Source organism: uncultured Fibrobacter sp. (assembly GCF_900316465.1).
In the GTDB taxonomy this organism is placed as follows: domain Bacteria; phylum Fibrobacterota; class Fibrobacteria; order Fibrobacterales; family Fibrobacteraceae; genus Fibrobacter.
Genome location: NZ_ONDD01000012.1, coordinates 1 through 57,671, shown reverse-complemented (window position 1 = coordinate 57,671; position 57,671 = coordinate 1). Strand labels below are relative to the sequence as shown.

Below are 57,671 nucleotides of genomic sequence, written 5' to 3'. Positions count from 1 at the left end.
ACCTACCGCGAAAAAATCGGTATCCGCATCGAAGATGACCTACTAATTACGAAGGACGGCTTCAGGAACATTTCTAAAGATATCCCGAAAACGGTGGATGATTTGGAACGGCTGATGAAGTAGGCTTGTTGCTAAAACCATTGTATTTTCCTAAATTTTCGCCGAAAAAATTTAAAAGGTTACAACCATGAAACTCTCCAAGTACTTTTACGTCACGCTCCGCGAAACGCCGAGCGATGCCACCATGCCCAGCCACATCTTCCTCATGCGCGGCGGCTACATCAAGCCCGTTTCTACCGGTATCTATTCCATGATGCCGATGGGCTTCCGCGTGATCCAGAAGATTGTAAACATCATCCGCGAAGAAATGAACAAGATTGGCGGTATCGAAGTGGACCTGCCGGTGGTACAGACCGCTGAACTCTGGAGCGAATCGGGCCGTTACCAGGCCATTGGTGAAGAACTCCTGCGTTTCAAGGACCGCAACAACCACAACATGGTGCTCGCCATGACCCACGAAGAAGCCATGACCGACCTCGTGCGCTACGTGCTCAACAGCTACAAGCAGTTGCCGGTGATGCTCTACCAGTTCAAGACCAAGTACCGTGACGAGGCCCGCGCCCGCGGCGGCCTGATCCGCGTCCGCGAATTCTTGATGAAGGACGCCTACAGTTTCCACACCAGCCAGGAAGACCTGGACCGTCACTACCAGGAAGAATACGACGCCTACCTCCGCATCTACCGTCGCGTGGGCATTGAACCGGTGGTGGTGCAGAGCGATACGGGTATCATGGGCGGTAAGGTCGCTCACGAATTCATGCTCGACACTCCGAATGGCGAAGACTACTTGATTCTTTGTAAGAAGTGCGGCTACCAGGCCAACCGCGAAATCGCTAAGTTCCAGCGCGTGCCGTTCAAGGGCGACGAAAACGCAGCCCTCGAAAAGGTCGCCACGCCGAACAGCGAAAGCATTGAAGAAATCACCAAATTCCTGAACGTTCCTGCTGAATCGACCGCCAAGTGCGTGTTCTTCGACTTCGAAGGCAAGCTCATCACGGTGGTGGTTCCGGGCAACCTTGACGTTTCCGAAATCAAGCTCCACAACTTGCTGAAGGCCAAGGAACTTTACCCTGCCGAAGACAGCCTCATCAAGGCCTGCGGCATGGTTCCGGGCTTTGCTTCCCCGATCAATTCTCACGATACCCGCATCATCGTCGATGAAGCCATCGCCGATTCCTTCGACCTCGTGACCGGCGCAAACGAAGAAGGCTACCACTTCAAGCATTGCAACCCGAAGCGCGACTTCCCGAAGTTCGAAGTGGCCGACATCGCCGAAGCGAGCGAAGTCTGCAAGTGCCCCTGCTGCGGCGAACTTCTCACCGAGACGCGCGGCATCGAAATGGGTAACATCTTCAAGCTCGGTACCAAGTTCTCTGAATCCATGGGGGCCAAGTACCTCACTGCCGAAAAGACCACCGCTCCGGCCATCATGGGCTGCTACGGCATCGGCGTGGGCCGCTTGATGGCATCCGTCGTGGAAAACAGCCACGATGACTTCGGACCGATTTGGCCCAAGTCCATTGCTCCGTTCCAGGTGGAAATCGTCCCCATCGGCAAGGAAGCCGAACTCATGGAACTCGCCGAAAAGTTCGAAAAGGAACTTGAAGCCGCCGGTATCGACGTGCTCGTGGACGACCGCGACGAACGTCCGGGCGTGAAGTTCAAGGACGCCGATTTGTGGGGTTCTCCGGTGCGTATCGCCATCGGCAAGAAGGGCCTCGCCAACGGTGAAGTGGAATGGAAGTTCCGCAACGAAAAGGAATTCACCATGGTCAAGGTGGAAGATGTTGTCGCCAAGGCCAAGGCTTACTTCGCTGAATAAATCGGCCTCTCGGTTCTATCTAAATCGATTTGCCCCGGCTTAACAGCCTGGGGCTTTTTGTTTACTCCTAAAAAGCGTATCATGAAAATACAGATTTTGAATATTCTAATAAAAATGTTGAAATTCTGATAAAATATTTGATTTTTGTATCATAAACTATTGACTTCCGTAAAAAATGGATTTATATTTAAGGGCATGAAACCGATTACGGAATACCAAGATTACCGCCTCTATATGCAGGATTATTACGACGAGAAAAAACGCTTGTCGGCGTTTTCTTGGCGTGAATTTTCTCATGCGGCGGGCTTTTCGTCGCCGACTTATTTGAAGCTGGTGTGCGAGGGCAAAACGCGGCTTTCGCCTGCGGGCGCGACCAATGTGGGGTCCGCGATGAATCTTGCCGGTTTCGAATTGAAATATTTTGAGCGCATGGTGGATTATGGTCACGCAAAGACGGATCATGAAAAAAAGATGGCCTATGAATCCATGTTGGAACTCGCCAAGAACAACAAGGCGAAAATTGTTGATGGTGAGGCGTTCCGTTATTTTGAATCTTGGGTGCATCCGGTGGTGAGGGAACTTGCTCCGGCCATGCACGGAGCGACTCCGGGCGACATCGCCAAGCGATGCTGTCAGGGGGTTACTGCAGGAGAAGTCCGTGAGTCGCTTGATTTTATGGTAAAGACGGGTTTGTTGAAAAAGAATGGCTCGGACTATGAACAGTCGGATAAGCATTTGAAAGGCTCGTCAGAGGTGATGCCGGTGGCATTGCGTTCCATGCACCGTGAAATGGCCGACTTTGCGAAAGAGGCAATAGACAAGTTTCCGCCTTCGGAACGCAACTTTACGGGGCTTACCATGGGTGTGTCTGCCGAAGACTACAAACTGATTTTAAAAGAACTTGAAGCGTGCCGTAAGAGGATCTCTCAAATTGCCCTGCAAAGCAAGGCGGTTGAACGGGTTTATCGCTTGAATTTACAGTTTTTCCCACTGACGTGGGGGGAGGACAAAGATGAAGAAGGTCGCTAAAATTTTGGCGGGCACGATTGTGCTCAGCCTTGTCGCCTGTTCCGAAGGGAACAAGACTTCGGGAGTGACCGAAGAGGATAACGCCGTTGCTCACAACGAAAGCAGTTCTTCTGTGGTGCAATCTAGCAGCTCTGTTGAGCAGGGCTTTTCGAGCAGTGCTGCTGTGGTTGTGCCGGATCTCTGGAATGGCGCGAATTGGTTCAGTTTTGCCGATAGAGAAAGGGGTGGCATGTCTAGGGTTCAGTATCCGGTCAATGTCGGATACGAGTCTAGCATGGAAGAACTCGTGGCGTATTGCGGAGGCATTTGCGCGACGATTGAACTGAAGGCTGCATCGATGCCGATGGCCGGTGTCGGCTTTATGGTGGCCGAAAACGGTGCTGCGACGGACATCTCGGAATGGGATGGCGTTTGCGTAACCTATTCGTCGGATTTTGCGATGAATGTTTCGCTGAGTGTTACCGGTGCTGATGATACGCTGAATCTGGAAGCACCGTTTGTTACGCTCCCGAAAACGATCAAGAATGTTCCTACACTTGACCAGTTGCTCAGTGCCGACAAGGTCGTGACACGTTGCGCCAAGTGGAGCGATTTCGTGGCCCCGGCATGGGTCCCGGAAAGTTCAAAACTTTCAGGCGAAGCGGCTGCAAAGCAAATCAAGGCGATTGTGTTCGTTTACAAGGGCAATTCCGAAGAGGTGGGTAAATTCAACATCAAGGAAATCGGCAAATACGATGCGACCTTGCCTCAATGGAGCGAACCCGTGAATGCGACGGATTTTGTGCCAAGCAGTTCAAGTGGTGAAGCCGGAAACGATGGCTCGCAATGCCTGTGGAACGGTGCTACCGACGGTTATCGTGTAAATACCGGATTTGGCGATGGCTCCGAAACGAGCATGGCCGGGTATTGGTATATTTTCGATGATGCCGAACAGGGGGGAGCCTCTCGATTCGAATGGAAAGACGCGGATTGTTCCATGAATCAGGCTGGTTGTATGGAATATCTGATTGATGCTTGTGGTGGTTTTTGCGGGAAATTGTATGTCAACAAGGGCTCAGCTCGAGAGGCGCATATTGGCATGGCGTTCCATTTAGATGACTATGAACCTGGTGAGACACTCCCGAAACCGGTCGATATCACTGACTGGGGTGGACTTTGTGTCACATACTGGTCTAAAATTGGATTTAACCTGATTGTGGGTATCGATTCTGTGGAGCACATTTATTTTGATTTAGACAAAACGGAGGAATTGGTGGAAAGATGCATGACTTGGGACGATTTCGATGAATACGAAAACGAAATTCCGGGTGCAGAAGCCGCAAAACAGGCTCGCTTCATCAGTCTTGAACAATGGAGCGGTGAATCAATGACTGGAGAGTTCAACATCGTGGCCATAGGCAAATATTCTGAAACAGGAGCCTGCGGAGTAGGAAAACTGGTGATAGAATAACCCTGTTTTATACGCAAACAAACCCCTGTAGTAGCCTGCTACAGGGGATTTTTCTATATTTTCGCTCGGAAAAATTTTCTCTAAGGAGATCCAAATGGACATGAAGAAGATTGCTCTTGGTTCTGCAGCGTTGGCTGCATTTGGTCTTATGGCATGCGGCGAAAAGCCTGTTGAAAAAGCTCCGGCCGCAATTACTGCAAATTCTACCGACGACCAGAAGTTCGCTTATATGCTGGGCGCCCAGTTCGGTGGCCAGAATTTCACGATTATTCCGCGCCAGATGGGTGAAAAAATCTATGAAGACGCTTTGGTTCAGGCCATTCGCGACAATGTGAAGGCTAGCAATGACACGAACTTCAAGGTGCAGATGGATACCGACAGCTTGCAGGCTGTGAGCCAGCGCTATACGGCTATTGCCCGTAAGCGTGTCGAAGAAACTCGTCCGGATAGCGCCATGTTGGCCGAAGGCAATAACGAAAAGATCAAGGCTTACGTTGACTCTGTCGCTCGCTCTCAGCCGATTGTCGACGCTCCGGCTTCTACGGGTGCTGCTGTGACCATTACGGGTGATTCTCCGGACAATACCAAGTTCTCTTACTTGCTCGGTCTCCAGTTTGCCAACCAGTTCATTGGCATCAGCAAGCAATTCCAGACTGATTTCGATGTAGACTATTTCATTCTGGGTATCAAGGAATCTGTGGCCAAGGTGGCCGATTCCACATTCCAGCTCCAGCTCCCGCAGGATTCTCTGTCGGCTGTCGGTCAGCGCTACCAGCAGAAGATGCAGGATTTGCGTGCCGCCGCTATCAAGAAGCAGGAAGAAGAAGAGGCTAAGCTCAAGGAAGAAATTGCTCCGCTCCGTGGCGATACGCTTGCCAACGGCATGCCGCAGAAGTTTAACCTGAAGGTGAAGGCTACCAAGATTTCTGTGGACAAGGCTATTGCCTCTGACCTCGAAAACCTGGAACCGTTTGCAAACAAGCCGCTCCTGGTTATGTATTTCTCTGCAACTTGCGGCCACTGCGCTCACGCAGCACCCGAAGTTCTTGCAATGGCTAAGGAATTTGCTCCGAAGGGTCTGATCACGCTCGCTGTGGCTAGCGGTGGCAACCAGAAGGTCGGTATCCGCAAGTTCATGGATAACGCCAAGTGGGACGAAACCATTAACGTGGTTTGGGATGAATCCCGCCAGTTCGGTGAACTCTATAGCGACGGTTACGTTCCGAAGGTCTACGCTGTGAACCCGGATGGCACGTATAAGATGTACGCTGCCTTCGAAAGCGAAAAGGAACAGCTCAAGAAGGACCTCGCTGATCTTGTCGCTGGCAAGAAGGTTGAATGGAACCTCGAAGCTCCGAAGACTGAAGAAAAGAAGTAATCGCTTCTAATGTCTCTCGTTGCTGAATTTGACGTAGTCGTTGTCGGTGGTGGGCACGCTGGAATTGAAGCGACCCACGCCGCTTGGAAACTCGGTGTAAAGACCGCCATGCTCACGATGGATATTAACGCCATCGGTCGTATGAGCTGTAACCCGGCCGTAGGCGGGGTGGCGAAAGGTCAGATTGTCCGTGACATCGATGCGCTCGGTGGCCTGATGGGGCTCTTGACCGACAAGGCGGGCATTCAGTTCCGCATGCTCAATATGAGCAAGGGGCCGGCCGTGTGGGGCCCGCGTGCCCAGTGCGACATGAAGTACTACAGTGAGGTTGCCCGCGAAGTCATCACAAGCCTTCCGGGGCTTTCGGTGATTCAGGGTGAACTTGCTGCCTTTACGCGCATGGCCGACGGTCGCCTGGAACTCACGCTCTTGAACGGCGAACGCTATATTACACGTTCACTCGTGATTACGAGCGGTACCTTCCTAGCCTCCAAGATGTTTACCGGGCTTGAAACGAGCACCGGCGGGCGAGTGGGCGAGCCCAGCGCCGACAAACTGTCGGAATGCCTTGCCCGCGAAGGCATTGCGCTCCGTCGCTTAAAGACGGGTACGCCGAGCCGTTTGGACCCCGATTCCATCGACTTTAACGAATGCGATGTGCAACGCGGAGACGATTCTCCGTGGCCCATGAGCGACCGCCATTTGGCAGAAACCGTTCCTGGCCGCGATGCAAATTATTTCTGGGGTGACCCGGCGAATAAGTTTGTCCGTAATGATTGCGTGTGCTGGATTACCCGTACGAACCTGAAAACGCACGACATTCTGCGTAGCGGCTTTAAGGACAGCCCCATGTTCAGCGGCCGCATTCACGGTAAGGGACCGCGTTACTGCCCGAGCATCGAAGACAAGATTAACCGCTTTGGCGATCGTGACGGCCACCAGCTGTTCCTTGAACCGGAACAGGCGGATATCGGTCGCGTCTATATCAACGGCTTTAGCTCTAGCTTGCCGGCAGACATCCAGCTGGCCGCTATCCATACGATTCCGGGGCTGACCCGTGCCCGCGTGTTGCAGATTGGCTATGCGGTGGAATACGATTCTGTCGACGCCACGCAGTTGTTCCCGACATTTGAATGCAAGAAGGTTCCCGGACTCTATTTTGCTGGCCAGGTTTGCGGCACCAGCGGTTACGAAGAAGCCGCCGGTCAGGGATTATTGGCAGGCATTAACGCCGCCCTCAAGATCAAGGGCGAAGAACCTTTGATTCTTGGCCGTTCGGATAGCTATCTGGGCGTGATGGCCGATGACTTGGTGAATATTCTGCTCGACGAGCCTTACCGCATGTTCACGAGCCGCGCCGAATACAGGCTGTTCCTCCGTAGCGATAATGCGGAAACTCGCCTGAAGGAACGCGCTCACAAGATTGGTATGATTTCGGACAGCGACTACTCCGATTGGAAGCGCCGTCAGGAACTGATGGCGACTGCCCGCACCCGCATGACCGAAGAATCGGCAACGCCCGACCAGGCTAACCCGATTCTAGAAGCCGGTGGCCAGGCTCTTTCGACCGAGCGCACCCGCTGGATCAACGTGCTGCGCCGTCCGGGAATCGACCCTGAGCAGTTGTTCCGGACCGCGCTGCCCGACCTGAATCTGACCCGCCGCGACCAGTGGTTCATGTACGCCGAAGAAATCTACGCAGGATTCTTCGACCGGCAGGCCCGCGAAATCGACGACCAGAAGAAGATGGAATCCGTGCGCCTGCCCGTCGACTTCGACTACATGCAGGTGACCGCGGTCAGTATCGAAAGCCGCCAGCGCTTAAATGCCCACAAGCCCTTGACGCTCGGCCAGGCTAGCCGTATTCCCGGCGTCCGCCCGGCCGACATTACCGTGCTTGCCCATTGGCTCGAAAACAAGAAACTGAACGGCTAGTGGTAGTCCAAAATCGCCTTTTTTAGCTTAAAAAAGCATAATTTTTAATTGCAAAACCTAGGAACAGGCGATTTTTTTACTATTTTTGCGCCGTCAAATTAACAATATTTCCAAGAGGTCTATTATGTCAGAAGAAACTGAAGTCAAATCCACAGAAGAAGTCAAGCCTCAGGAAACAAAATCCCAAGAAAAGAAGGCCCCGGCCAAGAAGAAGCGCCCCCTGAACGCCAAGCGTAAGGGTCCTGCCGCTCCCAAGAAACCGGCTGTCTTTAGCGATTCCCTGGAAGAACGTTTCCCCGCCCTCGCCGCCAAGCTCAAGAAGCAGATTGAAGACGGTATCAAGCAGAAGATCAAGGATGCCCAGAACGACCCGAAAGTCAAGGCCGCCTCTAAGAAATTCGCTGAGAAGTAATCTTTCTTCGACAATTTAAAAGTGCCGCAGAGTTCGCTCTGCGGTATTTTTTTATTCTATCTAGCGAATTTGGCGGTTCGTCTTCTTTATTTTTATTGTCTGGCTTCTTTTATAGACAAATAAAAAGAAAGATTGTACATTTGTAAAAAATTTTCAAGGAGAAATCTAATGCGTAAATTGTTTGCTATTCTCGCTCTTGGTTGTTCGCTCTGCATGGTCGCTTGCAGCAGCGGTGGCGGTAAGACCGTGACCCGTATCGATACCAATTCTACGACCGATCTTTCGGGTAAGTGGAACGATACCGACTCCCGCTTGGTGGCCGACGAAATGATTCTGAGCTGCTTGCAGAGCCAGAAGATTGAAAAGATTATCGGCGAAATGGGCCGTACCCCGACCGTCGTGATCGGTAAGGTTCGCAACAAGAGCCACGAACATATCAGCGTCGAAACCTTCGTCAAGGACATGGAACGTGCACTCTTGAATTCCGGTGCTGCTGACTTCGTCGCAAACTCTGCCGAACGCGCCGAACTTCGCTCTGAAGTTGCAGACCAGCAGGGTAACGCTACCGAAGAAACCGCCAAGGAACTCCACCAGGAAACTGGTGCTGACTGGATGCTGACCGGCACCATCAACACCATCGTGGACCAGGAAGGCGGCCAGTCCGTTATCTTCTACCAGGTGGACCTCGAACTCACCGATTTGCAGAGCCACAAGAAGCTCTGGATGGGCGACAAGAAGATCAAGAAGTTCATCTCTAAGGATTCTGTGAAGCTTTAATCGCGACGCGACACTTAACAGAGAAAGCTTTTAATAACCTCGGGTAACCGGGGTTATTTTTCTATCTTTAGGCCATTCCCAAACAAGTTTTAGATTATGATCAGTATTACCAAGCTTTTGATGGATACGCCGAATTACGGTGACCAGCTGCGTTACGAACCCAAGGCTCATGAATGCAAGAACGGCGTTGCGCCGGGCCGTGGCCCTGTGGTGGTGTGGAACTGCACCAAGACTTGCAACCTTAGCTGCGTGCATTGTTACGCTCGCTCCGAGGCTATCAAGTACCAGAACGAACTGACGCACGAGGAAGGCTTGGCCCTTATTGATCAACTGGCCGATTTCAAGGTGCCGGTGATTCTTTTTAGCGGTGGCGAACCGCTTCTCCGTCCGGACTTTTTTGAGTTGGCAAATTATGCAGCAAGCAAGGGAATCCGCCCGACCATCAGCACGAACGGCACCTGCATCACGCCTGACGTGGCCCAAAAGCTCAAGGACATGGGCGTAGGTTATGTGGGCATTAGCCTGGACGGCTGCGAGGCAACGCACGATAAGTTCCGCGGTAAAGATGGCGCTTATAGGCTTGCCCTGCGCGGTATCCGCAACTGTGTGGCGACTGGCCAGAAGGTGGGCCTGCGCTTTACCATTACGCGCTACAACGTGCAAGACCTGAACGCCATTTTCGACCTGCTCGAAGCTGAAAACATCGACCGCGTGTGCTTCTATCACCTAGTTTACAGCGGTCGTGGTTCTGCCATGGTTGCAAACGACTTGAACCACGAAGAAAGTCGCAAGGCAATGGATTTAATTATTGACCGCACGCTAGACTTCAAGAAGCGTGGAATCGACAAGGAAATCTTGACGGTGGACAACCACGCCGACGCCGTTTATCTGTATCGTCGCATGCTGCGCGAAGACCCGGCCCGCGCCGAAAAGGTGCTGGAGCTTATCCAGCGCAATGGCGGAAACCGCAGCGGTATGGCCTTCGGTAACATCGATAGCATCGGTAACGTTCACCCGGACCAGTTCACGCAATACATTACGCTGGGTAATGTGCGCGAACGTAGCTTTGGCGAAATCTGGAGCGATGAAAGCAACCCGATTATGGCTGGCCTCAAGAACCGTAAGCCGATTCTGAAGGGTCGCTGCCCCAAGTGCGCCTATCTGAACCTTTGCAACGGCAACTTCCGTACTCGCGCCGAGGCTGTAACGGGCGACTTCTGGGAAGAGGATCCGGCCTGCTACTTGACCGACGAAGAAATTTCAAATGTGTAATGTGGAATGAGTAATTGATTATTTCACATCACTTATCGCACATTTCGCATTCGTATGACCGAACTTGAACAAAACCTTCTCGCCATCATCCAGGACGCTTTTCCGGTGGAAGAACGCCCGTATCAGGTGCTGGCAGGTCAGCTTGGTTCCGACGAACAGACCGTTTTTGCCGCTGTCGAGGGACTGCGTCAGTCGGGCGTTATCCGCCGTATCGGGGGCGTGTACGATTCTAGGGCGCTTGGCTTTATCTCTCGCCTTTGTGCGGGAAAGGTAACGGAGTCCGCCATAGAAGCGTTCGCAACCGCTGTTAATGAAATTCCTGCGATAACTCATAATTATCAGCGCAGCCACGAATACAACGTATGGTTTACGGTCATTGCCCAGTCCGAAGCTGAAATTCAAAAGATTGTCGATGACGTTTGTGCGAAAACAGAACTGCACGATGTACATGTGCTCTTGGCGACCAAGAAGTTCAAGATTAATACGGTCATGGGCGGCACTGCAGCACCGGTAATCCGTAAAAACTCCTGCGCAAGGTCGAAACCGCTTTCCGGCTCGGACCGCAACCGAATCCGCGTTGCTTGCGAAGACATCCCGCATTCGCTTACCCCGTTCAAGGATTGGGGCGTATCGTGTGATGAACTCCGCGAAGACCTGGATTTGAGACGCATGCGCCGTTTTGGAGCGATTCTTCGCCATCAAGAAGCGGGCTTTGCCGACAACGCCATGGTCTGCTTTAATACGACAAATGGCGGTGATATTCTAGCGCAAAAGCCCTATATTTCGCATTGCTATGAGCGTCCGGCTTTCGAAGGATTCCCGTACACGCTCTACGCCATGATGCATGCTCAGTCAGCCGAGGAACTGGACCGCCAAATTAAAGAGGCTGCCGAATCCATCGGCAACCCTGATTACGTCGTTTTGCGTTCGGTGCGTGAACTCAAGAAAACGAGTTTCCGCTTTTTTGCTTAATCCCTGCTAGAACTTGACTCCTAGCGAGGTATAGAGCATGCCGCGCTGTCCAAAGCTTAAAATGTTGATTGTCAGGGGGATGGTCCGCCCCATCTCGAGTCCGAGCAATGTGGTGTGGAACATGGGAATCGCTCCGTTTTCGCTGAAGGATGCGCCAAGATCCAGTTCCATGAACGGGTTGAAAAATCCAGTTGAATTGAAGTTGAACTTTGCCCTTGGCATAATGGTGTAAAGAGGCGTATTCTTGATAGGTTCCGCATAGTTGAAAACGAGACCCGTTTCGAAAACTTCTCCAACCTTGTAGCCGTAATCAATGGAAAGTGCCCCCAAGGTTCCAAAGTTGTCTTCTTCACTGAACATGCTTACAATTGCGGCGCCGATCATTCCGATAATATCCGAAGCCGTTAAAATGCCGTAACCGACGCTTATCGTATGCCGCTTAAAGGTATTTTTCTCGTTGGGATTGCTCGTTGTATCAACCGTAGAATCCTTGCTGGGATGTTCGGTGTTGTTTTCTGGTTCTCGGGCAAACGAGATGGATGTGAAAAGAAGTATCAGAAATATTGATATGATTTTAGATTTCATATGTACTCCTAAAGAATTTTCGCTTCAATTCCGATGCGGTGGCCTGTTTCAAAGCCGAATAACGTGCCTTCGTGGATTTCGTAATTCAGCCCGAAACCCGTAGAAAACCCTGCAATGTTGAAGTAGCGCATGGCGTCAAACTTCATTTTCATGCCGCGGTATTTGTCCTTCATGCCGCGATAACGCTTGTCCAGGTTCCTGTTTTCCGATTCTTCGATTCGCGCCTGGTAAAGGAAGACTTCGCTGAATTCCCAGTGGGCAGGAGTCCAGACGAGTGATGCCTTGAATCCGATTTCGTCACCGGGCTTGAAGTTTTTGTCTTCGAGGAAGGTGTTGTATCGTAAGGCAGTGCCTACGGTTAGATTCTTGGAAACCTGCAGCAGGTTGAAGGGCTCAACATTCAGGCGGTGAAAGCGGTTCTTTTGGGAACCTTCGCCGGGCGGGAATTGCCAGCCGAGATTCAACCCCAAGTAGGGGAGAATCAGTCCTTTTGCGCCCACGTAGGTCTCGTTAAAGCCATTCACATGAAGGTTACAATAATTGTGGATGTAGCCATCGGTGGAATATTCGTAGCTATAACTCAAAAAACGGAACGCGCCGTCTACGTAAAGGCTTAGGCGCGGGTGTACGGCATATTCTGCCGAGACTTCCATGTCGCCGCTGTAAACGTCATCGTCTAATTCGACTGTCCCTTGAACGCCCAATTGGGTTGCGGGAGCTATAATCGGGTGCAGGCTCTCTGTGGCAAAGCTTGCCACAAAAGCAATTGACAAAATGCACCCGAAGACTTTATTCATGTCAAGAAATATAATTTTTTTTATGAAATATATTCCCTAAACAGAATTCACGTTAGTGAAATCGCATCAGTGAGGCAATTAAAAGAATTATATTTCAGCTGATGCGTTTAATGGCCCGCAAAATAAGCTTGCTCAATCAGCTTGCAGCATTTTTTTGCTGCATCTGCCTTGCTGCCTGTTATTGGGCCGAAACCGAAAGCAATCCCGACAGTCTTCCCATAGACGATTCCGTGTACCCGTACGCCGGACTCCCTCGCTTGGTGATTGAGACCGAAGACTTTGCGGGCATTCGTGACCGCGAAACCGAGATTCCTTCGCACTTGCAGATTTACGGCGAAAAAGCCCCCGAAAGCGAAGTCTACGAACTCACTGTACGCGGACGAGGCAATTCCAGTTTTAAAATGCCCAAATACGGCTTGAAGTTGGAATTCAAGGATAAGGTGAATCTCTTTGGGATGCCCAAAAATCGCGACTGGGCGTTGATTGCTAATTATGGTGACAAGACCCATTTGCGCAATTACATGATGACCCGTCTTTCGGAATGGCTCGGTGCCAAGTATACGCCTAAAATGCAATTTGTAGAGGTTTATCTTAACCGCAAGTACATGGGACTCTATTTGCTCTCCGAAACGATCAAGGTCGCCAAGAATCGTGTGAATATCGAAGAAAACGACACAACGTTCCTTGTCGAAAAAGAGGATTCCAAAAAGTTTGATCCCCCCTATGTTCAGAGTGATAACGGTTTTTATTACCACATCAAATCCCCGAAAAATCCATCGCCCGAAACAGAAGAGCTTTTGCTGGACCATATAAACGCATTCGAAAATTTTGCGATGCGCCCGTATAGGTATAACAGCGATGAAATCGTGGATTGGATTGATCTCGACGATTACCTCCTTTTTTATTGGGTCCATGAATATTCGAAGAATGAAGATGGAAACTTTGCCCGCAGTGTACACTTTACTTGGAAAAAGGGTGAACCGATTCATTTTGGTCCCTTGTGGGATTTTGACTTGGCGTTTGGAAATGCCTCACGCGAACAGAATAAAAAGCCTGAAGAATGGTACATTCGCAGGTATCGCCTGAATTACTATCTTCTCCAAAATTCCTTGGTTGACCGCGCTGCCGTTGATTTTTGGAAAGAACACCGCGAAACGTTTAAGGCGTTGATTGACAGTGTTCCGTTGTACCGCACCATTATCGACAAGGCTATTGAAAATGAATACCGTCGCTGGCCGGTCATGCAAAATACCGAAAACTGGGCTCTGAAGGATGCTTACGGTTCTTATGACGAGGCTGTTGAAACCATGATAGAATGGATGAAACAGCGCTACCGCTGGATCGACAACGAAATCGGCTATTGAGATTTTTCTAAATTTAGCCCATGCGCAAAATTTATATGGCAGGCATGAGCCACAAGGTGGCTGAAATCGCAATTCGCGAAAAGTTCTATATCCCGATGGATGTCAAGACCGAAGCGTTGAGCCATTCGACCTTTGATGAACTTTTAATACTTGCTACTTGTAATCGTACCGAAGTTTACGTGGCGTCTGACCGCGAATTGAGTGATGTTGAATTGGTTAAGTACGTTTGTGGACTTGCTGGACAGAGTTACGACGATTTTGCGAAATTCTTTTACTTTAAGTCGGGCGACGAGGTGGCGCGCCACGTGATGAACGTGTGTGCGGGTCTTGATTCGGTGGCAATGGGTGAAGACCAAATTTTACACCAGATTGGCCGCGCCTACGAAACGGCGCACCAGTTGCATGCAACGGGGAATACCCTGAACAAGCTCTTTCAGAGTGCCATTCACACCACCAAGCGTATCAAGACCGAAACCAACTTGAGCAAGCTCAGTTGCAATATTCCGTTCTTGGCCATGAAACAGGTGCAGCACACCTTTGATGACTTGGAAAACCGTACCGTATACATTGTGGGTCTCGGTGAAATGGGCTCCTTGATGCTCAAGTATGTGCAAGAAAATACGACCAAGATTTTTGCAAGCAGCAAAACCTTTGCAAATGCCGAAAAATTTGCAGACGTGCTCACGCCGGTCAAGTTTGAAGACCGCTATCAGGTGCTCGGCAAGTGTGATGTGGTGATTCTTTGCAGCGCCTGTCAAGAGCCGATCATTACGAAAGAAGAATATGCAAAGGCGATTGGAGCTGTTGAAGTACCCGAAGGCAATGCCCCTAAAGGTGCGCTCGATGTCGTGTTTGAACGTCATTGCAGCAAGGTGGCAGAACACCCGGGCGTAAGCGCTAATGCCAAGCGCTTGGTGATTGATTTGGGTAGCCCGCGTAATGCGGAAGCTTGTATCGGTGAGATTTCTGGCGTGCAATACGTTTGCGTCGATGACCTCGAAAAGGTTGTCTCTGAAAATCGCCGCCTGCGCATGATTGAGCTTGAAGCCGCCCAAAAGATTCTGAAAGAAGGCATTGACGAATTCTTGCAGTGGATGCGCATGGACGAAGTCTCGAAACAGATTAGTGTGCATGCCGAAAGAATGCTGAAGTCGGCGAACGAAGAATCTGACAAATTGCTCCGTTCGATGCCGGATTTGCCCGAAGAAGATCGCCACCGCGTGCAAATGATGTACGAACGCTTTGCCAAAAAGATGGCCAACGATTTCTTATACAAGGTGAAGGCTGAAAATTCGCCCGAAGATGTGCAGGTGTTCCTCAAGTGCTTGGGGGCGAACAATGACTGAATGTAAGCTGCGTGTTGCAACCCGCAAGAGCGCTCTTGCCTTGGCACAAACGACCATGGCGGCCGATGCCATTGTGGTGGCGAATCCGGGTCTGAGCTATGAACTTGTCTCGATGACGACCGAAGGCGACCGCCGTCTTGATAAATCTTTGGCTAGCTTTGGCGGTAAGGGCGTTTTCATTAAGGAACTTGAAGTCGCCCTTTTAGAAGGCCGCGCCGACATTGCGGTTCACAGCTTAAAGGATATGCCGGCTGAAGTTTTGCCCGAATTCAAGCTTGCGGCGGTTTTGAAGCGCGAAGACCCGCGCGATGCATTTATTGCTCGTGGGGGAGCCGCCGGAATCAAGTTTATGGAGTTGCCTGCAGGGGCCCGCGTCGGCACCGGTAGCATTCGCCGTGTGGTGCAATTGAAGGCGCTTCGCCCGGATTTGGAATACGTACCTATTCGCGGGAACATCCAGACTCGCCTCGGTAAGCTTGCGGAACTCGACGCCGTTGTGCTCGCCGCCGCCGGCCTCAAGCGTATGGGCCTTGCCGACCAGGTGACAGAATTCTTTAGCACAGAACAAATCCTTCCGGCTTCCGGCCAAGGCATCCTTGCGATAGAAACACTTTGTTCGCCGTCCGATGAACTTGCCGACCAGCTCGCTCGAGTCAACGATGCTGAATCGTATGCCATCGCCGTCGCCGAAATGGCCTACCTTAAGGCGCTCAACGCAGGCTGTCAATTCCCGGTTGCAAGCTTCGCCGAATTTAGTGATGCGGGCACCCTCGCGCTCCGCGGCATTTACTGGGATGAATCCAGCAAACGCCAGCTCCGCGCTCAAGTCTCGCAGCCCCTTGACGCCCGCGCCGCCGACTCTGTTGCACAGGCCCGCGCCGCCGGCTTCGCCCTCGCTCAAAAAATCCGCGAACAGCTTTAATCCGGTTGCCCCGTGAATCAGAATCCCTTCGAACTCGTCAAGACAAGCGCCAAGAGCAAGGCCCGCCGCGGCCGGCTCCACACCGCCCACGGCGTGGTGGAAACGCCGATTTTTATGCCGGTGGGCACTCTTGCAAGCGTGAAGGGACTTTCTTCGCGGGACTTGCGCGAAATGCAGGCGCAGATCATTCTCGCGAATACGTACCACTTGTATTTGCGCCCAGGCACGAAACTTGTGGCCAAGATGGGCGGCGTGCAGAAATTCATGGGCTGGAATGGCCCGATGCTCACAGATAGCGGCGGATTCCAGGTCTGGAGCCTGAAGGAACTTCGCCACATTACTGAAGAAGGCGTTGAATTCCGCAGTCATCTAGATGGTTCGCGCCATCTGTTCACGCCGGAATCGGTCATGAAGGCCCAGCGCGAAATCGGTGCGGACATCATTATGGCCTTCGATGAATGCACGCCTTACCCGAGCACCGTTGAAGAGGCTTCGCACTCGCTCGACTACACGCTCAAATGGACCCGCCGCGCAGTGGATTGGCTCCGCGAAAATCCTCCTGTCCACGATTACCCGCAATTCTTCTTCGGGATTGTGCAGGGCGGCATGCATAAGGAACTCCGCCAAAAATCCATTGACGCCCTCAAGGAAATCGCTCCTGATGGCTACGCGATGGGCGGCCTTTCCGTAGGCGAACCTGTCGAAACCATGTACGAAATTGCGGATTTCTGCACGAATTCGCTGCCTGCCGACCGAGCCCGCTACGTGATGGGGGTGGGCACGCCCTGGAACTTGCTGGAACTCATCAAGCGCGGTGTCGACATGTTTGACTGCATTCTGCCCGCCAAGAACGCGCAGGACGGCCTTGTGTACACCAGCAGGGGAGTGCTCCGCTACAAGAACGCCAAATTCGCCGATGACGAACGCTCGCTAGACCCGGAATGCGACTGCCATTGTTGCCGGAACTACACACGCGCCTATGTGCGCCACCTTTTCAAGACCAAGGAACCCCTCGGCTGGACGCTTTCAACGCTTCACAACCTGCATTTCTATTTGCATTTGATGCAACAGGCCCGCGACCATATCGAGGCGGGCGATTTCGAAGAATGGTCTGCAGAAATGATCCCGCAATTACAGCGCGAAGCGGAATAATTTAGCCCGATTGCGTTTTCACGCCTTTAATGCGAACCTAAAGACAAAGCAATTTTCTTGCACTTGGCAATTTCTTTGGGCGTAAGGCCTTTACTCTTGTGGGTTCCGCCTTTTTGAATCACGCCTGCAATCTTGAATCCGCTCCAGCAGAGGATTTCCTTGAGGGCGCGAACGGTGCCGGCCGACTGCTTGAAAAACAGGTTGAATGGCCATTGCGTAGTGCATGTCGTCACAATGACAGCCTTCTTTCCCTTTAACAGTGGAATCGGGTAATCGCGTTCGCTGTGGTCCATCATGCCGTAAACCCAGCGGTCGAATAGCATTTTGAGTTGCCCGGTCATGTTGCCCCAATAGCAAGGCGAACCGACCACTAGGCCATCACATTCTTGCACCATGCGAAGAATCCGTTTCGCATCGTCCTCCGGCATCACGCAATCGTGAGCGCTACGGCATTTCATACAACCGATACACGGGCGAAATTCCAACTTGCAGACATCAATGATATTGACTTCGGTGCCATTTTCAAACAGCTCGTTGCCTATGATATTCAGCATTTGGCTGATGTTTCCGTCTTTGCGCGGACTCGCATTTAAAATGACCACTTTTCTCATTGTGTCTCCCACCAGAAGAATTTGTTCTCCTGTTAAACACCCCACAATCTACAAAATGTCACTTTATAAATAAAAATCCCGGGCATTGCTGCTCGGGAGTATTTCTGAGATCCTTTGACTTCGCCCTATGGGCTTCTACCCAAAGGGCATAACTCAACTACAGAACTAAAGTTCTAAGTTTCGTATAGCTCAGGATGACACTTCGTGTCACTTGAACAGATTCTTCATCTTTTCAAGGAAGCTTTCTTCCTGCGCGGTTTCCTTGTCGTGACGCAGTTCCGCGAGTTTCTGGTAGAGTTCCTTCTCTTCGCGGCTCAAGTCCTTCGGGATTTCCACGCCGATGTTCACGTAGAGGCTTCCACGGTCGCCGCGCTTGTTCAGCGGGTACAGGCCCTGTTCGCGCAGGCGCAAAATGCTTCCGGCCTGAGTGCCGGCCGCAATCTTGATCTGCACTTCGCCACCGTCCAGCGTCGGGATTCGTTGCGTACCGCCAAGGACCAGCTTGTGGACCGGCACCTTGATTTCGCAGTGCAAATCGTCGCCTTCGCGGGTGTAGAAGTCGTCAGGCTTTTCGGCAATGACCGCCAGCAAGTCGCCGCAGGCACCGCCGCGAGGCCCGCAGTTGCCTTCGCCACGCAGGTTCAGGTACTGGCCCTCGGCAACGCCCGCCGGAATCTTGATGGAAATCTCTTCGGTTTCCTGCACACGGCCCTCGCCGCGGCAACGGCTACACGGGTTCGCGATGACTTCGCCCATGCCGTTACAAGTGGGGCAGGCGCTTTCGGAAACCATCTGGAAGAATCCGCCAGAAACGCGACGCACGCGCCCCGTACCCTTACAGGTTTCGCAAGTCTTGATGTCGGTGCCGCCCTTGCCGTTACATTCCGTACACGGCGTGTAGCGTTTCAGACGAACCTTCTTGGTGCAGCCCTCGAAGATTTCCTTGTAGCTGAGCGCCACCTTGATCTGCAAATCGTTTCCGCGCGGAGGCCCGGCCTTGCGACCGCCTCGACGGCTGCCGCCAAAACCACCGAATCCGCCACCGAAAATGTCGCCAAAGTTCGCGAAGATATCCTCGAAACTGAATCCCTGGCCGCCGAATCCGCCGCCACCAAAACCGCCACCGGGGGCGTTAAAGCCGAACTGGTCGTACTGCTTACGCTTCTCGGGGTTGCTGAGCACGTCGTAGGCCTCGGCAGCCTCCTTGAACTTCTCTTCGGCTTCCTTGTCGCCCGGGTTCTTGTCCGGGTGGTACTTAATGGCAAGTTTCTTGTAGGCGTGCTTGATCTCGTCAGCACTCGCGTCCTTGCCGACGCCTAGAACTTCGTAATAATCTCTTTTTTCAGCCATTTTTGCGCTCGCTCATTTTACGCAAAAAGGATTGCTCCCTAAAAGAGAGCCAATCCTTTCTGTATGAGGCCGATAACCGGCGACACACCGATTACCTGCCGTACGCTTAATTAGTCAACCACTTCCGCGTCGACGACTTCCGGACCGTCGCCCTTCTTGTCGTTCTTCGGCTGTTCAGAAGCACCCGGCTGCGGACCCGGCTGAGCCTGGTTTGCACCGGCGGCCTGGGCCATAGAGCTGATCATGCCCTGGAGCTTGTCCATAGCGGCCTTGATCTCTTCCTTGGTGCCGTTGTCCTTCTTGGCCTTGATGTCGTCGATAGCAGCCTGCAGCTGGCTCTTGGTGTCGGCCGGGAGCTTGTCGCCAAATTCCTTGAGCTGACCTTCAGCCTGGTAAGCCATCTGTTCGGCCTGGTTCCTGATGTCCACCAGCTCGCGCTGTTCCTTGTCCTTGGCAGCGTTGGCTTCGGCATCCTTCACCATCTTGTTGATTTCGTCTTCGGAAAGGCCGCTGGAAGAAGTAATCTTGATGGACTGTTCCTTGCCGGTTTCCTTGTCCTTGGCAGACACGTGCACAATGCCGTTCGCGTCGATATCGAAGGTCACTTCGATCTGCGGCACGCCACGCGGCTTCTTCGGGAGGTCGGTCAAGTCGAACTTGCCGAGCGTACGGTTGTCGCGGGCAAATTCGCGTTCGCCCTGCAGCACGTGAATCGTCACGGCCGGCTGGTTGTCTTCGGCGGTAGAGAACACCTGGCTCTTCTTGGTCGGAATCGTGGTGTTACGGTCGATGAGCTTGGTCATCACGCCACCAAGAGTTTCGATACCCAAGGAAAGCGGGGTCACGTCGAGGAGCAACACATCCTTCACGGAGGAGTCGCCGCTAAGCACGGCACCCTGGACGGCAGCACCGATAGCCACCACTTCGTCCGGGTTCACAGTCTTGTTCGGTTCCTTGCCGAAGAACTTGCGCACGGCTTCCTGAACGGCCGGGATACGGGTAGAACCACCGACGAGAATCACTTCGTCGATTTCGCTCAGGGAGAGGCCGGAGTCGGCGATAGCCTTGCGGCAGGGTTCCATGGAGCGTTCCACCAAGTGGGCGGTCAGCTGGTCAAACTTTGCACGGCTGAGCGTGAGGTCCAAATGTTTCGGGCCCGAAGCGTCGGCAGTGATGAAGGGGAGGTTGATGTTCGTGGAAGTCGTTGCAGACAGGTCGATCTTGGCCTTTTCGGCGGCGTCCTTCAAACGCTGCAGGGCCATCTTGTCCTTCTTCAGGTCGATGCCCGGATTGTCCTTCTTGAATTCGTCGTTGATCCAGTCGATGATGACTTCGTCGAAGTTGTCACCGCCGAGCATCGTATCGCCGTTGGTGGCCTTCACGCTGAACATGCCGTCGTCGATTTCAAGGATGGAAATATCGAACGTACCGCCACCGAGGTCATACACGGCGACCTTTTCGCTCTTCTTGGAGTCAAGACCGTAGGCAAGAGCAGCAGCCGTCGGTTCGTTCACGATACGCAGCACTTCGAGGCCAGCGATCTTGCCGGCGTCCTTCGTAGCCTGACGCTGGGAGTCGTTAAAGTAGGCAGGGACCGTAATCACGGCCTGCGTCACCGGCTGGCCCAGGTAGTCCTCGGCAATCTTCTTCATGGTCTGGAGAACCATGGCCGAAATCTCGGGAGGAGCGAACTGCTTGTCGTCCACCTGCACGCGGACCGGGTCGGAACCCGTGCCCACCAGCTTGTAGGGCATGTTCTTTTCAGCAGCGGAGCATTCGCCAGCCGTACGGCCCATGAAACGCTTGATGGAGTAAATGGTCTTTTCGGGGTTGGTGATAGCCTGGCGCTTTGCCACGTGGCCCACCAGACGTTCGCCGTTCTTGCCGAAAGCGACAATGGACGGGGTGGTGCGGAAACCTTCCGCGTTAGCGATGACGACCGGCTTGCCGCCTTCCATCACGGACACGCAGCTGTTGGTCGTTCCCAAGTCAATACCGATAATCTTGCTCATAATGAGTCTCCTATTTTTAAATTCTTGCCGCCCGCGAATCAATCTGAACGGGGCGATTTTTTACGCCCATACATAAGCAAAACCCGTGCCAAATGCTAATAACTGGCAAAAAACGGCCATTTTGTTTCGTTCTGAAACAAGAAAAGCCCCTAATTCGGGGCAAAAAAAGCGCGTTTCATATTAAAACGCTCTGTATAGGAGGGGGAGGGTTGGACTTTCTCTTCGATCAAGTCCCAACTGATTGGCTCAATCATAGCCATGCGAGCTTGGCTGCGATATTCGCCTTGTTCAGTTGTCCCCCTGCTGAGTTCATGAGCAACTCCCTTCCCGACGTTAACAATCTCTACCAACGATTTTTTATACACTAAATAGGTTGCAATTCGGTGTGTTTTTATATATATTATATAAAAAGAGGTTGCTTTTATGTCACAAACTACCTTTAGCATCAGAATGGATGACGGCCTGAAAAAAGACTTTGACAAACTTTGCGAAGAGTTTGGCATGTCGATGACCACGGCGATAAATGTCTTTGCTCGTGCCGTTGTGCGCGAGAAGAGGATTCCCTTCGAGGTTGCGTCCACAAAGGCTTCCGCCTATGCCGCCGACAGACGCGCTTTCTACAATGCAAATCCAGTTGCGAGCCGCATGTCGATGGTGATGCGCCAGCTTTCTGCCGAGGCCGAAAGAGCTGGGGCCGCCGATATGACTCTAGACGAAATCAATGCCGAAATTGATGCAGCTAGGAGCGGTCGATGAAGTATTATGCGGTCATTGACACGAATGTCATTGTTTCCGCTTTGCTGAAATGGAACTCTGTTCCTGGAGTTGTATTGCAGGCAGTTTTTAATGGATTTGTTGTTCCTGTATACAATGATGAAATTCTGAATGAGTATCGCAATGTTTTGAATAGGCCGAAATTCGGTTTTTCTTCAGAGTTGATTTCAGAAACCGTATCCCAGATAGAATCCTTGGGTGTTATGGAAAATGCTTTGGAAACTGTTGCAGAAGCCATGCCCGATCCAAAGGACATTGTCTTTTATTCCATTGCGCTTTCTCATGGTAAAACAGCCGAAACGCATCTTGTAACGGGGAATGTCAAGCATTTCCCTGCAAATCCGATTGTAGTCACCCCGCGACAGATGTTGGATATTCTGTGCATGTAGTAAAACCCCCGGCCTTCTTTACGAGAGGTCGGGGCTTTTAAATGAGGGAGAAACCACCCCCTTACGCAGATTGCTTTGTCAGGCTTACGCAATGTCGGCTTTTCTAGTCGAACTTGGCTTGTAGGCGGAAATCCGCTACCGGTGCCTGTCAAGATTTAATATACAAAAAAACTACGATGCGAAAAGTATCGCCAGCAGGGCCATCCATTCGCGGCGGGATAAAAAGCCCTCTACTTCATAAAGGATCTTTCCGCAGTACTCTTTTATTTTGTTGCCGTCCACTTCGTATATCGTGGGGCCGCAATAACGTTTTAGTTTTTTTCCGTCGAATTCCAACAGGGTCTTTCCGCAATATTCCTTTATTTTATCCCCGTCTATCTCGAAAATGTTTTTGCCGTAATATTCTTTCACCTTGTCGCCATCAATTTCGTAAAGAGTCTTACCATAGTATTCCTTGATTTTGCCGCCTTCTATTTCAAGCAGCGTCTTGCCGTAATATTCCTTCAGTTTAGCCATGATATCCTCTTTTTTTGGGGCTTCCATTTGAATATAATAAAAACCCCGGCCTTCGTTACGAGAGGTCGGGGTTTTAAATGAGGGGAAGTTCCGCGCGGTTTAAGATCCGCTGGAACTTATTCCCCGACTTGCAATTTCAGGGTCTTTCCGGCGGGGTTGCGGACGACGTAGACGCCGCTCCCGAAGCCAGCGGTCTTGAGTCCGGCCTTGAGGTCTGTCAGCGTTGCACCGGCGTTCAGGCGGATGTTCCCGAGCTCGGAGCCCATCAGGTCGAATACCTTGTAGCTGCCCGCGACTTTCGCGAATGCACCCGCGGCGATTTTCGGCACGATGCCCGTGGTCCCGTTCCTGATGTCCTCGGCGCTGCCTTCGCTTTCACCAAAGGCAATCCAGTCGAGGTTCACGTAGTCGCTTGTCACCATCACCTTGAGCACGTGCTCGCCCGTGGTGAGTTCCTTGGTGGTCGTGCCCTTGAAGGTGCCGTAGGTGTCGAAATCTCCGGTGCCCGCGAGTGCGAGCGTGTCGGTAATCGGCTCGTCGTCCATGAACAGGCGCACGCCGGTGTTGTCCATGCCGCTGGCGTAGCTGAGTTCGAAGGGGAGCTTGCCGCCGGCCTGCACGTTCACGGTGTATTCAAGCCATTCGCCCTTCTGCGTGTAGCCCACGGCAAATCCGTCGCCGTTTTTCACGATGTCCACGCGGTCTTCACGGTATTCGCCTCCTTGGTTCTTGGTATCCATGTCGTAGTAGGCCTTGCCGGCACCGCCCACGTCGTAGTTCTCGAAGTCGATGAAGTTGGCCGTGCCCTCGACCTTCGCGCCCACAACCGGCAAATTGCATTTTGCCTCGGGGTCGTTGAGTTTCGCCTTGCAGAACGGCCCCTGCGGAATGGAAGTCTTGCTGTCCTCGAATTCCCAGTAGTCCGCCTCGAAATCGCCCGCGAACACGAAGAACACGTCGTGCTTGCCGACCGCACCGGTCAGCGGCACCGTCACCAGGCCGTCAGCGCTAAATTCCGCCTTGCCGACGATTTCGCCATCCACCTTATCCAGGCGGACGGTGATGCTCGACGCCTTCTTGACGCTCAGCACCGACGCCGAGAAGCTTTCCGCGCCCGCGTCGCCGAATTCCACGCCGCTAATCTTGGTGTATTTTCCTTCGGAGAGATTGGTGATGACCGTATTGCCGGCGGTACCGCTCTTACGGACCCTCACGTCTTCGCCCCACGACATGGTTTCCGCTTCCACGCGCTTGTACGGGTCAAAATCTTCCAGCTGGGCCACACCATTATCCGGCCACCACTCAATCTTCTGGATGGTTCCGTCGGCATTATACTTCATCTCGGCAACGCCAACAGAACGGCGTTCCTTGTGCTGGAACTTAAGGCCCATTTTATCGGATTTCTGGTGCCAAAGCTGGTAATGATGGCCAAAAACGTATGATTTCCCCTTGTAATCCACAATTCCCGGGTGGTTTCCATTACTGCGGGAGGAATGAGGCATAATGTCGCCCTTGTAGGTCCAGGGGCCCGTGGGGGAGTCGCTCATGGCGTAACCGATGCCTTCGGCACAGCAGGTGGAAGCAAAAGCCATATAGTAATGTTTATCGTGCTTGTAGAGCCAAGGGCCTTCCTGGTAATCCTTGATCTTGGGGTAGGTAACAATATTGCCGGAAGTACTGATCATGTCTTCGTTAAGCTTGATCATATAGAGGTCGGGATTTCCCCAGTACAAATAGGCCTGGCCGTCATCATCCACCCATACGGTGGGGTCGATGTCGTTCCAATGTTGCCGCTGCCAAACCAAGGCCTTGTTCAGAGGTTCCTTGAAGGGGCCGTAGGGACTATCTGCCACCAAGACGGAAATGCCGTTGCCGTGAATGGGGACGTACATGTACCATTTGCCATTGCGAAACACAACCTGCTCGGCCCAAGCGCCATTGGTCTTAGTACTCCACTGGATATCGTTCAGGGAGGCCACAGCCCCGTGGCTAGTCCAGTTGACCATGTCTGTAGACGTGTGTAACAGCCAGTCGTACATGACGAACCCTTCGGCATTGTCCTCGTCGTGGGTCGTGTACAGGTAAACCGTATCCCCATGGACATAGGGCGCCGGGTCACACGTGTAGTTGGTTGTAATGATTGGTTGCTGGGCAAAGGCCATTCCAGCCAAAGCCAATACAGAAGTAACGGATAAAATATTTTTCATCTTAATCTCCAAACATGTTTTACACCAGAGATAAAGATATATTGCGAAAAGCCCCGCGGAATACCACGGGGTTAATTTGTCATTGACATTTTTTCAAAAGGGGGCGGGGGTGTCTCGTGGAATTACTTGCCGGACGAGACAATCACCTTCGCGGTCTTCAAGATCTTGTTCTTGAGTTTGTAGCCCTTCTGGAACACGGTGACCACGTGGCCTTCGGGCACGGTCTCGCTGGGCTGCTGCATCAGGGCTTCGTGCATGTTCGGGTCGAATTCCGCGCCTGTCGGGTCGATTTGCTCGAGGCCCGCGTCGGTCAAAATCTTCGCGAACTGGTTGTAAATCATCTGCATGCCTTTTTCGAAGGCTTCCAAATCCTGGGCCTTGTTTTCGCTGGCGAAGGCGCGTTCGAAGTTGTCTTGCACTTCGGAGAGCTTTTCCAGGAGCTTGCCGTTTGCCGTTTCGATGAGTTCGAGCTGTTCCTTGGCGGTACGGCGGCGGTAGTTGTCGAATTCGGCCATCAGGCGTAGGTTACGGTCAGTAGCATCGGCCAGCTGCTGCTTCAGAACTTCTTCAGCAGAGGGAGCGGCTTCGGCAGGTTCTGCCGGTTTTTCTGCAGCTTCAGCGGGTTGCTCGGCGGCTTCAGCCTGGGCGTCAGATGCGTCGGCCTTGTTGGCCTCGGCTTCCATCTTCATCGCGTCTTCGGCGGCCTTGAGCACGTCCTGTTCGAATTTTGCCTTTTCTTCGGCGGTCGGTTCCTGCTGATTCAAATCTTCTGCCATTTCTAAAAAATCCTTTTAAAATGCCTCACATTGATATGTCGGGGCTCTGTTTTACATTTTCCGTGCCATATTTAGCAATTTTCATGCCAAGTGCAAAGATTAGAAAGTTGTTTTGTTTTGAAACATACAACGACTTTTTTACAATTATTTGAACAAAAATGCTTTTTCATGAAAAAAGAGTATATCTTTGTAAATAAAAGTTATAAGAAGGACTCCATATGAATACAGAAGCACCGAATCGCGGCCCGAATCCAGCCCAAATGAAGGCGGTCGGCCTCAGAATTTCATTTATGATGGCCCTGTGGATGAGCTTTACGCTCAGCATATTTGGTACCGCTACGGCTGAACGCCCTGCCGGAATGCCGCTCGCCCCGATTATTATCGGTTGGTTCGGTAGCTTTGTCTTGAGCTTTGTGGTGAGTTTCGGCATCGGTTTTATTGTTCCGATGGGTAAGATTAACGCCGCTCTTGGCCGGAAATTCCACCTGACTCCGCATAAAATGACGACTCACATCATTGAAACTTTCGTTTCTAACCTGATTTATACGCCGCTCATGACCGCAGTCATGGTGACTTTCGCCTTTTTTGTGCTTATGCCGCCCGACCATAAGCCGCCTTATTTGCCGATGTTCATCGGTTCGCAGATTGCCTGCTTTGTTTTCGGCTATATCATGATTTTTATCGCTATGCCCTTTATTATGAAAAAAGCCCTAAAATCAGCTGGAATCGGCATGCCGCCCAAGCCCCAGCAGTGAGTTAATTATTGGTTACATAGCTAACTTTCAAATAGATTATTTCGGCAATTCCCCGGTACGAAAAACCGGGGAATTTTTTAAATTTCACCTTGAAAGTTTTATTCATCCTTTTTGTAAGGTTACACTATAAAGGATTACATTTTTCGGAAGGTTTAATATGTGGAAAACTAAGGGCGCAATTCGCTACTTTTTGTCCATCCTTGCGATGACTTTTGTTCAGATGGGTGTGTTCATTTACGCCCAGAAGATTTTGTCCGGGTCTTTCACCAACGTAGAATCGGGGCAGACATGGCAAGCGTTCATGCTGCAAATCTTCTTCCTCGCTCCGTACATCTTGATGGTTTTCTTTGCGGGCTTTTTCACCAATAAGTTCTCAAAGAACAAGGTGCTTGCCTGGTCGGCGCTATTCATGACGGTATTCGTGATTGCGCAGGCGATACTCGTTTCTTGCAATTGCCCGCGCGTGGCATTCTGGCTGTCTATTGGCCTGAGCTGTGGCTTTGCGGTGCATAGTGCCGCCAAATATGGTATTCTAAAGGAAATGTTCGGCGTTCGCAACCTGAGTTTTGCGAATGCCTTTTTGCAGATTTTTGGTCTGGGTGGCATCATTTGCGCCTCTTGGCTTGCCGTGGTGGGCGTGAACCTGATTAACCTGGAGTCGCTGCATTCTTATGCGGCCGTGAATTTCATTACCAGCAAGTCCATCGTGATTCCCTGGATTTTGACCGGTGTCGCCGTCCTCGGTACGGTGGCCAGCTTCTTGGTGCCCAAGGTCAAGTACGAAAACCCGAATGTGAATATCGAAAACGTCAAGAAGCACTTGAGCCTGGGTTGGCGCGTGCCGACCTTGCGTGCCTCGATTATTGCCCTTTCGATGTTCTGGGCCTTGGCCCAGGTGTTCGTGCTCATGTATCAGGACGTTTCGGGTTCCAACGATATCGATACGATCCAGAATTACCTGGCATTTGCAATTGCCGGTTTGATGGTGGGCTCCATTATTGCCGCCACCAAATCCCGCGACTTTATTGAAACGGGCTTTATCCCGATGGGCATGATTGGCGTGTCCGTGTGCATGTTCCTGGTGCCGTTCTTTGTGCACCCGGTGGCTCTTGTGGTGCTTTATTCATTGACTGGTGTGTTCGGAGGTCTGTTCTTGGTTCCGGTGAACGCCCTGTTGCAATATAATACGCGCCCGAATAACTCCGGCTCGGTGCTTGCACTTGCAAACATGATTCAGGCAATTGTCCTGATTGTGTTCCTGTTCTTGTTCTCGGCTTTGGTCCATTATACCGATATTGAGCCCCAGCGTTACTTCCTTGGAATCGCCATTGTATCGATGCTCGTGTTCGTTTGGACCATTTCGAACTTGCCGCAGGCTTTGCTCCGTTCGATGTTGAAACTCGTGTTCAACCGCTACAAAATCCGCGTTTTGGGCGTGCAGAACATTCCGAACGAAGGTCCGGTGCTCTTGGTGGGTAACCATCATAGCTTTGTTGACTGGGCTATGTTGCAAATGGCTTCTCCGCGAGCCCTTTGCATTGCAAGCAACAAGGACCACTTCGAAAAATGGTATTTGCGTGCAGTGTTGAAGCGCTTGGGCATGATCCGTATTGACAATAACAACCCCAAAGAGGCTATGGACAAAATCCATGAAGCACTCTTGGCGGGCAAGGCTGTGGTGATTTTCCCGACGGGCGAGGTATCCAAGTCCCCGCATGTGGAACCGTTCACTATTGACTATTCATCGGCTGTGGACGATACCCATGCCATGATTATTCCGTTCTATATTCAGGGTCTGTGGGGTACGAACTATAGCTACAGCGGCTCTGACATGTATGGAGCCTCTGCAGACCGTGCGGTAACAGTTGCTTTTGGTAAGGCTATTCCGGCCAATACTCCTCCTAACGAAGTTCGTGCCATTATCCGTAGAATTTCGATTGATGCTTGGAAGTACGCCGTCAAGTTCGTCCGTCCGATTGCGGCCTCCTGGATTCGTACCTGCAAACGCTACGTGAAGCATGGTCCGGCTATTTATAATACTGATGGCGGCCACTTCTCGGGTTACAAGCTCATGGGTGCCGTGATGGCATTCCGCGGGCTTTTGAAGAAAAAACTGGGCAAGGACGAACAGAATATCGGTATTATGCTCCCGCCGAGCCCCGCTGGCGTGATTGTGAACCTGGTGCTCTGGGTCATGGGCAAGACCAACGTGAACCTGAACTATACCTCGTCTGTCGATAACGTCAAGTTCTGCTGCGAACGTGCCGATGTGAAAACGGTGATTTCGAGCAAGCAGTTTGTTCAGAAATTGAAGGGTCGCGGTAATGATTATTCTCAAATTGCCTCGGACAAGGTGCGCATTCTTTATGCCGAAGACCTGATGAAGGAAATCCCGAAGGCAAAGATTGCCGCCCTGTTGGTGCTTTGCATTCTGTTCCCGGCTTGGTTGATTACCTTCTTGTTCTGCAAGCGTGCAAGCATTGACGATACGGCTGTAATCGTGTTCAGTTCCGGTTCCGAAGGTACGCCGAAGGGTGTGCTCCTTTCTCACCGCAACTTGATGGGTAACATCCAGCAGCTCGCCTGTATCTTGAATGTGAGCCGCGGCGACGTGATGCTTTCGGAACTCCCGCTGTTCCATAGCTTTGGCCTGACGGTGACAACGCTCTTGAACCTGACCGAAGGTTGCCCGATTGTGGCTGTGGCCGATCCGACCGACGTGAAGACCATGGCCCGCGTTTGTTCGGAATTCCATGTGACCTGTATGGTGGCTACCCCGACCTTCTTGCGCGCCTTTACGGTGAGCCGTTACGTGCACCCGTTGGTGTTTAAGTATGTGCGTGTGATTATTGCCGGTGCCGAAGCCTTGCGCCCGGAACTTGCTACTGCTTTCCGCCTTAAGTTTGGTAAGGAAATCTATGAAGGTTACGGTTGTACTGAAACCGCCCCGGTGGCCTCGGTGAATACCGAAAACACCTTGCATAACGACTACATGACGCTCCAGGTGAACAACAAGCCTGGTACCGTGGGCCCGGCTCTTCCGGGTACGCAGTTCCTGATTGTGGACCCCGAAACGAACATTCCGTTGCCGACAGGCGAGGCGGGCATGATTTTGATCGGTGGCTGCCAGGTGATGCAGGGCTACTTGAAGGACCAGGAACGTACCGACAGCGTGATCGTGAAAATCGACGGCATTCGTTACTACCGTACCGGCGACAAGGGCTACCTCGACGAAGACGGATTCTTGACAATTGTAGACCGCTATAGCCGTTTTGCAAAACTCGGCGGCGAAATGATCAGCCTCGGTGCCGTTGAAAAGAAGATTCAGGATACGCCTGTCTTGGAAGGTTGCGATTACCTGATTACGACCATTCCGGACTCTGCGAAGGGCGAAAAGATTGTGCTCCTGTACCAGGGCGAAAAAGACCCGAAGGATGTGCTTTCGGAACTGCGTGCAAGCGGATTCCCGCCGATCATGCTCCCGGCGCTCGCATTCAAGGTCGAAAAGGTGCCGAAGCTCGGTACCGGCAAGGCCGACTTTACCACCGCGAAAAAGCTGGCCAAGGAACTCGCTGGTGTAAAATAATGCGAACAAAAGTGAAATGTGGAATGAGTAATGGATAATTTTGTAATTTAACATCACACATCTCACATCACACATCATAAATCGCTTATGAATTTTGAACAGCAAAATACAGGTTTGACCCCGATTCGTACAGCACGAGTGATTTCATCACTGATTGCCCTGGTGGGTATGGTTTTCCTGTTCTTGGAACGAATGCTTTCTGCGGTGCTGGAAATGGCGTCCGAAGGTGTTCAGCTCGGCCTTACGCGCTATGACAGCTTTACTGGCCGAATGGCGCTCCAGAATTTTGCCGAAGACCGCCAACTGTTCAAAATGCTTCAAGATGTTCAGGAATTGCTTCCTTCGGCGGAATCTGCCCTGGCCGTTTTCATGTTTATCGCAATCCTGTTGCTCGCCATCGCTTTGGTCGGGCTTGCTCTACCTAGGCTGTTGATACATATTCTTGTGGCTGTCAAAATCCTCCGCTGGGAATCTGACGGTACCAAAGAAGAAGGCGAGGAAACGTCTTTCCGTGAAATTTTGACCAACATCGGTGAGATCCCGCTCAAAAAACTTGCAATTCCTGTTGCTGTGATTATCGTTTTGGTGGGCGGTTTCACCGGAATTCGCAGTTGCCAGGAATCTGCAAAGCTTGCTTCTGTTGATTCTGCGGTCGAGGACTTGGAACAGCATACGTTGGACTATATCAAGGCCCAGAAGGCCTATTTTGGCAGAACCAAAGCAGTTGGCGGCCCGAAAGCCTTGCAGTTGCCGGACACCTCGTCTTCTGATTACTTTGAATACAAGATTACGGGAGCCCGCTTTACCGCCATTTCAAGAGTTCCTATTGAAGGTTGCCCGGTCGGCACCAAATGGAGCGTGTATTCCGAAGCAAAGGGCGTTTTTACCAAGGAATTGGCACTTTACAGGCAACCGCCCAAGGTTCCGGCCTGCATAAGCATTACGCCTAATTTCAAGAACATTGGCCGCCCTGAAAAGAATAAGAAAGTCGAAGATCCGAAGGCAAAGGAACAGAAAACCAAGGATTCGACCGCTAAAGACCAAAAGGCAAAAGAACCCGAAAAGAAGTAATTCTGGCGTTGAACCTTGTTCACCGGCACAATGTTTAATTTCATATACAAAGGCTCGTTTTAGTTAAACGAGCTTATATTTATTTATATCGCCCATGTGGGTGTGTTGTTTGGGAAAAATGTATGAAAATCAATCATGGTATAAATTTTGCCATGGCGGTATTTTGCGCAGGTGCCGTAAGCGCGAACGCCGCCATTGAATGGGTAAACCAGTGCACCAGTAACGGCTTTACGCTGATTGCCGAATCGGATCATTTTGAGGTCTGCAAGAAGCCTACGACTGACGATGGCCAAGCGAACAACGTCTCGATTCCGAATGCGGATGCGCAGGGCGTGCTCACGTCGCTCGAAAAAGTTTATTCTTTCTATATCGATTCGCTCGGCTGGATGCTTCCGTTCCCGAAAAGCCCCGATAAAAAACTCAAGAGCAACATTTATGTGTTCGACAATTCCGTGATGGCGGCGCTCTACGGCGGGCAGGACTACGTGAAAGGCTTGAACAATGAATTCGGCCCCGGAATGTGGATTGGCGTGGGCTCGCTGAAGGACTACTGGGGCACGTCGCATGAATTTGCGCACGGTCTGCAGGGAGTCGCCGGCTGGATGGGCAACAACAGCCATTCGGGCTGGTTTGCCGAAAGCCATGCGAACTGGATGGCGCACCAGTACAATCCGAATGACGCCCATTGCTCGGAATACCTGATTAATTATCCGTACCTGTATTACGGTTCTACGCGTGACCGCTACTGCAACTGGCAGTTCCTGGAACACCTCAAGGAAGAATTCGGCGGCGGTCACAAGGGTGCCCACGAGGTGAACCGTATTTGGATGGAATCGATCCGCGATGGCGAAGACGGCCGCATGGAGCAGACGCCGTTTAGTGCGATGATGATGGTTTACGGTTGGACGCTCGATAGCTTGAACCAGCAGTTCGGCAAGTTCGCGATGAAGAACGCGACGCTCGAGTATGCACCCGCAAAGAAGGCTTTGTATAAAAAATCCTATGGCGACTATGAATTCAAGACGCGTCGTGACGCCAGTTGGGGCGACAATTACCGCAGGCACACGCGCGTGACCATGTTGAACAAGATGGAGGACGGTCACTATATTTCGCCGAGCTACTGGGCGCCGCAGCGCTGGGGGTACAACCTGGTGCGCATCTATCCGGATTCCGCCGGAAAGGTCACCGTCAAGTTCCGCGGAATCGTGCAGGACAATCCGGCCGTGAACGGCTACACTTGCTTTGGCGACAACACCGACTACTACAAGGGAAAGACTTACAAGTGGTGCAACTACGCGCCCGACAAACTGCCGGACCCGGCCTCGGGCTGGACGGTCGGGCTAGTCGCGGAGGGCGCGGACGGAACGCCCCGCTACAGCGAGATGAAGCATGGAACCGGATTCAATCTTGAAATCGAGACGAAGGCAAGCGACAAGGCATTGTGGCTTGCCGTGACGGCGACTCCGACTGAAATGCAGACGATTTTGTGGGACCAGTTCTACTACAGCATCTATCGCTATCCGTACATGGTCGAAGTCGTAAACGGTGCTCCCGAAGGCTACAATAAGGACTTCTGGAAACCCGCAAATGCAAGCGGATATACGAAACACAGCAACGGGGGAGGGCTCGTGAGCTCCAAGGCGAAAGTAGACGCCTCCGTGTATGTGGGCCCCAATGCAGTCGTGAATGGCGGCACCGTTTCTGGAAACGCCCGCATCGAAGACTTCGCGGTCGTAGACGGCGGCACCATCAGCGGAAATGCCGTTGTCCGCGGACGCGCGCTCGTGACTGCGGGAACCGTCGACGACGATGCCGTGCTCGAAGAAGACGCCTGGCTCGTTAGCGGAAGCATTACCGGCAAGGCGAAGGTCGGCGCGCTCTCAATTATTGCGGGCAGCACCACCGTGACTGACAACGCTCAGGTTTATGGCGTCATGTGGGCCGTTACCGACAAAAAGCTCTCCGGCACGGCACAGCTCCGCGGCGACCTCGAAAACAACTTTACCAAGGAAATTTCGAAGGGTGTGTTCTACGGCATGGTCGATGACGGCATGCTCAATAATGCAAGCTACGGCGCGAACCTCACGACTCCGCCGACCGATGCAACCGCAAGCATCGAAAATGCCAAATGGTACAGCATTCCTGAGGATTCCACCGGCTCTACGACTATCGTTCCGAAGATTGTCCGCCACAAAAACTTGATGGTATTGGCCAAATCAGGCTTGTTGCAAGTCTTTGACATCAACGGAAAGATGCTTGGAATCGTCAAATACGATGGCAATATACACGAAGCAATGCATAGAGCCGGCTTCAAAAAAGGCGCGTATCTAGTCCGGAACAAGGACAGCCAGGGCATGATTCGCGTAAATATGCGATAAATACAGATAATCCAAGCAATAATAAAGGGGGGTATACCCCCTTTGTTTATTTTTTGTTATAATAATAGATAGCATAAGAAGGGGAGCGTCGAATGCTAAAAATTGTCCTCATAGCACTGGCATTGCTCAGTGCGGCGAGCCTTGCGCAGGATCCAAACCTGCACATTTATCTCGCATATGGACAATCCAATATGCAGGGGGTTGCTCCATACATCGATGCTGATTTTGAAACAAATCCCCGTTTTTTGGTACTTCGCGCCGCTGATTTTTCGGATCAGAAGGTTGGCGAATTTTACCTAGCAAAGCCTCCCATGGGAAATAGCCAATCTATGATTGGAATTTCTGATTTCTTTGGTCGCAAGATGATCAAGGAACTTCCGGATTCTATTACCATAGCCATTGCAAATGTCGCTATTGGCGGGCAAAGTATTGACTTGTTCGACAAAGACCGCAGCTCGGCCTATCTAGAGAAAATGAGAAGCCACGGAACCACTTGGTGGTGGATTCCGCTTTTGAACGAATATGGGGGCGATGTATACAAGCGTCTTGTCGAAGTTGGTAAAATCGCAAAAGAGAAAGGCGTTATCAAGGGGTTCCTTTTTCACCAGGGCGAAGCGGATTACAACGTGCCTGATTGGCCTAAACGGGTAAAAAAGGTTTATTACGACCTCATTTATGATTTGAATCTTGATCCTAAAAGGACTCCCATTTTGATTGGCGAGCTTGCTCCTGAAGGTGATTTCGGTTGGCGTAATCTGGCCGTCAAGGATGCGGCTGACCGTATTCCGAATGGACATTTGATTTCTGCTGAGGGGTGCTCCGTGCTTACAGAAACGGACCCCGTAGACCATACGGTGTATAAGCTACATTATACCCGAGAAGGGTACGAAATTCTTGGAACGCGTTACGCCGAAAAGATGTTGGACCTGATGAAACAAGAGGTCATAGCCGATTCAATCGACGAATTGTACCGCAAGGGAATAAAGAAACCGCGTCTATTTTTTGATCCGGAAAAGCATGAAATCCTTATCCGGTTCAAAAAACATGGTGAAGACTTTACCTACCATATTTCAGGGCAAAAAGAACCCGACTAAAAACTGTTTACATAAAAACAAACGACTTTTCTCCTTTTTTTTATTATCTTGATAATGTTTGGTGAAAAAAGGAGCTACGGATGTTTGGTAAGTCCCTACTTTTTACCATGGCGTTGGGCGCTTTGGGCTTAAACGCTTTTGCGCAGGATCCCAACCTGCATATCTACCTTGCTTACGGGCAGTCAAATATGTCTGGGCAAGCCACAATCACCGATACCGACAAGCAGACGAATCCGCGTTTTCAAGTTCTGCGTGCAGGAAACCATTCCGGGCAAACTGTAGGGCAGTTCTACCCGGCGGCACCCCCGATGGGGCATAGCGGTTCCAAGGTCGGCATTGTCGATTTCTTTGGTCGCAAGATGATCAAGGAATTGCCGGATAGCATTACTGTGGCTGTCGCGAACGTGGCGATTGGCGGCCAGAGCATTGACTTGTTTGACAAGGATCGCAATGCGGCTTACGTGCAGAACGCCAAGAACAAGAACGATACTTGGTGGATTCAGTATCTGAATGAATACGGTGGCGATGTGCACAAGCGCATTGTCGAAATGGGTAAAATTGCAAAGCAAAAGGGCGTCATCAAGGGATTCCTTTTCCATCAGGGTGAAGCGGATTACCAGATGAAGGACTGGCCGGAACGCGTCAAGAAGGTTTATGACCAGTTCATTGAAGAACTGGAACTCGACCCGGAAAAAACTCCGATTTTGCTTGGGGAGCTTGCGCCTACGGGTGATTTGGGCTGGCGTAACGATGCCGTGAAAGAAGCGGCGGACTTGATTCCGAACGGCTATGTGATTTCCGCCGAAGGTTGCCCGGCCATCAAGGAACCGAACTACACGTTGCACTTTACGCGTGATGGTTACCAGACTTTGGGGGAACGCTACGCCGAAAAAATGCTTGAACTTCTGAAGGCTCAAGAAGTCGCTCCCGATACGTCCGCAAAAGATACCGTGAAGACGGACACCACACAACAAGATTCTTCAAAAGTTGATTCGGTCAAGACGGATTCGACGGCGCAAGACAGTACGATTGCAATCCGTAGCTTGCCGCGCCTGCAGGCCGTAGAATCGGAACAGCCGAAACTCTATTACGACAAAAAGGAACAGGCTCTATTCGTTCGTATCAAGAAGAACGGGCGAGAGATGCGCTACCGCGTCACTGGCAGCAAGAACTAAGAAACATCGTTAACTTACAATGCAAAAAGCCCCGGATTGAATCCGGGGCCTTTTAAATTTCTGAAAGATCCCCGCCTTCACGGGGATGACACCATAATTAGCCGTTTACCTTCGGAAGCTGGGCGAGGCTCTTGGCGATGTCTTCATCCGTCGGGATGTAGTCGCTCATTTCGCCGTCGTTGAACTTCTGGTAAGCAACCATGTCGAAGTAACCCGTACCGGTGAGGCCGAACACGATGTTCTTGGCCTGGCCAGATTCCTTGCACTTGAGGGCTTCGTCGATGGTGGCGCGGATAGCGTGGCTGGATTCCGGAGCCGGGAGGATACCTTCGGTCTGGGCGAAGAGCTTGGCGGCTTCGAACACCTTGGTCTGTTCCACAGACGTTGCACGCATCAGGCCCTGATCGTAGAGTTCAGAGAGGATGCTGCTCATGCCGTGGTAGCGCAGGCCACCAGCGTGGTTGGCAGACGGGATGAAGCTGGAGCCGAGAGTGTACATCTTGGCCAACGGGCAAACCTTACCGGTATCGCAGAAGTCATAGGCGTACTTGCCGCGAGTGAAGCTCGGGCAGCTAGCCGGTTCCACAGCGAGAATATCGTAATCGGCTTCGCCACGTAGCTTTTCACCGATGAACGGGCTCACGAGACCACCGAGGTTAGAACCACCGCCAGCGCAACCGATGATGAGGTCGGCCTTCACGCCGAGCTTGTCAAGAGCGGCCTTGGTTTCGAGACCGATGACAGACTGGTGGAGGAGCACCTGGTTCAGCACGGAACCGAGAACGTAGCGGTAACCCGGCTGCTTCACAGCGGCTTCCACAGCTTCAGAAATAGCGCAACCGAGGCTTCCGGTGGTGCCCGGGAATTCGGCATTGATCTTCTTACCGATTTCGGTGTTCATGGAAGGAGACGGAGTCACAGAGGCACCGTAGGTGCGCATGACTTCGCGGCGGAACGGCTTCTGTTCGTAAGAAACCTTCACCATGTAAACCTGGCAGTCCAGTCCGAAGAAGGCGCTGGACATGGAAAGGGCGGTGCCCCACTGGCCTGCACCCGTTTCGGTCGTCACGCCCTTGAGGCCCTGCTTCTTGGCGTAGTAGGCCTGAGCAATAGCGGAGTTGAGCTTGTGAGAACCCGAAGTGTTGTTGCCTTCGAACTTGTAGTAGATGTGGGCCGGAGTGCCGAGAGCCTGTTCGAGGAAGTAGGCGCGAACGAGCGGAGACGGACGGTACATCTTGTAGAACGTGCGGATGTCTTCCGGAATTTCGATGTACGGAGTATCGTTATCGAGTTCCTGCTTGATGAGTTCGTCGCAGAAAACCGGCTGAAGGTCTTCGAACGTCACCGGCTTGCCGGTACCCGGGTTCAGGAGAGGAGCGGGCTTCTTCTTCATGTCGGCACGGACGTTGTACCATGCCTTCGGGAGTTCATCTTCTTTAAGGTAAGTCTTGACCTGACCTTCGATCTTGAGCGAGTTTCTCATATATGTTCCTTTTTTGCGGTCCGCCAGGGGCGCAACCAAAATTTTGCCCTAACAATATAAAAAAAACGAGTGTAGCCAAATGAACTTGTTCTCGCCAAGTAGTTTAATTTGGAATAGTTGACAGATAAAATTTTTTTAGTAAATTCAAAGTATGGCTATCAATCATAACCTATTTACTGGGCAGACGGAACTAGCAGGGGAGGTCCGCGTGTCGCATGCTGGCGAGGGAGCAAAAGCGCTCCCGGTCCACAGCGGTAAAAAATTCATTAGACTCCGCCCGCATTCCTGTAAACCCAAAGCCTCGACGACGGGCAAATAAGCCTTTAGTTGAAAGCACCTCGGTTCTCCGGGGTGCTTTTTTTACGATTTGTGAAAAGACGCGAGAATGCTTATTCTAGCAGCAGTTCCTGCGGGATTGCGCCTTCGATAACGAGGAGACGCCGCTTGAGGTCGAGCCCCAGGGCGTAGCCGACCAGGCTTCCGCCCTTGCCCACCACGCGATGGCAGGGGAGTATAATCTGTAATGGGTTCGCGCGGAGGGCGGCGCCCACGGCACGTGTGGCGCGGGGCTCTCCAACCGCTTCGGCCACCTGCTGGTAGGTGCGTGTTTCTCCGTAAGGAATCTGGGTGATGGCATCCCAGACTTTTTGCTGAAAATCGGTGCCGTAGATTTTAAGTGGAATTGAAAATTCCTGGAGCTTTCCGGCCAGGTACAGGTTCAACTGCTGTACGGCCTTGCGGTAGGCGCGGGCCACCGTCGAAGATAAAGTCTGAACCACATCCGGCTCGGCGTAGGCGCAGGCCTGAACCGAACTCGGAACGCCTTCTCCCGTATAGCGCAGGCTACACAGCTTGGATTTTTCGAACACGAACGTCCATTCGCCCCATAAGTTGCGGTGCGCTATCGTCGTGAATCTTGAATCCGAGAAGTTCATGGTATGAATATATAATTTTAAGTTAAAACCCGGCTACCGTAGCCCCTAAAAAAGCGTCTATATATATGGTTCCGTTTGGGGAAAGCATTAGTTTGTTATATTTCGCGAAAAAATGAAGGTTAGGCTGTTTTATGAAGAACGTCATAGCGTATTCCTTATTTGGTGTTTTATTGATTCTTGCTGCTTGCGGTGGTGATTCATCGACTCCTTCTGATCCAGCAATCAATTCTGGAGCGGAAAGCGAAATTTCTAGTAGCAGCGAACAGATGGCATCGTTCTCTTCGTCATCTCGTAAGGACAATGCATATTCCAGTTTTCAAGGAAACGGAACATCGTCTTTCGCTTCAACAGATGAATCTTCTTCGAGTGAAAACAGTAAAGGTGGAAAATCTTCGAGTTCTTGGATTCCCACAGTACTCCCTCCAGGAAAATATGATTGTTCCGTTTATAATTGCGTGACTACGGATTACTTAAATCCGGAATTAACATATGGGGAACTTTTGGATGAAAGAGATAACCAAGTTTATCGGACTATTAAGATTGGTGACCAATGGTGGATGGCTCAAAATCTGAATTACGATTATAATGAAGGAAATGGAAAAAGCTTTTGCTATGACAATGATCCAGAAAATTGCGCCAAGTATGGTCGTCTCTACACTTGGGAAGCTGCAATAGATAGTGCCGGATTATTTAACAAGAACTGCAAGAACGGTATTTGTATTGTACACCCGTATCGAGGCGTCTGCCCGGAAGGCTGGTTTTTGCCAATAGGTGAAGATATAGAACAATTTATGCATTTTAATATCATGGGTATTCTTGCGAAGGGTTTTGAACTTTGGTCAGAAGCTTTGGATTCCTATGGTTTTTCTGCGGTCCCATCTGGAGGATTTTATGATGATGAGTATTTTGGTTTGGGTCAAATAGCTACTCTGTGGTCTGCTTCTCGTTACAGGCTAGAATTTGGTTATGGTGGTAGCTATGACTATATTTCTTCGAATGAACATCCTGCTTATTCTGTTCGTTGTTATCAGGATAGCTCCATTGTGTATGCAAAACAATGTAAAAATGAATTGGAAGATAAATGTGAATATGGAACATTGACCGACAGCCGTGATGGAAAGACTTATAAGACTGTTGTAATTGCAAATCAGACTGTGATGGCAGAGAATTTGAAATTTGAATATAGATTAGAAAATGAAGAGACAATGTTTTGTGGAGTGGATTCCTTAGACGAATGCGAAAAAAATGGTCCTTTTTATACTTGGACTGCAGCAGTCGATTCAGCCGGTCTCTTTAGTGATGATTGCAAGGATTGTGGGCAAAAAGGGGTTTATCCCAAGCAAAAAGTTCGAGGTATCTGTCCGGAAGGTTGGCATATCCCCAATAAAACAGAGTGGACGACGCTTTACAAGTCTATGGGATCGCTACAAACACTTGCTTTTGCGAGCGATTATAACAAAAGGTGTGATGTAAGTGATGCTTATGGTTTTTCTGTTGTGCCGGCAGGCATATATTTATATCAATATTACAACGAAGCTCATAGTTATTACAATAACGGTAATGCGGCATTTTGGCTTTCTTCGAATTTAGACGGTACTCCTTATTCATGGCAATATTATAAAAACGAAGCGAAAGCTGAAGAAGAAAGGTCGTTTAACGGATTATCGGTTCGCTGTTTTAAGGATGTAGAGCCTTGATTTGCTACATTTCCTAGCATGGAATCTTACTTTTTTATCGGTGTTGCGGGCGTAGGCATGAGTGCCATTGCCCAGTATCTTGTTGGCAAGGGGGTAGCAATTAGCGGTTCAGACCGCCAGTTTGGAGCGGCAGAAAAGCCCCTCGTAATGAATCAACTTGAAGAATGCGGCGTCAAGTGCTTTCCGCAGGACGGCTCCGGTGTTGTAGAAGGCCTGAATGCGGTAGTGGTGAGTACCGCTATCGAAGACACAAACCCGGACCTCAAGCGTGCCAAGGAACTGGGAATCCCGGTGATGCACCGCAGCGAAATGCTGGCAAAGATTTCTAAAGAAGCTAAGACTATTGCCGTTTCAGGCACCAGCGGAAAGTCCACCGTGACCGCCATGATTTATCACATTTTGCAGTATGCAGGCCTCCAGCCCTCCGTAATGACGGGTGCCGGCCTCGTGAACCTGCAGAAAGAAGGCAAAATCGGAAACGCCGTTTCGGGCAAGGGAGAATGGCTCGTGGTCGAAGCAGACGAAAGCGACGGAACGCTGGTGCGCTACGAACCCGAAATCGGCTTGATTTTGAATGTGGATAAGGACCACAAGGAAATGAGCGAACTCCAGGAAATCTTCCTCAAGTTCAGCCACAACATTTTGGACAACGGCAAGATTCTGATCGTAAACGACGCGCATCCGCTCGCTAAGAAATTCAGCGCCGGCCGTGAATTTGACTTCGGCTTTGAAAATTACGTAGGCGTGCAGGGCACGGACTTCAAGTCCGTCGGAACCTCGATTCAGTTCCGTGTGCGCCACGGGGCCGAACTCGTGAAGTTTGTCGTGCCGCTCCCGGGCAAGCACAATATGGAAAACGCCTTGGCCGCAACGGCTGCCGCTCTCCGCGCAGGCGTAACACTGCATACCTGCGCCGACGCCCTTGCCACATTCCCAGGCGTATTCCGCCGTCACCAGATTCTCGGAACCTTCAACGGCGTGACTCTCGTAGACGACTTCGCTCACAATCCGGCGAAGATCGCCGCCAGCATCAAGAGCGCCCAGGACTTTACCGAAGGCCGCGTCATCGCCTGGTTCCAGCCTCACGGCTTTGGCCCCACGCGATTCCTGCGTAACGACCTTGTCGAATTCATCTCGAAAACGCTTCGCCCGAAGGACTTTGACGATGACCGCGACAACGACGTCATCTTCTTCAGCCAGATTTACTACGCTGGCGGCACCGTCACCCGCGACATCAGCGCCGGTGACCTTGCCGACGATTTGTTGCTGAAGGGCTGCGAAGCCATCTACATCGAAGATCGCGACAAGTGCGCCGAGAAAATGGTCGAAGTCGCCCAGCCCGGCGACACCATCCTCTTGATGGGTGCCCGCGACCCGAGCCTCCAAGCCTTCGCGCAGTCCGTGCAGAAACTGCTTGAAGAAAATTAGATGTAGCGGTCCCCGTGAGCAACAAACGCCTCGTATTAACGAGGCGTGGTTGCGAGAGCGAGGCGATGTCACATTTTAATTATTTCAATAGAGCCGAGCAGTCTATAAACATTCATGCTTGCTCATGCAATGCAGGCTGCCGCCCTCTTCAATCACAGTGCGACAATCCAGCCCGATAACCTTGCGGTCCGGGTACACGCTTTCAAAGTAAGCCTTGGCCTTCGCGTCGTTCGGAGACTTGTACTTCGGGAAAATGAGCGCGCCATTTGCATAAATAAAGTTCATGTAGCTGGCCGGCAAAATCTGACCATCGTCAAGCTTGCGCTGCGGCGGAAGCGGCAACGTATCAACCTTGGCCTTCTTGCCATAATGGCTCTTGAGCCAAGTTTCAATCAGGTACTTCGCTTCGGTCAGAATCACATTGTTCGGGGAACGCTTGTCGGTTGCTTCGCACATCACGATGCGGTCCTTCGCCACAAAGCGGGCCACGTTATCGATATGGCCATCCGTATGGTCGCCGTGGAGTCCGTGGGGGAGCACCAGCATGTCGCGCAAGCCAAAGGCCTTGCAAAGGGCCTTGACCACCTTCTTGACGTCCTTCAAATCATTGCGGTTCTTGCCGGTCAGGCAATCCAGCGTGGTAATGCCGAGGCCGTCGCCGTTGACTTCGATGGCGCCGCCTTCGAATATGTAGGGAACACTCGTGCCCTTCTTGTATTCGAAAATATCGGCAATGCGTTCGGGAATCTGGTTGTCGTTTTTCCAAGGCGGAAATTTTGCGCCCCAGGCATTAAAGACCGTTTCCGAAACAATCGTTTCTTTTCCTTTTTTCAAGAAAAACGGACCGTAATCGCGAATCCAGATGTCGTCTGTCTTAATGGTAAAGAAACTGGCCGGGAAAGGGCGGTCGGCAACGGCAATTTTTTCTTCCGTCGACAGAAAATCCTTTTTAGGAACCAGCACATTCACGGGCTGAAATTCGCTGATGGTGCGAATCAGTTCGATATAGAACTTGCGGATCATTTCACCGCGTTCACCGTACCAGTTCTTTTTATTGTGCGGAAAAGCGAGCCATGTGGCAGCTTGGTCTTCCCATTCAGCAGGATAACGTACAATTGCTTTCGTCATTTTTAGCCCTAAGTTCTAGCTCTATTTGTCGCACCAAATTTTGAGGATATCGCCATAGAGGTCAACGCGGCGGTCGCGGAAGTGCGGCCACCAGCGGCGATTTTCCTCGGTTTCAGCGAGGTCGATTTCCACGATGCTTGCGCCCAGGAAATCGGTGTCGTTTTTGTGAATCAAGTAGCCGTCAGGGGCAGCCACGAAAGAGGTTCCCCAGAAGGTGAGTTCGCCTTCGGTGCCGATGCGGTTTGCCGAAAGCACAAAGGTGCGGTTCGCAATGGCGTGTCCGCGCATCACCGTAACCCAGCTATCCTGCTGGCGCGGGTAGATTTCGGCAGGTTCCGATTTCATCCAACCGATAGCAGTGGGGTAGATCAGAATGTCTGCGCCCTTCAGGCTCATAATGCGGGCGGCTTCAGGGAACCACTGGTCCCAGCAAATCAGCACACCGAGTGTACCGACGCTTGTCTTGATGGGTTCAAAACCCGTATCGCCTGGAATAAAGTAGTACTTCTCGTAAAAAGCCGGATCGTCGGGAATGTGACTCTTGCGGTAAAGGCCCGCAATAGATCCGTCACGTTCAAAAACGAAGGCGCTGTTGTGGTAAATGCCGCGTGCGCGCTTTTCAAAGAACGGGAAAACGATTACGGCGTTAATCTCTTTGGCAATGCCCTGCCACTGCTTGACAATGGGGCTATCCTTTTCGATGGCCATGTCAAAAAAGTCGGCATTTTCTTCGAACGGGAAATACGGCGTATGGAACATTTCAGGGAGGACGACTAAGTCGATTCCCTTGCCCTTAAGTGCAAGCGCCTGATCAACGTACCATTGGTTATTGGTTTGGCTGTTGCCCGTCCACTTGCCCTGCAGTGTTGCTGTCTTGATTTTGTTCATGGTCCAAATTTAGATTATTATTGTTCAACTTCAAGAACCAATAGTCTTCACTATTGATAGAACTCGCGTTAAGAATCGGATCATTTTCCAAATCGTTCATAACTACCTCAACGTATCGCGCACAAAGCCGTCTTCAGGCGCTTCGTTAAAGACTTCGAATGTACCCGAGCCAATCACGGCCCCGTTCTTGTAAGCAATTTCTACACGGTACTTGCCCGGAGGAGTATTCTTCTTACGCGTGAAGGTCCTGAATCCAGATTCACGGCCGCCGTTAATCATCATGCGGCCCGAAGAAATACGGTCCGTAAGCATGTACTTGCCCGTTTTCGGGTCCTGGTAATACCACAGGTATTCCAGTTCGGCCTTGAGCTTTGCCGGCGCATAGACCGAGGTCAAGAAGTAGACTTCGCTGCTGTCAACGCGGTGTACGCTCGGAATCTTGAGGCCAACCATCTGCAGCAGGCTAGGATCGTCGACATCGCAGCTGTAGCTCACCTTGTCAAAGTTCTGGCAGGCGAGTTTTTGCTTGAGTACCAGCGGTACAGGCGGCACCCAGTTCATAATGTAGGCGACAATCAGGAATATGCTAATGAGGGCGGGGGCGACAAGAATGCTCTTCTTGCGGTGCGAAATCTTCCAGATAAACAGGCACAAACCAAACGAAAGTACCGTGCTAATCAAGAACCAGATGAATCCGATTCGGTGAACCAGGTGCGGAATCGCAAAGTTCATGAACATCGTGCCCAAAAGGCAGAAGAACGCCAGGCTCACGCCAAAGCTTTCGTACTTCTTTTGCAGGAATTCGTTACCCACAAGCAAAATGGCAAGCAAAATCACAAGCAAGAACGAGGCGAGCGAGCCGCTACTCTTAAAGTAGCAGACCACCAGGGCGCTAAACAAACCGCCAAAGAAGAACTGAACAGCCCAAGTAAAGCGCTGTTTCCAGGTCTCGCTCCATTCGCGGTCCAAGAAACGGTGGCGAACAACAATCGCATTTTCAGGAATCGCGGTCGATTCGTAGCCCACATTTTTGGCGAACTTAGTGGCAGCTCCCTTCGCCTTGACTGCGGCGTCTTTGGCTTGAGCGGAAGCCTTGGCGGCTGCTTTAGCGGCAGCCTCCTTGGCCTTAGCAGAGGCAATGGCTGCGGCCTTAGCCGTCGCTTCTTTAGCTTCAAGAGCGGCGCGGTTAGCGGCTTCCTTGGCGCGGGCCGGTGTTTTCTGGGCTATAAAACTGGCTGCACGTCTAAAGCGAGATTCTTCTGTTTTGACCTGAGGCTCTTCTTCAGGTTCAGCAACCGGTTCTTCGATAACGCTGTTTTCGACAACAGGCTCTTCGGGCTTGGCAGGCTGTTCTGCCGGCTTGGCTGGGGCGGCCGTCTGTTTTTGAACTGGAGCCGGTTTCTGCTGGGCCTTGGCTAGCGCTTGCAAGCGTTCTTTCGTCCAGCCTTCGGGGTGTTCCAATTGAGCCGAAAGCAAAATCACCAGAATAAGCGCGCCGGTGTAGTAGGCGAGCAAAATCAAAATATCGGTGCCATAAACCATCTGGCCAAGCGTAATGGAATCCCAAGCAAAACCGCCCAGGAACGCTATAGCCGGAAAAAATTTCTCTAATTTCTGAACCGCGGGCTTTTCCCGCAACTTATCAACGAATTGCATGGTCATAAAATAAAAAAAAATGCGGTCAGTGGGCTAATCTGAACCGGGACACTGGCTGCCATGTCAAAAAGTTTGTAATTTTAGCCAAAATGGAATTATGAAGGAGGAAATCATGAAAAAATTGATTTCATTGGCAATTGCCATGTTCTTTGCAACCGCAGCATTTGCAGAAGGGTATGTTGCTTCTGATAAAATTACACAAAAGGTTCTGTCGGGCCAACTCAAACAGACTGTGATGTTGGGTGATGAAATCGAAACGACAAAGATTTCATACGAAAATATCAAGGGAAAACTTAAATCAGACGGTTTCGCGGCATTGGGTTTGTCGGAAACTTGGACCAATAATGTTTGTGAAATCTCGGGGCGAATCAAACGTAATCTAAACCCCAAAACAATTACGCCTTATATCTTGGTAGAAGATGATGAAGGCAAAGTTGCCCAAACGCAATTTGAATTCATCTTGCAAGCAAGGCCGACAACTCTTAAAGTCATCAAGGGCGAAACCACTCAGTCCGTCAAGGCGGGCGAAGCCATTTCGGAAATTGAAATTGAATATTCCGGCATTAAATCATTCATTTTTGGCAGTTCTCCCTCTGGAGTTAAGTATGAAAGGGACGGTGAAAACCAAATCATTAAAATTAGCGGTAAAATAGACGCTAACACCGCCTCTGGCGAGTATAAATATATTGTTCGTGGCGTAAAGCAAGATAACGAAAAAGATACGCTTAGTGTCGAAATCACTTTCAAAGTCACAGGCGCACCTGTTTCCGTGAGTGTCGCAGAAAATGCAACTCAGAAAGTGGTTGCCGGCGAAGCTATCAAACCCGTCTCATTCTCGTTTACGGGTGCAAATAATTACCAGCTCACAAAGATTCCGCCGGGAAAATTTTCTGCATCAAAAGACGGCGAAAACATGATCATCAAGGTCTCGGGCGATATTAACGAAAAAGCGGAAGATGGGACTTACACCATCGAGCTTGAAGTTACCGATGGAAAAGAAACGGCTAAAGCCCAAGCAACCGTTGAAGTGACTCATAAGGCGGTTGTGACAAAGATTGAAACTATCGAAAATGCGACACAGACGGTAACCGCGGGCGATTCGATTGAACCGATTGTGTTCAAATTTGAAAATGTGACGAAATTTGGTGGACTTACCGGTTTCCCTGGTGGTTTTAGTGTTAGTACCGATAACACGAAGAATACTGTGACCATTTTTGGTTTGCTTGATGAAGATACCAAGGGCTCGTATACGGTCACATACACTGTTAGCGGCACAGACAATGAGGCTACTGCAGAGGCTACGATCAATGTGACGCCGGTGACCATGAAATTTGATCTTGTCGAAGGCAGCGATAATCAAACGGTTGTTGCCGGCAAAGACATTGTTCCGATTGTTTATCAATATGATCATGTAAAATCTGTGAAAGGTTTTGGCTTCCCGTCTAATTTGAAAATGGAACAGGACCCGGAAAAGAAACAAGTCAAGATTTTTGGTACCGTAAATTCTGCATCGGCAGCCAAGGAATACGTTTATACGATTGAACTGATGGATATTTATTCGGAAAAATCGACAGTAACGGGAAAGATTAATGTTGTTCTTGCTTCGAGCAGTTCTTCTGAAGCAACTTCTTCTAGTTCCGAAAAAGTTGATTCTTCTAGTAGCAAGGAAACTTCTTCTAGCAGCGCAACAAGCTCCAGCTCCGAAACGACGAAACCTGAAAGCTCTAGTTCTGAAAAGACCGTTTCTTCAAGCTCCGAAAAGACTGGTTCTTCTAGCAGCAAGGGAACCTCTTCCAGTAGCGAAACGACTAAGCCCACAAGCTCCAGCTCCGAAAAGGGTAAGAGCTCTAGCTCGACTACTGAAAGCAGCTCTTCGAGCGAAAAAGGAAAGTCCTCCAGCAGCGAAAAATCTTCAATTATTGCATCTGTCAAGCCTGGCTTCGAGTTCGGTTATGCCAATAATGAACTGATGATTGTGTTGCCGAAGCCTGCTATGCTTCGCGTACAGGTGTTTGACATGATGGGCCACATGGTAGAATCTTTCGCTGAAACGGAGACTTCTTCCAAGAGCTTTAACCTCGCTCACCTGGCCAAGGGCAACTATGTGGTGCGCATGGAAAGCGCCCGCTATGCTAGAAATGCGAAGATTTTCGTAAAATAGTCTCTTAAATTCATCTAAAAAATAAGGCCCTTCGGGGTCTTATTTTTTTTGTATAGTACCACTTGCTTTTTTGTGCAGTTATACTTATATTTAGTGAACAAAGGTGCAACTAAACAAAAGGGCATTTATGGACATTCGCGAAAAGTTGAATATTCTTTCGGCCGCGGCCAAGTACGACGTGTCGTGTTCTTCTAGCGGATCCAAACGGCAAGCGCCCAAGGGCGGACTCGGGAGCGCCTGTAGCGCGGGTATTTGCCATACCTGGTCTTCTGACGGGCGTTGTATTTCGCTTTTGAAGGTGCTGATGAGCAATGCCTGCAAGTATGATTGCGCCTATTGCATTAACCGCCGTAGCAACGATATTCCTCGGGCCACCTTTACGCCCAAGGAACTCATCAACCTGACGTTGGAATTCTACCGCCGTAACTATATCGAGGGACTTTTCTTAAGTTCTGCAGTGGTGGGTAGCCCAGACCGCACTATGGAAATGCTGATTCAAGTGGCCAAGGAACTGCGCACAGTCCATAAATTTGGCGGATATATTCACTTGAAGGCGATTCCTGGAGCCAGTCGCGAACTCCTGTACCAAGCAGGGCTTTATGCCGACCGCAGCAGCGTGAATATCGAGATTCCGACAGACAGGGCGCTACAATACCTGGCCCCCGAAAAGAATCATGCCTCGATTCTTGCTCCCATGAATTTTTTAGCCGAGCGTAAGCTGGAATACAAGACAGACCATTCCCGCTATTCGCCAAAGTTCTTGCCTGCAGGTCAAAGCACCCAAATGATTGTCGGGGCAGCAGGGGAGTCGGACTTGCAAATTCTGACTCTTTCTAACGGATTCTACAAGCAACAGCAAATGAAACGCGTGTATTTTTCGGGCTATGTACCGCTCAATGCCGACAAGCGCTTGCCTGCGCTTACGACTAAGCCACCTCTGGTTCGCGAACACAGGCTTTATCAGGCCGACTGGCTCATGCGATTCTACAAGTTCGGCTTTGACGAAGTGGTCGACCAGGCGCACCCGAATCTAGACTTGGATCTCGACCCAAAGGCTGCTTGGGCCTTGCGTCACCCGGAATTTTTCCCGATTGATATTCAAACTGCCGACTACGAAATGCTCTTGCGAGTGCCTGGAATTGGCGTCAAGTCGGCTCAATTGATTGCCTCGGGTCGTCGTTTCTCCAAAATTCGCCTGGAACACCTGAAAAAGATGGGTGTCGTACTCAAGCGGGCGCAGTACTTTATTTACCATCCGGATACTCCCGCCAGCCTGCGCAGGCTTTATCCTGAAATGGTGCGCCCCTTGCTGCTCCCCAAGCCAAAATCCCTGCAGCTAGACTTATTCGCAAACCAACCCCTCGCACTTCCTGCCGCAGGTTAATTGCATATATAATGTTAAATGTGTAATGTGAAATGAGTAATGAATAATCTCACACTACACACATCACATCTCTCATCCCACATCACACATCACTCATCACTCATTTCACATCCTTACCCCATGCTTTCCATCTCTTATGATTCAACTTTCGACGGATTCTTGAGCGTAGTCTTCGAAATTTACCGCCAGCACTTGGATGTGGGCGAAATTCATGGCGACCGCAGCACAACTCCTTGTAACCTCTTTATGCAGCCCTTCCGCATTGAAACGTCTGAAGAAGAGGCGGCAAGGCTCAAGCGGGCTATCGAAAATTATGCCAGCGCCGATATCCTGGAACTCTTGCATGTTGCATTTCGCTCCGAGGAAGAGGGCATCGAGATGAAGATTCTTGCCTACCTCCGCAAAGTTTTCGATGGCAAGGATCCGAATTACGCCAAGAATCCGACTTCCGACGAAATGCTCCCGCTGTTCATGACCGCCCGCGCTGTACGCCACGAGGCGGGCGGTATGCTCGGACTTGTACGCTTCAGCAAGACCTCTGACGGCACCTATTTCGCCGAAATCGAGCCCAAATATGACATTCTAGACTTGATTGTGGGGCACTTTCGCGGGCGATTTGCCAACGAAAAGTGGGCGATTTACGATTCCAAGCGAGGTTTCGGTGTGTATTACGCGGGCCACCAGCTGGCAGAAATCACCATTCCGAACATGGATGCAGTCTCCAAGGCCACGCCGCCCGACGAAATGGTCCGACTTTGGCAAGATTACTACAAGTCTATCGCCATCAAGGAGCGCGAAAACCCGAAACTCTTAAAGCGCTGTCTGCCGGTGTACTACTGGAAGCACCTGCCCGAAAGACATTTTTCCCGTTGTTGAAACCCTTCCAACCATTTTTAAGGTGATTTTCAAAAAAATCACTCCTATTTCGGCAAATAATTGTATTTTTCTTTTGGAAAAATGGAGAATTTGACGCTATGAATATGGTTTCGGCTAAACCGGGATTTTTTGTACAAGATCGCTTTTTATACAGTAAGGACAATGAAAAGGTTGTTCTTCGCGGAATCAACCACATGTTTATTTGGACTGACCGCGAAGGAAAAACAATTCCCGAAATCGCCAAGACGGGTGCCAACTGCGTCAGAATCGTTTGGAATACCCGCGGCCGCGTGAGCGACCTCGACAACATCATTGTACAGTGCATTTCCAACGGAATGATTCCTATTCCCGAAATTCACGATACTACGGGCAACTGGGATCGCCTGAGCGACGCCGTCGATTTCTGGCTTCGTGAAGAAACGGTTCAGATGATTTCGAATCACCAACAGTACCTGATTCTGAATATCGGTAACGAACCGGGCGCCGAATCGAAGTCTGCTGACGAATTCTTTACCGTGTACAATTCCATTGTCACTAGGATGCGTGCCGCCAATATACGCATTCCGTTGATGATTGACGCGGACCAGTGGGGCCAAAGCGAAAAGAACCTGCTCAAAGTAGGCCCTAAGCTTTTGCAGGCCGATCCGGAACACAACCTTTTGTTCTCGCTGCACATGTGGTGGCCCTCGGAACGTCACGACCCGAAGGCAACGGGCTACGCGACGGTTCAAGACCGAGTTCGCGGCGTGCTCGAAGCCTCCGTCGAAAAGAATTTGCCGCTGATCGTAGGCGAATTCGCTCCTGTTGCCGCTGGCGATGTCAAGGAAATCCCGTATAAGTTCATTATGTCCGAAGCCGAACGCCTGAGTATCGGTTGGCTCGCCTGGAGCTGGGGTCCGGGTAACTTCGACAGCCCCGAAATGGATATGACAGTCCACAGCTCATTCAATACCCTGGTGGGCTGGGGCAAGGAAGTCTGCGTCGATAACCCAAACGGCATCCAGAACACGAGCGTCATTCCGACATTCATTCAAGAAAAGAATTTTGATACAGGCTCCCAGGCAATCGATGCAAATCTGATTCAAAACGGCGATTTTTCTGCCGACGAACCGCTAACCAACTGGCAAGTGGACTTCTGGGGCGGCAAGGCCGACGTCAAGGTCACGAACGGCGTTGTCCGTTTTGACATCAAGAAGGCAGGCAAGGAATCCTGGAACCTGCAGTTCAAGCAGAAACTTTCGCTCCGCGAAGGTATCACCTACATTTTCAGCATGCGCGCCAAGGCCGACAAGCCCCGCACCCTGAATGTGAATATCAAGCGAGATTCCGAAGAATATACGCCCTACGCCAACGGCCGTATCCTGGACTTGAGTACCAGCTGGCAGAGCTTTAGCTGGAAGTTTACCATGAAAGAAGATACGGACCCCGATGCCTTGTTGATTTACGATATGGGCGGGGTACCGATTTCTTGGGAACTCAGCGATATTTCGCTTGTGCAGGCCCGCAGCGTAGAAGACCGCCTCAACCGAACCTTCCAGCGCAACGTGCAGAAGAATTCCGGCTACTTCAACGCTCCGAACGGCCCCTGGGAGCTGCACCTGTATTCGACCAAGGGCGAACTTCTGGAAGTGCTCGACAAGGGTCGCGGTGGCGAAGGCATGCGCCAATACCCGAAGATTGAACGCAGCGGAATCATGGTGGTGAAGGACTTATCCAAGTAGTCATCACACCTGTGAATATTCCAATTTGAAATAAAAAAATTCTGAAAAATTTATCATGATAGCACTTTTTCACGAAAAAAGTGCTATTATATTAATTACTAATTATAAGTGTCCTTATTGGAATGCTTAAGAAGGAGATTCTATGGATTTACAGGAATATGTCGATCATTTCGACTCGATGACCTGTATCATGTCGGTCGAGAAAAATCCCGATGGATCAGTCGGGAAAATCCGTATCGAAGTTGGAAACAAGGCTTACCTTTCCACTTTTGAAAAAAGCGACGAATCTCAAGCGACCATGAATGACGGAAACGGTTTTACTCCGGGACTTGAATACACCCAGTATCTTCCGAGAGACCTTAATTTTGAGCATTTTATCGTTGCAAGCGCAGTCGAAAAAAAGCCGATGCATGCCTACATTCATCCGAACCGTTTTCCAATCTGGTTCAATATTTTCAGCCTGCCACTGAATATCGACGATCCAGACAAGTATTACTGCACCTACACTCAAGAACTGTCGAGCGAAGCAAATACCGAGCAGATGACCAATTTGTCGGCCAAGGCAACTTCGCAAGTCTTGCAGACCTGTATCAAGCTTCGCGGTTCTACGAATTTCTTGAAAACGATGGATGAAATCATCCATGATATTCGCGTTACTTGCGAAGCAAGCTATTGCTGTATCATGCTTACAGATTTCAAGGAAAGCACTTGCAGTCTTTTAAGTGAAGACATTGCGGAAGGGGTACCACAGCGTTCACTCAAGAATTTTTTAGACAATTCCTTCATTAATTACGCCAAGTCTTGGCTTGAAACTATTGACGGAAGCAATTGTCTAGTCATTCAAGACGAAAACGACATGAGCGAGGTCAAACTCCGCAACCCCAATTGGTACAGGTCATTAAAAAGTGCCGAGGTGGAAAGTATTGTTCTCTTCCCGCTCCAGTACAACGGCGAAACGGTCGGTTTTATTTGGGCTACTAACTTTGATACCAAAAACACCGATCACATTAAAGAAACCCTTGAACTTACGACATTCTTCATAGCCTCAGAAATTGCCAACTATCAACTTCTACAGCGTCTTGAAATGCTGAGCTCAACAGACATGCTGACAGGCGTCTTGAACCGTAACGCCATGAACAACAGAGTGCTTCGTTTGGTATCCGGTCGAGAACGAACGCCTCAATCAATCGCTATTATCTTTGCCGACTTGAACGGTCTTAAGCCGATTAACGATGTCGAAGGGCATAATGCGGGTGACTGCCTGCTGAAAGAAGCGGCCATGATTCTCAAATTGACGTTCGATGAGTGCGAAATTTATCGTGCCGGTGGCGATGAATTTGTGGTTGTAGCCCTGGACAAACCTAAAAAAAGGCTTGAAACGCTTGTCGAAAAACTTCGCAAGGATTCTGAGGATCCAGAAAATGTTAGTTTTGCATTAGGCTTCTACTACGATGATAAGGGTGGCGACATCCGTGCCGCAATGCGCGAGGCAGACGCCCTTATGTACGAAGACAAAAAACGTTTCTATGATCGGTTCCCTGAATCGAGGAGAAAATGAAAAAAAAAGAATTGCAAAAATTTGTCGATTCATTCCGTGCGATGACAAGCGTCCTGTCTGTAGAAAAGACTACAGATGGGAGTATCGGGACTATCCGCATTGAAGCGGGAAACCCAGCTTATATCAAGTCTATGGAAAGAAAAGACAATGACGGCAATTCTGTTTTCTGCCAGACTTTTGTTCCCGGCTCCAATTACGAACGGTACATGGAAAAGGAGCTGAACTTCGAGAAGTTCGTTTACCAGAGTGCCATTCTGCATAAGCCGGTTCATGCCTACATTCGCCCGGAACGCTTTAATTTTTGCATCAATGAATTCATGATGCCCATTGATGTCGATGACGACGAAAAGGGCTATTGCACCTTTACCCTTGAAATCCAGCCCGAAGAAGACCTTGACACCTCTACAAGACTTTCTTCTGAAATTTCGCAAAACGTGCTCAAGGCATGCATCAAGCTGCGCGGTTCAAAGGATTTCAGGAAAACCATGGACGAGGTGATTGAAGACGTTCGCATTATTTGCAAAGCGAGCACCTGCAGCGTTCTTTTGACCGACTTCAAGGAGAGAACTTGCTCCATTTTGAGCTGTGCCCGAAAGCAAGGCATGCCTCCGCTGGATCTTGATAGGGTATTCAACAACGAATATATCTATATCGCGGAATCCTGGATAGAAACGCTTAAAGGGAGCAACTGTCTGATTATCCAGAACGAAGCAGACATGGAAATTATTCGTCAGAGAAATCCAGTCTGGCATAAAACCATGATGGAAGCCGGTGTTGAAAGCCTGGTTCTGCTGCCGTTGACGCACAACAACGAATTTGTCGGATTCATTTGGGCGACAAACTTTGATACCTCCAGAGTCCTGCGCATTAAGGAAACCCTTGAACTGGTGACCTTCTTTATTGCCTCTGAAGTGGCCAGCTACAAGTTGGTGCAGCGCCTTAGGTTCTTGAGCAACGAGGACTTGTTGACTGGCGTGAACAACCGTAACGCCATGAACAACAGGGTGCTCCAATTTGTAAGCGGTGAAGTCAATTACAGAACGATTTCAGTGGTTTTCGCCGACTTGAACGGACTAAAGCCCATTAACGACAACGAAGGCCACAATGCCGGCGATGCGCTCTTGAAGAGTGCTGCTGAGATTCTGAAGGAAACGTTCCACGATTGCGAAATCTACCGTGCAGGCGGCGACGAATTTGTCGTGGTGGCAATCGACGTTGCCAAGGATAGCCTTGAAGCTAGAGTTGACAAGCTCCGCGAGAAATCCAAAATCAAGGGCAACGTGAGTTTCGCTATCGGGTTCTACCACGACGAAAACGGGGGAGACGTCCGTAAGGCGATGCGCGAAGCCGACGCCTTGATGTATGAAGACAAGAAGGCGAACTACGCCCACAGCCGTGGCTAAAGAGACCGTTCGACTCTATCGCATACATGAAAATGTGATATCGTCTCACTCCCACCTAAAGGTGGCCATGTCCATATAAGCACTAAAGTGCTAAGTGGCCAAAGGTCGCACCACGACTCATTATGATGAGTCGCTTGTGGCTCACAGAAACCCTTTGACATAATAATTCATGATACAAGTTTTAGCCCTCGGATAATATCCGAGGGCCTTTTTTTGCGTTAATTTATGACTTTTATCAATGTTTTTTGCACGCTTGTATCATGAAAATTTGCTGATTATTGCTTAAAATTTGTAAAAATTGCCGATTTTTAAAAATTTTTAACTTTTTGTATCATAGTCTATTGACTTTGTTACGAAAAGATTATATATTAAAAGGCATGAAACCTGTAATGGAATATACCAGCTATCGCATTTATATTCGCGACTATTATACCGAACGCAAGGAACGTTCCGGTTTTACTTGGCGCGACTTCGCCAAAGCTGCTGGCTATTCCTCTCCGGTGTTCTTGAAGCTTGTTTGCGACAGCAAGGCAAACTTGAGCGAAGCGGGTATTGAACGCGTCGCGTCTGCTATGGGCCTTGTCGGTGTCGATCTGCAGTACTTCAGGCACCTGGTTGCATTTAATCAAGAAAAGTCTTCGGCCGCAAAGAAGAAAATCTTTGCCGAAATGCGCAACATCGCCAACGAAAATGCCTTTGCGCTTGTGGGCGAAGACCAGTACGACTATTATGGCAGCTGGCTGAATCCCGTACTTCGCGAAATGGCCCCGCACCTGAATGGCGCAACACCCGCCCAGATGGCGGGGGAGCTCGTCTTTGAAAGCGATGCGGCTCATGTCAAAAGCTCTCTCAAGTTGCTCGAAAAGAATGGCTTTCTCGATAAAGACGAGCAGGGCCATTATACCCAGAGCAATCGCTCTGTGACTACGGGCAATCTCGATGTCACCTCGCTCGCCATCCGCGAAATGCACCGTCAAATGGGCGAGCTCGGCGTTCAAAGCCTTGACCAGGTTCCGGTCAACGAACGTGACATCTCCGGCCTTACCATTGGCATTTCCGAAAACGCCTACGAAAAGATTACTAAAGAAATCGCCGAATTCCGTCGCCGCATCAGCTCGATCGTGATGGAAGATTCCGGCGAAGAACGCGTTTACAGACTGAACGTGCAATTGTTCCCCCTCACCAACACCTTGCCCGAGGAGGAGCGCCATGACTAGGCTTTGTAAAATAAGTCTTGGCCATTGGGCTGTTGCTTCTTTCGCATTCACGCTGTCTGCATGCGGATTTTTTTGGGCTGGTGGCGTAGACGAGCAACAGAATACGGTTGCGGGTGTTTCGGATGAAACCGAAAACGGCTCTAATGTCGCTCCGAATACCGATCCCCAAAATTGCTACACAAGAAATGATACCACCTATTGCATCCACGTTGCCGATGCAAATCTTCCTATTGGTGATACGCTTGTTCAATCGGTGGATTCTGTTCATCTCGATCCGGTAAGTGTTGACAGACACGACTCTGCCGATACGCCCGCTCCTATTGTCGACGTCCCTGTTAAAACCTCTTATAACATCAAGGGTTACGTTTACTCAGAAAACGGCACCAAATCTATCGAAGTTGCTTTAAAAGATAGCACGTTCGTCGTACAGGGTAATTCAGACGGCTCGTTTGAATTGGCAATTCCTGAAGGAACTAGTTCGTTCGTCATAAAATCCGTGACCACTAACGGATATGTCTCTGTATCCAATTACTATTTGACATATAAATCTGGCGTAACAGTCTTGGGGCCTGTTCCGACGAGCGTGGCAGAAGATGTGGATGCCGAAGATCTTGAAGCTCCGCCCGTACAGACGGTCGAGATTCCGCCTGCAACCGGTATGACGCCTGATCCGGGCCCGGTTGATGATCCGCCGGACACCTCCGCGACAATACTCCCGCCGCAGGATACAGTAGACTCTAATTCCGATGCTGTCATCCTTTTGCCGAACGATCCTGATTACGGTCTCGTATATCACTGGAACGAATCGAACATGCCGGCAAACGAAAGCACCGTAAACGATTCTCTCGTCTTTGCAAATGGTCTTGAAGAACTCACGTTCGAAATCACCTTTAAGGTAACAGCCTTCCCGGAATCGCTGCGCTACAGCAAGAACGTGTTCGGAAAGACGGGCCTGTTCAACCTTGCTATTACAAAATCGTCATGCCATGTCCAGACGCCCGCTTTCGCATTCTTTATCGGAAACGGATTCGAGTACACCTCTTGCCATGACAAGGCTGTCGTGTCTTCGGCAACGATTGAAGTCGGTAAAGAAATCACCGTGACCGGCGTTTGGGACGGTAAGCACGTGATGCTCTACAAGGACGGCTTCTTGATTGCCGAACAGATTCTTACCAAGATTGCCGACATCAACTACATTACTGCCGACAACATTCTTGAGACGCCGTTCGTATTCGGCGATAAGGACTTGAATATCTCTATTATAGATGCGCGATTGGGGAACAAAGCGATCAGTTCTGCCGATGTCTTGTACCGGCACTATCTAAAAGGAGGCGCACAATGATGACAGAGAACTCTATCGAATTGGCCTACTTTGAGGTCAACCAACACGGCCGCCTTCTGAGCGGAAACAGGCGTTTTTGCCGTATGTTCGGTTTCGAGCCTTCGGAACTGCAATGGCATTACGTTACCGACCTGTACCGCCATGCAAGCGACTGGTACGCATTCCGCAATGACACCGTGAATGCAAGCTTCAACATGCGTATGCGCAATCGTCGCGGACGCAGTTTTGACTGCTGCATCACACGTGAAATCATCCAGAATGCAGACGGAGAAATCGTATTCCGCAATACGGTACACAAGGTGGGCGAGGCTCGCGGCACTACTACCTCGACCACACCGTTGTCCATGGTATTTCTCACGAAGTGCGCTGATTGCGGCGCGCAGATCCGCGTGACATCCGTTGCCGAAACAAGGCTTCGCATGTTGTGCAATCAATGCGCTGCAAAGGCATTCCCGGAGACTTACTATACGAAGAGTGCCCAAATGTAAGCCGAAATTGCCAAGTGTAAACTGGCAATGAAGGCGAAGAAACTGAGCTGATTGGGAGTTCAGTGGGACCAGAATGGCTTAGGGAGCGAGCCAAATGCCAAGCGGTCATCGTGAGCCAAAGCGGCTCAGTATAAACGAGCCGCGGAGGCGAGAACGAGGCGATGTCACATTTTTATGAATGTGATAGAGCCGAGCGGTCACAAAAGGAGAACGCTCGGAGGAGAACGAGCAGGGAAGGAGAAAAAAAAGTGACCCGCCGGCGAAGCCGGCGGTTCTTCATATACGGGCGTAGCCCTACAATACCAGCGGCGTGCAAGGGCACGCACATCAATCTGCCAC

At 50.6% G+C, this 57,671-nt stretch carries 47 protein-coding genes (1 of these 47 running past the window's edge); 34 read left to right on the top strand and 13 right to left on the bottom strand.

From position 1 onward, the window contains the following. The 10 genes from QZN53_RS06345 to QZN53_RS06300 form a co-directional block, all read left to right on the top strand. Positions 1-123, top strand: partial view of an aminopeptidase P family protein gene (locus tag QZN53_RS06345; protein ID WP_163438046.1) — the 3' end only. 1,239 nt of this gene lie to the left of the window's left edge; only the last 123 of its 1,362 coding nucleotides appear in the window; the start codon falls outside the window, past its left edge; its stop codon occupies positions 121-123. Between the two features lie 64 nt (positions 124-187). Continuing rightward, the gene (locus tag QZN53_RS06340; protein ID WP_163438044.1) at positions 188-1,882 is read left to right on the top strand and encodes a proline--tRNA ligase; all 1,695 of its coding nucleotides are present in this window, start codon (positions 188-190) and stop codon (positions 1,880-1,882) included. A 195-nt stretch (positions 1,883-2,077) separates the two neighbouring features. Then, positions 2,078-2,911, top strand: coding sequence for a TIGR02147 family protein (locus QZN53_RS06335; protein ID WP_163438042.1), 834 nt, complete (start codon positions 2,078-2,080; stop codon positions 2,909-2,911). Continuing rightward, positions 2,895-4,361 (top strand): hypothetical protein, encoded by a 1,467-nt coding sequence (locus tag QZN53_RS06330; RefSeq protein ID WP_163438040.1) that lies wholly within the window; start codon positions 2,895-2,897, stop codon positions 4,359-4,361. The genes QZN53_RS06335 and QZN53_RS06330 overlap by 17 nt, the downstream gene beginning before the upstream one ends. A 94-nt stretch (positions 4,362-4,455) precedes the next feature. Further along, the gene (locus QZN53_RS06325) at positions 4,456-5,739 is read left to right on the top strand and encodes an FKBP-type peptidyl-prolyl cis-trans isomerase N-terminal domain-containing protein (RefSeq protein ID WP_163438039.1); all 1,284 of its coding nucleotides are present in this window, start codon (positions 4,456-4,458) and stop codon (positions 5,737-5,739) included. Positions 5,740-5,748: 9 nt separating this feature from the next. After that, positions 5,749-7,674 (top strand): tRNA uridine-5-carboxymethylaminomethyl(34) synthesis enzyme MnmG, encoded by a 1,926-nt coding sequence (gene mnmG / locus QZN53_RS06320; RefSeq protein ID WP_163438037.1) that lies wholly within the window; start codon positions 5,749-5,751, stop codon positions 7,672-7,674. Between the two features lie 124 nt (positions 7,675-7,798). Continuing rightward, positions 7,799-8,086 carry a hypothetical protein gene (locus tag QZN53_RS06315; RefSeq protein WP_163438035.1) on the top strand — a complete coding sequence of 96 codons (288 nt, stop codon included), beginning with the start codon at positions 7,799-7,801 and terminating at the stop codon, positions 8,084-8,086. A 168-nt stretch (positions 8,087-8,254) separates the two neighbouring features. Continuing rightward, a complete protein-coding gene (locus QZN53_RS06310) occupies positions 8,255-8,863 on the top strand; it encodes a penicillin-binding protein activator LpoB (protein ID WP_163438033.1) in 609 nt (202 codons plus the stop codon). Positions 8,864-8,959: 96 nt separating this feature from the next. Next, positions 8,960-10,135, top strand: a complete 1,176-nt coding sequence (gene nirJ1, locus QZN53_RS06305) for a putative heme d1 biosynthesis radical SAM protein NirJ1 (protein WP_163438032.1) — start codon at positions 8,960-8,962, stop codon at positions 10,133-10,135. Positions 10,136-10,189: 54 nt separating this feature from the next. After that, positions 10,190-11,107, top strand: coding sequence for an Lrp/AsnC family transcriptional regulator (locus tag QZN53_RS06300; protein WP_163438030.1), 918 nt, complete (start codon positions 10,190-10,192; stop codon positions 11,105-11,107). Positions 11,108-11,113: 6 nt separating this feature from the next. On the opposite strand, the gene QZN53_RS06295 is transcribed toward QZN53_RS06300, so the two are convergent. Both QZN53_RS06295 and QZN53_RS06290 read right to left on the bottom strand, forming a co-directional pair. Further along, complete coding sequence (locus QZN53_RS06295) at positions 11,114-11,692, bottom strand: hypothetical protein (protein ID WP_163438028.1); 579 nt, start codon at positions 11,690-11,692, stop codon at positions 11,114-11,116. Between the two features lie 8 nt (positions 11,693-11,700). Next, complete coding sequence (locus tag QZN53_RS06290) at positions 11,701-12,489, bottom strand: hypothetical protein (protein WP_163438026.1); 789 nt, start codon at positions 12,487-12,489, stop codon at positions 11,701-11,703. A 101-nt stretch (positions 12,490-12,590) separates the two neighbouring features. On the opposite strand from QZN53_RS06290, the gene QZN53_RS06285 reads away from it, so the two are divergent. The 4 genes from QZN53_RS06285 to tgt are packed head-to-tail and all read left to right on the top strand — an operon-like array spanning position 12,591 to position 17,273. Next, the gene (locus QZN53_RS06285) at positions 12,591-13,853 is read left to right on the top strand and encodes a CotH kinase family protein (RefSeq protein WP_163438024.1); all 1,263 of its coding nucleotides are present in this window, start codon (positions 12,591-12,593) and stop codon (positions 13,851-13,853) included. A 20-nt stretch (positions 13,854-13,873) separates the two neighbouring features. After that, a complete protein-coding gene (locus QZN53_RS06280; RefSeq protein WP_163438023.1) occupies positions 13,874-15,199 on the top strand; it encodes a glutamyl-tRNA reductase in 1,326 nt (441 codons plus the stop codon). Next, positions 15,192-16,121, top strand: a complete 930-nt coding sequence (hemC, locus tag QZN53_RS06275) for a hydroxymethylbilane synthase (protein ID WP_163438022.1) — start codon at positions 15,192-15,194, stop codon at positions 16,119-16,121. Before QZN53_RS06280 ends, hemC begins: the two co-directional genes overlap by 8 nt. A gap of 12 nt (positions 16,122-16,133) precedes the next feature. After that, the gene (gene tgt / locus QZN53_RS06270; protein WP_163438020.1) at positions 16,134-17,273 is read left to right on the top strand and encodes a tRNA guanosine(34) transglycosylase Tgt; all 1,140 of its coding nucleotides are present in this window, start codon (positions 16,134-16,136) and stop codon (positions 17,271-17,273) included. A 26-nt stretch (positions 17,274-17,299) separates the two neighbouring features. Here the strand turns inward: tgt and QZN53_RS06265 are convergent, their stop codons facing one another. The 3 genes from QZN53_RS06265 to dnaK all read right to left on the bottom strand — a co-directional run bounded on the left by QZN53_RS06265 (position 17,300) and on the right by dnaK (position 21,246). After that, on the bottom strand, positions 17,300-17,884 hold the full coding sequence (locus QZN53_RS06265; protein ID WP_163438018.1) for a flavodoxin family protein: 585 nt from the start codon (positions 17,882-17,884) through the stop codon (positions 17,300-17,302). 207 nt (positions 17,885-18,091) lie between these two features. Continuing rightward, the gene (gene dnaJ, locus QZN53_RS06260) at positions 18,092-19,234 is read right to left on the bottom strand and encodes a molecular chaperone DnaJ (protein ID WP_072797818.1); all 1,143 of its coding nucleotides are present in this window, start codon (positions 19,232-19,234) and stop codon (positions 18,092-18,094) included. A gap of 110 nt (positions 19,235-19,344) precedes the next feature. Then, positions 19,345-21,246, bottom strand: a complete 1,902-nt coding sequence (dnaK, locus tag QZN53_RS06255; protein WP_163438017.1) for a molecular chaperone DnaK — start codon at positions 21,244-21,246, stop codon at positions 19,345-19,347. A 423-nt stretch (positions 21,247-21,669) separates the two neighbouring features. Between dnaK and QZN53_RS06250 the strand changes: the two genes are divergently transcribed. Further along, complete coding sequence (locus QZN53_RS06250) at positions 21,670-22,002, top strand: type II toxin-antitoxin system RelB/DinJ family antitoxin (protein ID WP_163438016.1); 333 nt, start codon at positions 21,670-21,672, stop codon at positions 22,000-22,002. Then, positions 21,999-22,409, top strand: coding sequence for a putative toxin-antitoxin system toxin component, PIN family (locus QZN53_RS06245; RefSeq protein ID WP_163438015.1), 411 nt, complete (start codon positions 21,999-22,001; stop codon positions 22,407-22,409). Before QZN53_RS06250 ends, QZN53_RS06245 begins: the two co-directional genes overlap by 4 nt. A gap of 171 nt (positions 22,410-22,580) precedes the next feature. Here the strand turns inward: QZN53_RS06245 and QZN53_RS06240 are convergent, their stop codons facing one another. From QZN53_RS06240 to grpE, 3 genes are all read right to left on the bottom strand, one after another. Next, positions 22,581-22,925: a hypothetical protein gene (locus tag QZN53_RS06240; protein ID WP_163438014.1), complete on the bottom strand. Its 345-nt coding sequence runs from the start codon at positions 22,923-22,925 to the stop codon at positions 22,581-22,583. Positions 22,926-23,041: 116 nt separating this feature from the next. After that, positions 23,042-25,132 (bottom strand): family 43 glycosylhydrolase, encoded by a 2,091-nt coding sequence (locus QZN53_RS06235; protein WP_294652092.1) that lies wholly within the window; start codon positions 25,130-25,132, stop codon positions 23,042-23,044. A gap of 122 nt (positions 25,133-25,254) precedes the next feature. Beyond that, the gene (grpE, locus tag QZN53_RS06230) at positions 25,255-25,908 is read right to left on the bottom strand and encodes a nucleotide exchange factor GrpE (RefSeq protein WP_163438013.1); all 654 of its coding nucleotides are present in this window, start codon (positions 25,906-25,908) and stop codon (positions 25,255-25,257) included. Positions 25,909-26,126: 218 nt separating this feature from the next. Here grpE and QZN53_RS06225 point away from each other — a divergent pair, with 218 nt between their 5' ends. The 6 genes from QZN53_RS06225 to QZN53_RS06200 all read left to right on the top strand — a co-directional run bounded on the left by QZN53_RS06225 (position 26,127) and on the right by QZN53_RS06200 (position 35,967). Continuing rightward, entirely contained in the window at positions 26,127-26,663 is a 537-nt protein-coding gene (locus QZN53_RS06225) for a hypothetical protein (protein WP_163438012.1), read from the top strand. Between the two features lie 157 nt (positions 26,664-26,820). Continuing rightward, the gene (locus QZN53_RS06220; protein WP_163438010.1) at positions 26,821-30,249 is read left to right on the top strand and encodes an MFS transporter; all 3,429 of its coding nucleotides are present in this window, start codon (positions 26,821-26,823) and stop codon (positions 30,247-30,249) included. 87 nt (positions 30,250-30,336) lie between these two features. Continuing rightward, on the top strand, positions 30,337-31,320 hold the full coding sequence (locus QZN53_RS06215) for a hypothetical protein (protein ID WP_163438008.1): 984 nt from the start codon (positions 30,337-30,339) through the stop codon (positions 31,318-31,320). Positions 31,321-31,442: 122 nt separating this feature from the next. Next, positions 31,443-33,698 carry a DUF6055 domain-containing protein gene (locus QZN53_RS06210; protein ID WP_294652088.1) on the top strand — a complete coding sequence of 752 codons (2,256 nt, stop codon included), beginning with the start codon at positions 31,443-31,445 and terminating at the stop codon, positions 33,696-33,698. Positions 33,699-33,790: 92 nt separating this feature from the next. Continuing rightward, a complete protein-coding gene (locus QZN53_RS06205; RefSeq protein ID WP_163438006.1) occupies positions 33,791-34,792 on the top strand; it encodes a sialate O-acetylesterase in 1,002 nt (333 codons plus the stop codon). Between the two features lie 80 nt (positions 34,793-34,872). After that, positions 34,873-35,967: a sialate O-acetylesterase gene (locus QZN53_RS06200; RefSeq protein ID WP_163438005.1), complete on the top strand. Its 1,095-nt coding sequence runs from the start codon at positions 34,873-34,875 to the stop codon at positions 35,965-35,967. A gap of 97 nt (positions 35,968-36,064) precedes the next feature. Here QZN53_RS06200 and QZN53_RS06195 read toward each other — a convergent pair whose 3' ends face one another. Beyond that, positions 36,065-37,450: a TrpB-like pyridoxal phosphate-dependent enzyme gene (locus QZN53_RS06195; RefSeq protein WP_072797844.1), complete on the bottom strand. Its 1,386-nt coding sequence runs from the start codon at positions 37,448-37,450 to the stop codon at positions 36,065-36,067. Positions 37,451-37,601: 151 nt separating this feature from the next. Here QZN53_RS06195 and QZN53_RS06190 point away from each other — a divergent pair, with 151 nt between their 5' ends. After that, a complete protein-coding gene (locus QZN53_RS06190; protein WP_163438003.1) occupies positions 37,602-37,769 on the top strand; it encodes a hypothetical protein in 168 nt (55 codons plus the stop codon). A 70-nt stretch (positions 37,770-37,839) separates the two neighbouring features. Here QZN53_RS06190 and QZN53_RS06185 read toward each other — a convergent pair whose 3' ends face one another. Further along, entirely contained in the window at positions 37,840-38,385 is a 546-nt protein-coding gene (locus tag QZN53_RS06185) for a methylated-DNA--[protein]-cysteine S-methyltransferase (protein ID WP_163438002.1), read from the bottom strand. A 131-nt stretch (positions 38,386-38,516) separates the two neighbouring features. Between QZN53_RS06185 and QZN53_RS06180 the strand changes: the two genes are divergently transcribed. Further along, positions 38,517-40,082 (top strand): FISUMP domain-containing protein, encoded by a 1,566-nt coding sequence (locus tag QZN53_RS06180; protein WP_163438000.1) that lies wholly within the window; start codon positions 38,517-38,519, stop codon positions 40,080-40,082. 18 nt (positions 40,083-40,100) lie between these two features. Then, a complete protein-coding gene (gene murC / locus QZN53_RS06175; protein WP_163437998.1) occupies positions 40,101-41,510 on the top strand; it encodes a Mur ligase family protein in 1,410 nt (469 codons plus the stop codon). A 102-nt stretch (positions 41,511-41,612) separates the two neighbouring features. Here the strand turns inward: murC and QZN53_RS06170 are convergent, their stop codons facing one another. From QZN53_RS06170 to QZN53_RS06160, 3 genes are all read right to left on the bottom strand, one after another. After that, a complete protein-coding gene (locus QZN53_RS06170) occupies positions 41,613-42,638 on the bottom strand; it encodes an agmatine deiminase family protein (protein WP_163437996.1) in 1,026 nt (341 codons plus the stop codon). Positions 42,639-42,659: 21 nt separating this feature from the next. Beyond that, positions 42,660-43,526 (bottom strand): carbon-nitrogen hydrolase, encoded by an 867-nt coding sequence (locus tag QZN53_RS06165; RefSeq protein ID WP_163437995.1) that lies wholly within the window; start codon positions 43,524-43,526, stop codon positions 42,660-42,662. Positions 43,527-43,628: 102 nt separating this feature from the next. Next, entirely contained in the window at positions 43,629-45,188 is a 1,560-nt protein-coding gene (locus QZN53_RS06160; protein WP_163437994.1) for a DUF2914 domain-containing protein, read from the bottom strand. 106 nt (positions 45,189-45,294) lie between these two features. Here QZN53_RS06160 and QZN53_RS06155 point away from each other — a divergent pair, with 106 nt between their 5' ends. The 9 genes from QZN53_RS06155 (at position 45,295) to QZN53_RS06115 (ending at position 57,332) form a co-directional block, all read left to right on the top strand. Continuing rightward, positions 45,295-47,343: a T9SS type A sorting domain-containing protein gene (locus QZN53_RS06155; protein ID WP_163437993.1), complete on the top strand. Its 2,049-nt coding sequence runs from the start codon at positions 45,295-45,297 to the stop codon at positions 47,341-47,343. 127 nt (positions 47,344-47,470) lie between these two features. Then, a complete protein-coding gene (locus tag QZN53_RS06150) occupies positions 47,471-48,727 on the top strand; it encodes a putative DNA modification/repair radical SAM protein (protein WP_163437992.1) in 1,257 nt (418 codons plus the stop codon). Between the two features lie 120 nt (positions 48,728-48,847). After that, positions 48,848-49,603: a TIGR03915 family putative DNA repair protein gene (locus QZN53_RS06145; protein WP_163437991.1), complete on the top strand. Its 756-nt coding sequence runs from the start codon at positions 48,848-48,850 to the stop codon at positions 49,601-49,603. 98 nt (positions 49,604-49,701) lie between these two features. Next, a complete protein-coding gene (locus QZN53_RS06140; RefSeq protein ID WP_163437990.1) occupies positions 49,702-51,324 on the top strand; it encodes a cellulase family glycosylhydrolase in 1,623 nt (540 codons plus the stop codon). 142 nt (positions 51,325-51,466) lie between these two features. After that, positions 51,467-52,882, top strand: a complete 1,416-nt coding sequence (locus QZN53_RS06135; protein ID WP_163437989.1) for a GGDEF domain-containing protein — start codon at positions 51,467-51,469, stop codon at positions 52,880-52,882. Then, positions 52,879-54,285: a GGDEF domain-containing protein gene (locus QZN53_RS06130; RefSeq protein ID WP_163437987.1), complete on the top strand. Its 1,407-nt coding sequence runs from the start codon at positions 52,879-52,881 to the stop codon at positions 54,283-54,285. Before QZN53_RS06135 ends, QZN53_RS06130 begins: the two co-directional genes overlap by 4 nt. Before the next feature lie 377 nt (positions 54,286-54,662). After that, the gene (locus QZN53_RS06125) at positions 54,663-55,502 is read left to right on the top strand and encodes a TIGR02147 family protein (RefSeq protein ID WP_163437986.1); all 840 of its coding nucleotides are present in this window, start codon (positions 54,663-54,665) and stop codon (positions 55,500-55,502) included. Beyond that, entirely contained in the window at positions 55,495-56,844 is a 1,350-nt protein-coding gene (locus QZN53_RS06120; protein ID WP_163437984.1) for a hypothetical protein, read from the top strand. The genes QZN53_RS06125 and QZN53_RS06120 overlap by 8 nt, the downstream gene beginning before the upstream one ends. Beyond that, on the top strand, positions 56,841-57,332 hold the full coding sequence (locus QZN53_RS06115; protein WP_163437983.1) for a PAS domain-containing protein: 492 nt from the start codon (positions 56,841-56,843) through the stop codon (positions 57,330-57,332). The genes QZN53_RS06120 and QZN53_RS06115 overlap by 4 nt, the downstream gene beginning before the upstream one ends. Positions 57,333-57,671 lie beyond the last annotated feature (339 nt).

What these genes read in the sequence shown, in the direction of transcription:
- mnmG (WP_163438037.1), top strand. Translation starts at nt 5,749, where the DNA reads ATGTCTCTCGTTGCTGAATTTGACGTAGTCGTTGTCGGTGGTGGGCAC.
- QZN53_RS06210 (WP_294652088.1), top strand. Translation starts at nt 31,443, where the DNA reads ATGAAAATCAATCATGGTATAAATTTTGCCATGGCGGTATTTTGCGCA.
- QZN53_RS06130 (WP_163437987.1), top strand. Translation starts at nt 52,879, where the DNA reads ATGAAAAAAAAAGAATTGCAAAAATTTGTCGATTCATTCCGTGCGATG.
- QZN53_RS06185 (WP_163438002.1), bottom strand. Translation starts at nt 38,385, where the DNA reads ATGAACTTCTCGGATTCAAGATTCACGACGATAGCGCACCGCAACTTA.
- QZN53_RS06335 (WP_163438042.1), top strand. Translation starts at nt 2,078, where the DNA reads ATGAAACCGATTACGGAATACCAAGATTACCGCCTCTATATGCAGGAT.
- QZN53_RS06205 (WP_163438006.1), top strand. Translation starts at nt 33,791, where the DNA reads ATGCTAAAAATTGTCCTCATAGCACTGGCATTGCTCAGTGCGGCGAGC.
- QZN53_RS06120 (WP_163437984.1), top strand. Translation starts at nt 55,495, where the DNA reads ATGACTAGGCTTTGTAAAATAAGTCTTGGCCATTGGGCTGTTGCTTCT.
- QZN53_RS06265 (WP_163438018.1), bottom strand. Translation starts at nt 17,884, where the DNA reads ATGAGAAAAGTGGTCATTTTAAATGCGAGTCCGCGCAAAGACGGAAAC.
- QZN53_RS06340 (WP_163438044.1), top strand. Translation starts at nt 188, where the DNA reads ATGAAACTCTCCAAGTACTTTTACGTCACGCTCCGCGAAACGCCGAGC.
- nirJ1 (WP_163438032.1), top strand. Translation starts at nt 8,960, where the DNA reads ATGATCAGTATTACCAAGCTTTTGATGGATACGCCGAATTACGGTGAC.
- QZN53_RS06285 (WP_163438024.1), top strand. Translation starts at nt 12,591, where the DNA reads ATGCGTTTAATGGCCCGCAAAATAAGCTTGCTCAATCAGCTTGCAGCA.
- QZN53_RS06280 (WP_163438023.1), top strand. Translation starts at nt 13,874, where the DNA reads ATGCGCAAAATTTATATGGCAGGCATGAGCCACAAGGTGGCTGAAATC.
- QZN53_RS06150 (WP_163437992.1), top strand. Translation starts at nt 47,471, where the DNA reads ATGGACATTCGCGAAAAGTTGAATATTCTTTCGGCCGCGGCCAAGTAC.
- QZN53_RS06290 (WP_163438026.1), bottom strand. Translation starts at nt 12,489, where the DNA reads ATGAATAAAGTCTTCGGGTGCATTTTGTCAATTGCTTTTGTGGCAAGC.
- QZN53_RS06190 (WP_163438003.1), top strand. Translation starts at nt 37,602, where the DNA reads ATGGCTATCAATCATAACCTATTTACTGGGCAGACGGAACTAGCAGGG.
- QZN53_RS06250 (WP_163438016.1), top strand. Translation starts at nt 21,670, where the DNA reads ATGTCACAAACTACCTTTAGCATCAGAATGGATGACGGCCTGAAAAAA.
- QZN53_RS06200 (WP_163438005.1), top strand. Translation starts at nt 34,873, where the DNA reads ATGTTTGGTAAGTCCCTACTTTTTACCATGGCGTTGGGCGCTTTGGGC.
- QZN53_RS06240 (WP_163438014.1), bottom strand. Translation starts at nt 22,925, where the DNA reads ATGGCTAAACTGAAGGAATATTACGGCAAGACGCTGCTTGAAATAGAA.
- QZN53_RS06330 (WP_163438040.1), top strand. Translation starts at nt 2,895, where the DNA reads ATGAAGAAGGTCGCTAAAATTTTGGCGGGCACGATTGTGCTCAGCCTT.
- QZN53_RS06295 (WP_163438028.1), bottom strand. Translation starts at nt 11,692, where the DNA reads ATGAAATCTAAAATCATATCAATATTTCTGATACTTCTTTTCACATCC.
- QZN53_RS06140 (WP_163437990.1), top strand. Translation starts at nt 49,702, where the DNA reads ATGAATATGGTTTCGGCTAAACCGGGATTTTTTGTACAAGATCGCTTT.
- QZN53_RS06325 (WP_163438039.1), top strand. Translation starts at nt 4,456, where the DNA reads ATGGACATGAAGAAGATTGCTCTTGGTTCTGCAGCGTTGGCTGCATTT.
- QZN53_RS06220 (WP_163438010.1), top strand. Translation starts at nt 26,821, where the DNA reads ATGTGGAAAACTAAGGGCGCAATTCGCTACTTTTTGTCCATCCTTGCG.
- QZN53_RS06160 (WP_163437994.1), bottom strand. Translation starts at nt 45,188, where the DNA reads ATGACCATGCAATTCGTTGATAAGTTGCGGGAAAAGCCCGCGGTTCAG.
- QZN53_RS06155 (WP_163437993.1), top strand. Translation starts at nt 45,295, where the DNA reads ATGAAAAAATTGATTTCATTGGCAATTGCCATGTTCTTTGCAACCGCA.
- dnaK (WP_163438017.1), bottom strand. Translation starts at nt 21,246, where the DNA reads ATGAGCAAGATTATCGGTATTGACTTGGGAACGACCAACAGCTGCGTG.
- QZN53_RS06225 (WP_163438012.1), top strand. Translation starts at nt 26,127, where the DNA reads ATGAATACAGAAGCACCGAATCGCGGCCCGAATCCAGCCCAAATGAAG.
- grpE (WP_163438013.1), bottom strand. Translation starts at nt 25,908, where the DNA reads ATGGCAGAAGATTTGAATCAGCAGGAACCGACCGCCGAAGAAAAGGCA.
- QZN53_RS06195 (WP_072797844.1), bottom strand. Translation starts at nt 37,450, where the DNA reads ATGAGAAACTCGCTCAAGATCGAAGGTCAGGTCAAGACTTACCTTAAA.
- QZN53_RS06145 (WP_163437991.1), top strand. Translation starts at nt 48,848, where the DNA reads ATGCTTTCCATCTCTTATGATTCAACTTTCGACGGATTCTTGAGCGTA.
- QZN53_RS06245 (WP_163438015.1), top strand. Translation starts at nt 21,999, where the DNA reads ATGAAGTATTATGCGGTCATTGACACGAATGTCATTGTTTCCGCTTTG.
- QZN53_RS06310 (WP_163438033.1), top strand. Translation starts at nt 8,255, where the DNA reads ATGCGTAAATTGTTTGCTATTCTCGCTCTTGGTTGTTCGCTCTGCATG.
- QZN53_RS06315 (WP_163438035.1), top strand. Translation starts at nt 7,799, where the DNA reads ATGTCAGAAGAAACTGAAGTCAAATCCACAGAAGAAGTCAAGCCTCAG.
- QZN53_RS06170 (WP_163437996.1), bottom strand. Translation starts at nt 42,638, where the DNA reads ATGACGAAAGCAATTGTACGTTATCCTGCTGAATGGGAAGACCAAGCT.
- QZN53_RS06165 (WP_163437995.1), bottom strand. Translation starts at nt 43,526, where the DNA reads ATGAACAAAATCAAGACAGCAACACTGCAGGGCAAGTGGACGGGCAAC.
- QZN53_RS06215 (WP_163438008.1), top strand. Translation starts at nt 30,337, where the DNA reads ATGAATTTTGAACAGCAAAATACAGGTTTGACCCCGATTCGTACAGCA.
- QZN53_RS06235 (WP_294652092.1), bottom strand. Translation starts at nt 25,132, where the DNA reads ATGAAAAATATTTTATCCGTTACTTCTGTATTGGCTTTGGCTGGAATG.
- murC (WP_163437998.1), top strand. Translation starts at nt 40,101, where the DNA reads ATGGAATCTTACTTTTTTATCGGTGTTGCGGGCGTAGGCATGAGTGCC.
- QZN53_RS06300 (WP_163438030.1), top strand. Translation starts at nt 10,190, where the DNA reads ATGACCGAACTTGAACAAAACCTTCTCGCCATCATCCAGGACGCTTTT.
- QZN53_RS06125 (WP_163437986.1), top strand. Translation starts at nt 54,663, where the DNA reads ATGAAACCTGTAATGGAATATACCAGCTATCGCATTTATATTCGCGAC.
- QZN53_RS06115 (WP_163437983.1), top strand. Translation starts at nt 56,841, where the DNA reads ATGATGACAGAGAACTCTATCGAATTGGCCTACTTTGAGGTCAACCAA.
- QZN53_RS06180 (WP_163438000.1), top strand. Translation starts at nt 38,517, where the DNA reads ATGAAGAACGTCATAGCGTATTCCTTATTTGGTGTTTTATTGATTCTT.
- QZN53_RS06135 (WP_163437989.1), top strand. Translation starts at nt 51,467, where the DNA reads ATGGATTTACAGGAATATGTCGATCATTTCGACTCGATGACCTGTATC.
- hemC (WP_163438022.1), top strand. Translation starts at nt 15,192, where the DNA reads ATGACTGAATGTAAGCTGCGTGTTGCAACCCGCAAGAGCGCTCTTGCC.
- dnaJ (WP_072797818.1), bottom strand. Translation starts at nt 19,234, where the DNA reads ATGGCTGAAAAAAGAGATTATTACGAAGTTCTAGGCGTCGGCAAGGAC.